Below are 40935 nucleotides of genomic sequence, written 5' to 3' on the forward strand. Positions count from 1 at the left end.
GCGGGCGTAGCTCAGGGGTAGAGCATAACCTTGCCAAGGTTAGGGTCGAGAGTTCGAATCTCTTCGCCCGCTCCATGATGAAAGTTATAAAAGGCCGTCCTTCGGGGCGGTCTTTTTGCATTTGGGCCAAGGCCGTTGACTGTTTCACGCTTGCAAGCAAATGCGAATTGTCGTGTGCTTCTGTGATGTCTGATCCGAATAATGCAAAATCCACGTCATCAGGGCGCATGATCTACACAGTCGGCTATGCGGGCCATGACCGTGAAAGCCTGCTTGCGCTTTTCAAGGCCCATGGCATCACGGCGGTGGCGGATATTCGGACCTTCAAACGATCAAGCTATTGGACCGCATTCGACTCTGACAGCTTCGGGCCGTTCCTTCGGGAAAATGGTATTGCCTATGTGTTCATGGGCGATGTGATGGGTGGAAAACCGCAAATTCCCGAACTTTATCCTGATGGGCAGCTTGATTATGGCCTGATGGCAGATCAGCCTGATTTCAAATCGGGGATCGACCGGCTGGTTTCTGGGGCGGAAAAATATCGCATCTGTCTGATGTGTGCCGAAAAGGACCCGCTGGACTGCCATCGCACGCTTCTGATTGCGCCTGCCCTGAAGCAAGCCGGGTTTGATCTTTGCCATCTGGTCGATGGCCGGGTCGAAAGTCAGGCGGAAACTGATGCCCGCATGATCGCAATCAACGGCGGGGATGTCCCCGATCTGTTTGCCGCTGCCGCACCCGACGCGGATGCAGAAGCCAAACTGGCATTGGCGCGCCAGATCAAGCGCGTCGCCCCCAAGGCCGAGGACGCGATCAAGCGACGCTAGCCTGCGATGCTAACCCGTGGCTCAGCCCATGATGTTATAGCCACCATCAATATGCACCACATCACCGGTCAGTGATTTTGCCCGGTCACTGGCCAAAAAAGCGGCCAATTCACCAATTTCATCAATTGTCACCAGGCGACGGGACGGCGCGCGGTCGGTGGCCTGGTCCATCAGATGTTGAAATTCGGCAATCCCGGATGCCGCGCGGGTTAAAAGCGGTCCCGGTGAAATTGCATGGCAGCGAATGCCTTTCGGGCCCAGTTCGGCCGCCATATAGCGAGTCGTGCTTTCAAGGGCTGCCTTGACCGGCCCCATGACCCCGTAATGATCAATCACGCGCTCTGATCCCATATAGGTCACGGTCAAAAGTGCACCGCCATCGCGCATCAATGGCTCTGCCCGCTTGGCAAGTCTCGCAAACGAATGGCACGATATATCCATCGCCGCCAGAAACCCGTCTCGTGAACAATCGGTTACCCGACCGTGCAGGTCATCTGCCGGGGCAAAGGCGATCGAATGCAGCACGAAATCAAGTTTTCCCCACTTCTGTTCGATTTCGGCAAACAGCGCGTCTGCCTGTGCCTCATTGCGGACATCAAGTGGTACGAAGATCGGGGCATTGATTTGGTTGGCCAATGGTTCGACAAAGCGTTTGGCCTTGTCGTTCAAATAGGTCACTGCGATGTCGGCACCTTCGCGCTTGAAAACGCGTGCACAGCCCCAGGCGATGGACATTTCATTGGCAATTCCGACGATTAGCCCTTTTTTGCCTTCAAGCATGCCGTGGTTCCTTTCGGATCATGTGCGAGTGCGAAGAAATTCTCAAATAGGGGCGTATTTCAAAGTGTAGCGGGTTTTGCGCCGCAAAAAAGTGCAAAATTCTGTGACAATTGATGTCCGCCGACGATCTGGCGACCAAAGGCTAGCTTATTGGTTAAATGAATTTTTTTTGTGCAGAAGCATAGTTTTTAGGCAGATGATCCGTTATGTGTAAGCGTGAAGGGACACAGGGGGTTTCCAGGTGGGTCTATGGTGGAAATTCCTGTTTTTCTTCCCAAATAATGAAAGGGTTCAGACCCTGAATCAGTGGTGTGTGGCACCGATCGCAAAGATCGGTGTTTCGGTTCTGGCAAACAGAGCCGGGAAAAAGGGAAATTGGTCATGAAAGCCCGAAACGGCGACCCAAAGCGGGAAGTCATCGACAAGGTTGTCGAAAAGATCCATCAACGAATGTCTGGTGAAACGGCGAAGGGTGCAGAAGCATTCGTTCGCCTTTTTTATAAGGATGTTCCGCCTGACGACATGGCGGGTCGCTCGGTCGACTCGCTTTATGGCGCGGCACTTACACTTTACAAATTCGCGCAAAAGCGCCCCTCGGCCGATACGGCCAAAATCCGTGTTTATAACCCAGATCTCGAAGAACATGGCTGGACGTCTGATCACACGGTGATCGAAATCAACAATACCGATATGCCGTTCCTAGTGGACTCGGTGACAGCCGCCCTGCATGAACTTGATCTGACCGTTCATCTTGTCATCCACCCGATCATGCGCATTGCCCGTGATGACAAGGGTGAATTGCAAAGTGTTGCCAGCGTTGAAGAAACCAATGATCCGCGTGAATCGGTCATGCATGTCGAAATCGACGAGCAGACCGACAAGGACGTTCTGGCCAAGGTCCATGAAGCACTTGAAAACAGTCTGACCGACGTCGCACTTGCTGTGCGCGACTGGCAGCCGATGCTTAAAAAGGTCACCGAAGTTCTTGATGAGATTGGCGATGTCAAGGCAGGTGCGCCAGACGAGGACCGCCGCGAAGTGCAGGACTTCCTTGGATGGCTGCACAATGACCACTTCACCTTCCTTGGTTACCGGGAATACAGCTTTAAAAATGCCGGCAAAAAGGGCCCGGTGGATGTCGAGGTCAAAAATCAGCTCGGCATTCTGTCGCGCGAAGGAACCCACGTCTTTGATGAGTTGCGCCAGATTGGCAACCTTTCAGCCGAGGTGCAGGATTTCGTCGCCAAGCCGAACCTTCTGATGGTGACCAAGGCCAACAAACAATCGACGGTTCACCGTCCAGTGCACCTTGATACGATTGTCGTCAAACAGTTCGATGCCAAGGGCAAGGTCGTTGGTCAGCACCTGTTTGTCGGCCTGTTTACTTCGGTCGCCTATAACCTGTCCCCACGTCTGATCCCGCTTCTGCGCATGAAGCTTGCCGAAACCGTCAAACGTGCCGGTTTCCCGCCAGCAAGTCACGATGGCAAGGCGCTGGTCAACATCCTGGAAACCTATCCGCGTGATGAGCTGTTCCAGGTCGATCTGGACGATCTTTATCACACCTGCATGGGAATCCTGCATCTGCAGGAACGTCAACGCATTGCGTTGTTCGTGCGCCGCGATGCGTTTGAACGGTTTGTCTCCTGTCAGCTGTTCTGCCCGCGCGATCGCTTTACCACCAAGCTGCGCCTGAAGTTCCAGACCGTGATTGAAAACGCCTTCGATGGCAAAGTCACGGCGCACTACACCCTGATCGGCGACAGTCCGCTTGCGCGCTTGCACCTGTTGGTCAAAACCAATCCCGGTGAATTGCCCGAATACAGTGTGGCTGATATCGAGCGCCAACTGGTCGAGGTGGCGCGTGACTGGTCCGATACCCTGCGTCAGATCCTTGTGCGTGAACTGGGTGAGGAACGTGGTCTTGCGCTGCATCGTCGCTATGGTGAAAGCTTCTCGACGGAATATCGTGAACGCTTCACGGTCGAGAGTGCAGAGCTTGATATCGAACGCATCGAGGAGGTCATCAATGCCAATGACCTGCGGGTAAACCTTTATCGCCCGATCGAAGCTGCCGAGAATGAACTGCGCTTCAAGATCTACAATCCCGGTGCGCCAGTACCGCTTTCGGATGTCCTGCCCATGCTGGAAAACATGGGGCTCAAGGTCATTACCGAAAATCCCTTCACGGTCAGTCCGCGTGATGTCGGTATTGATGTTCGCATCCATGATTTCGGGGTCGAAGTTGATGGCGAGTTCAGCCTCCATGATGTGCGCAACAAGTTCCAGGAACTGTTTGTCCGTATCTGGCATGGCGAAGTTGAAAACGATGCGTTTAACCGCCTTGTGCTGCTGGGCAATCTGAATTGGCGCGAAGTGGTGATCCTGCGGGCCTATGCGCGTTATACCCGCCAGACCGGATCAGCTTTCTCGCAGGCTTATATGGCCAAGACGCTCGCCAACAATCCGGCGCTGGCCTCCGCCCTGGTGTCGCTGTTTATTGCGCGCTTTGATCCGGATCGCGATCCGGCCAAGGGCGACGAGGTCGCAGCGATAGAAGCTGATATCATCAGTCGCCTCGAAGACGTGATGAACCCGGATGAAGACCGCATCTTGCGCGCCTTCCTCAATCTGGTGCAGTCGACCCTTCGCACCAACTTCTTCCAGCATGATGCGGATGGAAATCCAAAGTCCTATCTGTCGGTCAAGTTCAATTCGGCCGTGATCGAAGACTTGCCACTGCCGCGTCCGTGGCGCGAAATCTTTGTCTATTCCCCGCGGGTCGAGGCCGTCCATTTGCGCGGTGGTCCGGTGGCCCGTGGCGGCATTCGCTGGTCAGACCGTCAGGAAGATTTCCGTACCGAAATCCTCGGTCTGGTCAAAGCCCAGATGGTCAAGAATGCGGTCATTGTCCCGGTCGGCTCCAAGGGCGGTTTTGTCGTTAAACGTCCGCCGGTCGATGGCACGCGTGAAGCGTTCCTTGAGGAAGGCATTGCCTGCTACAAAACGCTGATGAGCGGGATGCTCGACATCACCGACAATATCGTTGCCGGTGAAATCGTGCCGCCAAAACGCGTGGTGCGTCTCGATGACGATGATCCCTATCTGGTTGTTGCGGCTGACAAGGGCACGGCGACCTTCTCGGACATCGCCAATGGCGTCGCCCGCGATTATGGCTTCTGGCTTGACGATGCATTCGCTTCGGGCGGCTCACAGGGCTATGACCACAAGAAAATGGGCATTACCGCCCGGGGTGCGTGGGAGTCGGTCAAACGTCACTTCCGCGAAATGGGCAAGAATATCCAGACCACGCCGTTTACCGTGGCCGGTGTCGGCGATATGTCGGGGGATGTGTTTGGCAACGGTATGCTGCTGTCAGAGCAGATCAAACTCGTTGCGGCCTTCAACCACATGCACATCTTCGTCGATCCTGACCCGGACCCGGCCAAAAGCTTTGCGGAACGCAAACGCCTGTTTGACATGCCGCGTTCAAGCTGGACCGATTATGACAAAAAGGTCCTGTCCAAGGGTGGTGACATCTTTGATCGCAAGGCCAAGACCCTTGATCCGTCGCCAGAGGTCCGCAAGGTTCTGGGGCTGGATAGTGGCAAGGTCACCCCGGCTGATATGATGAAGGCCATCCTGAAATCCGATGTCGAACTTTTGTGGTTTGGCGGGATCGGGACCTATATCAAATCCAGTCTTGAAACCAATGCCGATGCCGGTGACCGTGCCAACGATGCCATCCGCATCAATGGTCGCGAAGTCCACGCAAAGGTTATTGGCGAGGGGGCAAACCTTGGTGCGACCCAGCGGGGCCGTATCGAATACGCCCATGCCGGTGGTCGCCTGAATACCGATGCGATCGATAACGCGGCGGGTGTCAACTGCTCGGACCACGAGGTCAANNAAAGAGCTGAACTGCCGTGTGGTCGGCGAGGGCGGTAACCTGGGCCTGACCCAGCGTGGCCGGATGGAAGCCGCCGCCAACGGCGTGCGCGTCTACACCGACTTTATCGACAATGCGGGCGGCGTGAACTGCTCGGACCACGAGGTCAATATCAAGATCCTCGTGGGCGAAGTGGTTGCTGCCGGCGACATGACCGAAAAGCAACGCAACAAGCTGCTTGTCGACATGACCGACGAAGTCGGCGAACTGGTGCTGCGCGATAACTATCTGCAAAGCCAGGCCATCTCGAATGCCGATGCGGAAAAGGCCGATATTCTGGATGCACAAGTCCGTTTGATCCGCATGCTCGAACGCGAAGGGCGCCTGAACCGCGAGATTGAATACCTTCCCGATGACGAGGAACTCAGCCGTCGTGCCAACGCGCATGAAGGCCTGACCCGCCCGGAAGTCTCGGTTCTGATGCCTTATGCAAAGCTGTGGCTTTATGACGAAATCCTTGAATCCGACCTGCCGGACGATCCGGTTCTGGTCGAGGAACTGGTGCGCTATTTCCCGACACCGCTTCGCAAGAAATACGCAAACGCGATTTCAAACCACCGCTTGAGACGCGAAATCATTGCGACCGTTGCGACCAACAGTCTGGTCAATCGGGTTGGCGGCACGTTCGTCCATGACATGATGGAAGCCACCGGCATGTCGGCAGTTGATGTGTCACGCGGTTATCTGATCACGCGGTCTGTCTTTGGGCTGCGGGAAATGTGGGAAGGCATCGAAGCGCTTGATAATGTCGTGCTGGCGAAGCTTCAGACCAGCATGTTCCGCGAAATCAATCGCATGGTGAACGATGTTACCCAGTGGTTCCTGCGCAATTGCGAGGAGCTTAATGTCGGTGAAAAGATCGAGATGTTCCGTCCCGCGGTTTCCAAGGTGATTGAAAGCTTTGATGAAATCGTCCCCGAGGATGCTGCTGCACGCAAGGCGCTGGAACAAAAGGCCAAATCGCTGGTCGCCCAAGGTGTCCCCGACGACCTCGCATGGCGTGTGGCGTCTGCGACCCAGTTGGTGGCGATCTGTGACGTGGTTCGTATCGCCGAGGCAACCGGTCGCGATGTCATCGAAGTGTCGGCCACCTATTTCGCAGTCGGTGCACGTTTCCAGTTGGGCCTCATGCGCTCCGCCGCCGAGTCGATCGAAGCCGATACCCATTGGCAGAAACTGGCACGTGCGGCAGTGATCGACGATCTGTTCGGGCATCAGCGCGAACTGACCCGTTCGGTTCTGGCTGCGGGCAAAAAGGGCTCGTCCGGTTCCGACCTTGTCGATATTTGGGTGCAAGATCGTCAGCGTGGCTGTGCCCGCTGTGATGATCTGATCAACGAACTGCGTTCGGCCGGTCAGATCGATCTTGCCATGATCACGGTGGCCAACCGTCAGATCCGGGCCCTGATCGGGGCCTGACGTCTGACAGGTCGAAAGACCTTGTTTTAAAAACTGGAGGGGCGCCTGCAACGGGCGCCCTTCTTTTATTCTTAATCAATGGCCTGTGCTCATAGCGCGTCGTTGAGAAAACATACCGCCGATTGGCAAAAAAGGCGATGCAGCGCGATTTGCGCTAGATCACGGAAATCAATGGGAAATCCTGTCATTCTGCTGCCATTATTATATGATGGGATCAAAATATTGCCGGTGTATTCCTTGAAAAATACCAACCGGTATGTATATCTGAGACATATAAACAAAACAGGTTAATGTTATGAGGAACGCTACAGAAACCCGGATCAAGCTGCTTGAAACGGCGATGGAGCTATTGGCAACACGCAGTTACCACGACGTTGGCGTCAGTGATGTATGCAAGCATGCCGGGGTAACAAAGGGTGCGTTCTATCATCACTTTGACAGCAAGGCGGAGCTGTTTGCCGCAGCCGCCCGCCATCACTGGGAAAAGGGCAAGGACGAGCTTCGCGCTATCTTTTCCCCGGATGTTCCGCCGCTTGAACAGCTTAACAGCTATATCGAACTCATTTGCAACAAGCAGGAACGCTATGCCGTTCCCGGGGAAAACGAAGTCTGTGTCTGCCCGATTTTCACCGCCGGTGGCCAGGTCGGCCCGGAAGATGAGCCGATCCAGGCCTGTTCACGCGAACTTGCCGAAGAGCAGATCAAATATCTGGCGTCCATGGTGCGCGGCCTGAAGGGCGAGGGCATGCTGGGTGAAGATGGCGACGCCACAACTTTGGCGCGATTGATTTTCCAGTATGTTCACGGTTTGCTGACCTATGGCCAGGTTTTCAATGATCTTGATACCGTTCGGTCTGACATTCGCAACGGCATCTGCCGAATCCTTAATTTGCAGTGCAAATACAGGGATGTAGACGCGGAAACAGCCGCGTAAATCCTCTGTAAGTTTCGTTGTCCAGAGAAAATAGTTCACTTTTTTCTCTAAATTCACTTGCAAACATACCGATCGGTATCCATTTTTCTTCCAAACGTGCTGCCTGTGCGCGGCGTAACCTATTTGGAAGATGGAATGATGCAGTCTCGATCAAAACGCAAAATTTTGCTGCCAGCTGCCGCCTTGGCGCTGGTTGCTGCCGCCGGTGGATATGGTCTGCATATCACCGGATCCGCCGCTGATGAGGTCGCGGTTCAAACCGAACAAGCAGCCCCTCCGGCAACCCCGGTCACCGTATCGGGTGTCAAAACTCAATCTGTCCGCCTCTGGAGCAACTTTTCCGGCCGTCTGAGTGCGGTCGAGGAAGTGCAACTGCGCCCGCAGGTCAGTGGTGCGATTGTCGAAATCCTTTTTGAAGACGGTGAATTGGTCAACGAGGGCGATATCCTTGCCGTGATTGACCCGCGCAGTTATCAGGCCGCGGTCGACGAAGCCCGCGCCGAACTGGCGGCTGCCCAGCAGAACCTGTCGCTGGCGAAAAAGGAAAAGGAACGGGCCGAGAAACTCGTTTCCAACGGCACGGTTTCCAAGCGCGTCTATGACGAACGTCTCAGCACCCATCAGGTTGCCCAAAGTGACGTCAGCCGCGCCAAAGCCAAGCTTGAACTGGCCGAAATCCAGCTCGATCACGCCTATGTCAAAGCGCCGATCAATGGCCGTGTCAGCCGGGTTGAGCTGACCGTCGGCAACCAGGTCAATGCCGGCCCCAATGCCCCGGTCCTGACCACGATTGTCTCCACCGGTAAAATCTATGCCGACTTCGACCTGGATGAGCAGACCTTCTTTGCAAGTCTTGGCGACAGCGGCAAAGTCGATGCTGCTGCCCAAACCATTCCGGTCAATATGACGCTGTCGAATGGTCGTCATGTGTCCGGTCACGTGCACAGCTTTGACAACCGCATTGATCCGCGGACCGGTACCATCCGGACCCGTGCGCTGTTTGATAACCTTGATGGCAGTCTTCTGCCCGGCACCTTTGCCAGCCTTGAGGTCGGCACATTGGCCAAAAGCAACGTCATCATGGTCTCGCCAGAAGCTGTCAGCACCGATCAGGACCGCAAGTTTGTCTATGTTGTCGAACCCGACAATACGGTTGCCTATCGTCAGGTAACGCTGGGTTCGGAAATCAATGGCATGCGCATTGTGACGTCGGGTCTGAACGAAGGTGATCTGGTGATCGTCAACGGCATCATGAAGGTTCGGCCGGGTATGCCTGTCGCGCCGGAAATTCTGCAGGCCTCCGCATCGTAATCGATGTGTGACTGCGCTTTAAAGCAAGGCTGAAAAACATGCAGAATCTTTCCCGCTTTTTTGTGGATCGCCCGATCTTTGCTGGCGTCCTGTCCGTCCTGATCTTGTTGGCGGGCCTGATTGCCATGTGGCGTTTGCCGATTTCCGAATATCCGGAAGTCGTGCCGCCCTCGATCGTGGTCGAAGCCAAATTCCCCGGTGCAAACCCGGCCGAGATTTCCGAAACCGTTGCCTCCCCGCTTGAAGAGCAGATCAACGGGGTTGAGGGGATGCTTTATATCAACTCACTGGCCACCACCGATGGCAATCTGTCCCTGACCGTGACGTTTGAAATTGGTACCGACCCGGATCTTGCCCAGCAGAAAGTCCAGAACCGCGTCTCGCAGGCTGAACCACGCCTGCCTGATATTGTTCGCCAGCTTGGCGTTACAGTGTCCAAACGTTCGCCGGATTTGACGATGGTCGTGCATTTGCGTTCACCCAATGAACGCTATGACATGCTGTATTTGCGGAACTACGCGACGCTGAATGTCCGTGACCGTCTGGCGCGTATCACCGGTGTCGGACAGGTCGGGCTGTTTGGCTCGGGCGATTATGCCATGCGTGTCTGGCTTAACCCCGACAAGGTTGCCGAACGTAACCTGACCGCGGGCGAGGTGGTTTCGGCCATTCAAAGCCAGAACGTTCAGGTCGCAGCCGGCATCATTGGTGGTGCACCTTATGACACTGGTGTGCAGTTCCAGTTGCCGATCAATATCAGCGGTCGTCTGGAAAGCCCCGAAGAGTTCGAAAACATCATCATCAAACGCGAAACTGATGGCACGATTACGCGTTTGGGCGATGTTGCGCGCATCGAAATGGAAGCCCAGCAATATGCGCTGCGTTCCCTGCTTGATAACAAACCGGCGGTGGCGATCCCGATCTTTGCATCGCCGGGCTCGAACGCACTTGATATTTCCAGCAACGTCCGCGCCACCATGGAAGAACTCAAACAGAACTTCCCGGACGATCTCGATTACTCGATTGTCTATGACCCGACCGTGTTTGTCCGTGGTTCGATCAAGTCGGTCATCATGACATTGCTTGAGGCGGTCGCCCTTGTGGTTGTCGTGGTGACAGTGTTCTTGCAGACATGGCGTGCCTCGATCATTCCGTTGCTGGCCGTGCCGGTATCGATCATCGGTACCTTTGCGCTGATGCTTTTGATGGGCTTTTCGATCAACGTGCTGTCGCTGTTTGGCTTGATCCTGGCCATCGGGATCGTGGTCGATGATGCGATTGTCGTCGTCGAAAACGTTGAACGAAACATCGAACGTGGTCTTTCGCCGCGCGATGCAACGGTTGCTGCCATGCGCGAAGTGACCGGGCCGATCATTGCGACCTCGCTTGTCATCACCGGTGTGTTTGTGCCGATTGCCTTTATTTCCGGCCTGACCGGCCAGTTCTATCAGCAATTTGCCCTAACCATCGCGATTGCCACGATCATTTCCACCGTCAACTCACTGACGCTGAGCCCGGCCTTGTCGGCTGTGCTTCTGCGCAGTCACGACGCGCCAAAAGATTGGCTGACACGCGGTATGGACTTTGTCTTTGGCTGGTTCTTCCGCGCCTTCAACCGATTCTTTAATCGCAGCACCGATCTTTACGCCGGTGGTGTGAAACGCCTGCTGGGTGTAAAGGCCATTATGATGGTGCTTTATGTCGGTCTTCTGGCATTGACCTATCAGGGCTTCCAGATCCTGCCGACAGGCTTCGTGCCGCTTCAGGACAAGCAGTATCTTGTCAGCTTCGCCCAGCTTCCGCAGGGCGCGACACTGGACCGGACCGAAGACGTCATTCGTGAAATGTCTGACATCGCGCTTCGCGAACCCGGTGTTGAAAGTGCTGTGGCCTTCCCGGGGCTTTCAATTAACGGCTTTGTAAACAGCTCAAGTGCGGGCATCGTCTTTGTCACGCTGACGGATTTTGCCGAACGCAAAAGCGATGATCTGTCGGGTCTTGCTATCGCCGGCAAGCTCCAGCAGAAATTTGGCGCGATTGACGAGGCCTTTGTCGCCATCTTCCCGGCACCGCCGGTACAGGGGCTTGGTACCGTTGGCGGGTTCAAGCTTCAGGTACAGGATCGCTCCGATCAGGGCTATCGTGCGCTTGATGATGCGATGAAACAGGTCCTTGCCAAGGCATGGGCCGCACCGGAACTGACCGGTGTGTTTTCAAGCTACAACATCAACGTGCCGCAGCTTCAGGCAACGCTTGACCGTACCAAGGTCCAGCAGCTTGGCATCCCGGTTGATGAAATCTTCCGGACCATGCAGGTCTATCTGGGGTCGATGTATGTTAATGACTTCAATGCCTTTGGCCGCACCTATCAGGTGATCGCACAGGCAGACAAGCCATATCGTTCAAGCCCCGATGACATCCTGCGCCTGCAAACCCGCAACGCGGACGGCGACATGGTGCCGCTTGGTTCTGTGCTGTCGGTCTCCGAAACATTCGGGCCGGATACGGCAATGCGCTATAACGCGTTCCGTTCTGCCGATCTGAATGGTAACGCGGCACCGGGATATTCCAGTGGCGATGCACAGGCGGCGATCACCAAGATCCTTGATGAAACCTTGCCACCGGGCATGTCCTATGAATGGACGGAGCTGACCTATCAGCAGATCCTGGCAGGCAATACAGCGATCTTTGTTTTCCCGATCTGTATCCTGCTCGTGTTCCTGGTGCTGGCGGCGCAATATGAAAGCCTGACCATGCCATTGGCGGTGATCCTGATCGTCCCGATGAGCATCCTGTCAGCCATCTTTGGCGTCTATCTGTTCGGGGGTGACAATAATATCTTCACCCAGATCAGCCTGTTTGTGCTGGCCGGACTGGCATCAAAGAACGCCATCCTGATTGTCGAGTTCGCCCGAGAACTTGAACATCAGGGCCGCAGCACCGTTCAGGCCGCGATCGAGGCCAGCCGCCTTCGTCTGCGCCCGATCCTGATGACTTCTCTGGCCTTTATCATGGGTGTCGTCCCGCTGGTTCTGTCCAGTGGTGCCGGTGCCGAGATGCGCCACGCGATTGGTATTGCCGTGTTCTCGGGCATGCTGGGCGTGACGATATTTGGCCTGATTCTGACCCCGGTCTTTTATGTTCTTGTACGCATGATTGGCCGGCGCAACGACGTTCGTTCACTTGATGAGGCTGAAACACACCAGCCTGCGGAGTGACCGATATCGTTGCATAAACAGCCGGACCGTCTTTTTCCCCCGACCCCGCCGGTCCGGCTGTTTTAAATTCCCGAACGGGGCTGACGCAAGTCGGCCCCGTTTTGGTTTTTCTGATGTGAGCCATATCTCAGTTTGGTCTGATGGCCCTTGCCTTGGCCGGACTTCGCCTTATCTTTCGGTCGGAATGTTTGTCGATAAGGGTTTTCGACCATGAACTATGTGCGTACAGGTTTGTTGCTGGCCGGATTGACGGCGCTGTTTGGCGCGGTCGGCATGATGATTGGCGGCCAACAGGGCATGATTATCGCGCTGCTGTTTGCAGCGGCCATGAATGTGTTCGCCTATTGGAATTCGGACGCGATGCTGCTGCGCATGCGCAGTGCCCGGCAGGTCGATGACAAAACAGCACCCGAACTGGTGGCGATGGTGCGCGACCTTGCGCGCAATGCCGATCTGCCGATGCCCAAGGTCTATGTGATTGAAAACCCGCAACCAAACGCCTTTGCCACGGGCCGTAACCCGGAAAACGCAGCGGTGGCGGCGACCACAGGGTTGCTCAAACTGCTTGATCGCAACGAAATCGCTGGCGTCATGGCCCATGAACTGGCCCATGTCAAAAACCGCGATACCCTGACCATGACCATCACCGCGACCATTGCCGGGGCGATTTCCGCGTTGGCCAACTTCGCAATGTTTGCCGGCATGTTTGGCGGCAACCGCGACAACAACAATCCGCTGGGCGGGATCGGAATGATCCTGATTGCCATTCTGGCACCCTTGGGTGCGATGATCGTGCAAATGGCAATTTCGCGCACCCGCGAATATGAAGCCGACAAGATCGGGGCTGAAATCTGTGGCCATCCGATGTGGCTGGCCAGTGCGCTGAACAAACTCGATAAGGGTGTTCACGCCATCCCGAACATGGATGCCGAACGCAACCCGGCGATGGCCCACATGTACATTGCCAACCCGCTGTCGGGCAAAGGTGTTGATAATTTGTTTTCAACCCACCCCAACATGGCCAACCGCATCGCGCGCCTGAAGGAAATGTCAGGCACGTCTGCAAGCAATGCATCGGGCCGTCCGGCAGGGCAGGGGGCCGGTGTTGCCAAGGCGGCACGATCCCGCGGTCCTTGGGGCCGAAATTCATCAAAATCCGCTTCTTCCACGCCCAACGCATCGCGACAGCGCAAACGGCCCTGGGAGTCCTGAACCCGGTAAAACACTGTTTTGTTGGATGTCATTTCACCCTTTTTGGGATCGTGCACCCTATTCTTCGGTATGAGTGAAATGACAACCCACGCCATTGACCAACCTGATTTGTAGGACGAAAATGTCCCTACTAAAGTCTTGAGATCCCTGCTGTTCAGGCTCCGAGAAGCAGGGAACAGATAAGGACAAGAATGGCTGGTTTCTGGTCAATGGTTGGCCTTGTGTTCAAATCTTTGATCACAGGTGCCGATACTGTCGATGATACGGGGGGTGCTCCCAGAGATATTCTGGCGACAGATGATGTCCTGTGCCGATATGCCATCGCCCGCTTCACGCCTGCCGATACCAACGCCCATATCGGTGCAAGTTCCGTTGATGATATTTCAGATATCGTGACAGCTGCTGTCTCGTCCGTCCCCGAAAGCGAAGGGATTCGGATTGATCAGTTCTTTACACCAAATCCCGATGCAGCCGATCCGTTTCAGGCCATACGCGAAGCACAGCTAAGCGTTCTTAATATGGCGCATCGCAAGGATGCCGATACGGTCTTCTGGGGGCGTCAGGATGCCAGCACCGGGTATCTCAACCTCTATCTGGTCAGCGATGCCCTGACATCGTCGCTTTATGACCTGATGCTGCCCCAGACTTATATCTTCCGTCAGCCGACCCATTCCGACGTTGCCGAGGCATTGCGGGTGCTGTTGAACGCGCAGCTTGTCCTGACATCCCGGGGCGGCGAACAGCGTGCCCTTCAGATTGCGCGTCTGGCGGCGATCATGGAAGACCTTCAGGACCGCGTTCTGGGCGGAGAAGTCTTTTCGCACGCTGGTGCCGGTGCGGCGCTGGCCTATGGGTTCGGGGCGTTTGTCCTGTCGGAAACCGGTGATCGTTCCTATTGCGCAAGTGCGCTTCGTGTCATGGAACCCTATATCCGCCAGATGGTGGCCGATATTGCCGAAAAACCAGTGGCCGCCACCGGAAAAACCGCTGCACCAACCGGTCTCAAAGGCGAAGCCTTGGCGGAAAATGATCCGGCCGCGCCGACCAGCCAGCTTTCGGAATTGCTTGATCGTGTCACGGATTTTTCCAAGGTGGATCCCCGCACCACGGCGGCACTCGCCCTTTATGGATCACTTGTGAACTGGTCACTGATCGCAAACCTCAAGGCGCGCTCTGGCGAGTTGTCGATTGCGATCTGGCGCATGCTGGAACGCAGGATCGAACTTTCGATGGGCTCGCCGGTCGATCGTGCCCTTTCAATCTGCAAACTCGGCGAGGCCATGGTCTTGACCGGCAAGGACAAGGAAAATGCCCAGATCGTCGATAAGGGTGCTGGGCATTACCGCCGGGCGCTCGGCATGATCAATGCACGCGTTCACGGCCCGCTTTATGCGTTGATCGCCTATGGTCTGGCGGATGCGATTGTATCGTCTGCCACCATTCGCGACGTGACCATCCCCGATACGCAGGTTGTCCCGGTTTTTCAGGCCGCCCTTAAAGTCTGCACACGGCGCGATCATCCCTATATCTGGGGTCGGATCATGTTCGCACTTGCCACCGTCTATCTGACCAACGGCAATCTGCACAAGGATATCGAAATGCTCACCCACGCCCGGATGAGCTATTCACAGGCCTATGAGGCATTTAACGAAGCCGGTGCAAAGGGGGCTGCGCGTGCTGCTTCGGGTGGCTTTACCCGCTCGGAAAACTTCCTGTCGCAGCTTGGACATCGCAAGACGCTTATGGACGCAACCGGTGGCCTTGGCAAAGACACGGCAAACGCGTCCTGAGCCGATCCTGAGCAAAGACAAGACAAAAAGAAACCCCCGCAGCGGATGCTGCGGGGGTTTTGACTGCGACTGCCGGGCAACTTCTATTCGCGATTGCCAAAGAAGTGCAGCAGCATGATGAACAGGTTCACGAAGTCGAGATACAGACGCAGCGCGCCAAACAGGGCTTTTTTGCCTGCGGTCGTTGCATCGTCATGCTCGTGATATTCTTCCTTGATGCGCTGGGTGTCATAGGCGGTAAGGCCCGTAAAGATCAGAACACCAGCCGCCGAAATGACGAACTGCAGCATCGTGCTGGCAAGGAAGATGTTCACCACCATTGCGATGATGATACCGATCAGGCCCATGAACAGGAAGCTGCCCCAGCCCGAAAGGTCCTTCTTGGTGGTATAGCCAAACAGGCTCATCGCACCAAAGGTACCCGCGGTGATGAAGAACGTGCGCGCGATCGACTCACCGGTATAAACCAGGAAGATCGACGCAAGGGACAGACCCATCATTGCGGCGTAGATCCAGAATGTCGCCTGTGCGGCACCAAAGCTCATCTTGTGGATGCGCGCGCTCAGGAAGAACACAAGCCCGATCGGGGCCAGCATGACAATCCAGTGCAGTCCGGTGCCGAAAATAGCCTGCATCAGGGTCGGGCTGGTCGACACAGCCATTGCCACGATACCGGTCAGGGCAAGTGCGGATGCCATGTAGTTATAGACACGCAGCATATAGGCGCGGAGACCTTCATCGATCTCGGCCGCCGACCGGCCAACCGAGACGTCATAGCCGCGTTGACGCGTTTCAAAAGCCATTGAAATCCCTCTTTGATCCAATTGTGAGCAGAACATAGGTATACAATTCTGCGATGATCAAAATATGGCAGGATTTCCGGGAAAAGCAACGTTTTGACAGATTGTGCAACTCCGGGCCGCCGTCAGATGTGAACTTGTTCACCCTGGATGTGACGCTATCGTGAAATCGCATATTGGCGACACGTTCTGTAAACCGGTCTATGATGGTGCCCTTACGGGATGAACAAAACCGTCGTGAAACGTACACAGGCCCTGGATCATGTCACGTTCCATCGCACTCGATATGCCCATATTGACCCCTGTCGGGGTGTTGGCGCATGCCGTGGCAAAACTAGTTTTGGTTATTGTGTGCATGATGACTGCCGCGACGGTCGGGCAAGCGCAAAATGCCAGTTTGAAACGTGCAGCCGGTGATGGCGATATTCCGGTCTTTACCGACACCTATGACAATGCAGAATTCTGTGCCGATGGCAATGGCACGGGGCCGTGCGCTATTGCGCCGGTTGATGTGCCGGAATTCGACGCCAGCTTCGTTTATCGTTTCCTTGCCTATCACGCCCAGCGCCCGTTTGACCGGTTCTCCTGGCAGGCATTCACGTCGCTTATGGCGCCGCTTGATCATCCCGATCAGTCCGCCTTATGGGAAAGCTTCCCGACCCGGCGCGACCTGTTTTCCGAGGTGACCTATCCGAATCCGGCCTGTGCCGATGATCTTCCCGACGGGCATTTGCTGCTGGCAAGTTATCTGCAATCTACCGGTGATGTGCTGATTGATCAGGCAGGCAATTTCGTTCTTTTCGAAACCCGCATTAATCCGGTCGCTGCCGACTATATCATCGCAAACAACCTGCAAACGCCAGCCGGGCGTGCCGCCTTTGCCACGTCCGGGAAAAACATCGATTTCCCCACCGGCCATCTGCAGGCCGATGTCGCAACGAAGGTAAAACTCGCTTCTGCTGATGCGGTTGCCAATGATGCCGCAAACGCGTCCGGCCCTGCCATTCCAGCCTCCGCCCCCGGTATGATGGGGGCACAGCTTCTGAAGTTTTCCTGGCGTATTCTGCCAACTGCGGATGAGACAAGTCGGGATCGTTATTTTACCCGCCCGGCGCGAATATCGCTTGCGGGTGATCAGACAATTGATGGCCGGGCGAAATGTCTTGATGTCACGGTCGGCTTGGTGGGCATGCATCTTGTCCAGCGGGTCGCCAGTGGCAACGGGGATCGCTGGATCTGGTCGAGCTTCGAACATATCGATAATGTGCCCTTGGCCGCCAATGCACGGCGTCCCAACAGCATCATCACCAAGCAACCGTTTGAAAACGGCTGTCTCGTGCCCGAAGCGGTCGAAGGGGAATTCGCCTTTTATGGCGGCCGACTACCAACCGGCAGTCCGGCCAATCAACCGGTATCCGAGATTCTGAAATGGGCAGATAACCCGCCTTATGCGCGCCTTGCGTCCGGGGGGCATCCGACCCCGCCAGATATTGTACGTTGCTGGCGGCTATTCTCCGGTACGGCTGAAAGCAACTTTGTCTGGCAGACCAAACTGAACGACAGCGTCCTTGCAAATTATATGCTGCTCGGCACGCAATGGATCGGCAATCCCGGCGGTGAACCGTTTGGTATTGGCGAAGTACCGCGCTTTTTGACCAACAGCACGCTTGAAAGCTTCATGCAGGATCAGTCTGATGCCACCTGCCTTGGCTGTCATGCCCGTGCAACGACCGACGTCGGACAGAACGCCAACTTCACCTTCCTGCTTGATCCGGGCAGCTAAATACCAGCCATCGGGACCGCGCAGACAGACCTTCCAATTTCCACCGATTGCCACTAGCATGCTCCGCAACATTTGCCGCACCCAAAAACAAAGAACAGCGGCGAATTCAGGGAGGAAACATGCTGGGCAGTCGTTCAGACTATGCGGCGGTACGTTCACGCTTTGCCTGGAACGTGCCAACCCACTTTAATATCGGTGTCGATGTTTGCGACAAATGGGCGGATGACCCGGATCGTCTGGCATTGATGCATCGTCGGCGCGATGGATCGCGCCGCGACTACACATTTGCGCAGATCAAACGCCTGTCGAACCGCTTTGCCAATGTCATGCGCCGTCATGGCATAAGGCGTGGTGACCGGGTCGGGATTCTTTTGCCACAAAGCCCGGAAACGGCGATTGCCCACGTTGCGACCTACAAGATGGGCGGCATTGCTGTGCCGCTCTTTACCCTGTTTGGGGTCGATGCGCTGGAATACCGGCTGGGTAACTGCGCGGCCAAGGCCTTGGTGACAGACCGCGAAGGGGCCGCCAAGATTGCCGAAATCCGCGATCTTCTGCCCGCCCTTGAATATGTCTATGTGATTGATGGCGCGCCTGATCAATGTTTTGATTTCAAGGCCCTGTCATCAGAAGCCAGTGACGAGTTTGAGCCGGTCAATACCCGTGCCGATGAACCGGCCCTGATCATTTACACATCCGGCACCACCGGTCAGCCGAAAGGCGCGCTGCATGCGCACCGGGTGTTGCTTGGCCATTTGCCTGGTGTTGAAATGTCGCATGACTTCTTCCCCGAAGACGGGGATGTCATGTGGACCCCGGCTGACTGGGCCTGGATTGGCGGGCTTTTGGATGTTTTGTTGCCGGCCTGGCATCACGGCGTGCCTGTCGTCGCCCACCGGTTTGAAAAATTCACGCCCGAGGATGCCTTTCGCCTGATGGCCGAATATGGCGTGCGCAATACCTTCCTGCCGCCAACTGCGCTCAAGATGATGCGCGCGGCTGGTGACGATATGGCGCAAAGGTTCAATTTTAAACTCCGCTCCATTGCAAGCGGTGGCGAAACATTGGGTGCGGAACTTCTTGATTGGGGGCGTCGGGTGTTTGGCCTCACCATCAACGAGTTCTATGGGCAGACCGAATGCAACATGGTGGTCAGTTCCTGTCAGTCGATCATGGAACCCAAACCCGGTGTGATGGGTCGTCCGGTGCCCGGCCACGATGTCGCGGTGATTGATCTGAGTGGCAAGGTGCTTGAACCCGGTGAAATGGGCCGCATTGCCGTGCGTGCGCCAGATCCGGTGATGTTCCTGGAATATTGGCGCAATCCCGAAGCCACCCGTGACAAGTTTGTCGGCGAATGGCTTTTGACCGGCGATATGGGGTGTATTGATGCTGATGGCTATATCCGCTTTGTCGGGCGGGACGATGATCTGATCAGCTCGGCGGGATATCGCATCGGCCCGGGCGAGATCGAGGATTGTCTGATTGGACATCCGGCTGTGCGCATGGCCGGTGTGATTGGCAAACCCGACGAACAGCGCGGCCAGATCGTAAAGGCCTTTGTCGTGCTGGCCGATGGCTTTGCCCAAAGCCCGGCGCTTGAGAGCGAAATCAAGGACTTCGTTAAAACCCGCTTGGCCGCACACGAATACCCGCGCGAGATCGCCTTCCTCGATCAGCTGCCGATGACAACCACCGGCAAGGTCGTCAGGCGGGCACTGCGCGACATCGCCTGATCCTCAATCAGTCAATTCAGATCGTTTTCGAAACGGTTTTCGCAAAAAACAAGGCCGGGTCCATCTGGATCTGGCCTTGTCTGTTTAAGGCTGCTGGTTGCTGGGGGCTTATTCGTTGCGCAACAACGGTGCTGCCGGGCTGCGCAATGCCTGCCAAGTGCCGATAAAGCCAGCCGCCAGCGTGGCAAACAGGCCAATGGCAATCGGACCCAGAATGGTCATCGGTAACAGCACCCAGTTGGCTTCCATGATCAGCACCAGCACCGACCAGGCGGCAACCGACCCGACGACGGCCGCAATCACCCCGGTGGCAAGGCCAAGGATGCCGTATTCCAGCGCATAGGCATAAAGGATGTTGGCCCGTGTTGCGCCCAGGGTCTTGAGCACCACGGCGTCATAGATGCGCTTGCGCCGACCGGCCGCAACCGCCCCGCCAAGCACAAGTACACCGGCAACAATCGCAATCATGCTGGTGGCGTTAAGCGCCGTTCCGATCCCCGCCAGAATGGCATTGGCCGCTTCCAGCGCTTCACGTACCCGGATGGCCGAGACATTCGGGAAGTCCACGCCGATCATGCGATCAACCGGTTCTTCCATTTCGCGCGGCATATGGGCAGTAGCGATCAGGCTATAGGGCGCCTTGTCGATCAGGCCCGGTGAAAACACCATCGCGAAATTCATACGCAGGCTTTGCCATTCGATCTCGCGCCAGTTGGCGATCTCGGCGGTGATATCGCGGCCCAGCACATTGACGGTCAATGTATCGCCCGGCTCCAGATCAAACGCATTGCCGATATCGGCACTGATCGACACCAGCGGCTTGGACGCATCATTGTAGTCAGCCGGCCACCATTCGCCGCGCACCAGTTTGGTTTCCGGCGGCGGGGTGGCGGCAAAGGTAAGTCCGCGGTCCCCACGCAGGAACCAGCGATCATCACCCGGTCCGACATCGTTGGAATTAACCCCGTCAACCGCCGTTACCCGGCCACGCAGCATCGGTGTTTGTTCGATATCCGAAACGTTGTCCTGTGCCAGAAGCTGGCCTCGGAACTGCTCGATCTGATCGGGGCGAATATCAAGGAAGAAGAAGGCCGGGGCAGAGTCCGGCAGGTTCTCGTTAATCTCGTTATCAAGGTTGCCCTCGATCCCGGAAATCGTCACCAGAAGTGTGAGGCCCAGCCCAAGCGATAACGCAACCGGGACGGTACTTGCGCCCGGACGGTGCAGGTTGGCCAGCGCCAGTCTGGAAAAGGCACTGCGGCCCGTAATCAACCGTTTCGAAAGGGATACGATGCCCTGTCCGGCAAAGGTGAAAATCACCACGGCCGCTGCCGACCCGCCAATAAAGCCAAGCGCGATCGCCTTATCGGTCGCGGTCAGCACCGTCAGAATCAACAACAGCACCAGCGGCACCCCGATATAGGGCAGGTCACGCTTGCGCACCGGACTACCACTAAACAGGCCGGCACTGGCACGGAACAATCGTGCTGCCGGGATTTCGCGTGCGCGCAGCAAGGATGGCAGCGCAAAGACCAGTGTGGTCAAAACCCCAAAGCTGGTCGCAATGACAAGCGACGGCAATGCCGGACCAAGCGTCACATCAATCGGCAACCGCCCGGACAAGAGCGGAGCAATCAACGCTGGTGTCACAGCACCGATCAGAAGCCCGATGGCAATCCCGATCAGGGCCAGAACAAGGATCTGCAGGAAGTAAATCCGAAGCACCAAGCCATGCGACGCCCCGATGGATTTAAGCGTGGCGATGACGGATGTTTTGCTTTCGATATGGCTGCGCACCGCATTGGCAACCCCGATGCCGCCAACCAAAAGGGCGGAAAGGCCAACAAGCGTCAGGAACAGGGTCAGGCGCTCGATAAAGCGTTTCAGTCCCGGGTTGGCATTGGCCGTATCACGAATACGCCAGCCCGCATCTTCGAACTGCTCTTCAAGCCGTTCGCGAAAGGCGGTCGGGGTTTCATTGTCGTTGATATCCAATGCGTAATAATAGCGGATCAGACTGCCCGGCTGCACCAGCCCGGTCTCCATCAACCCGTCCATCGACACCATCAGGCGTGGGCCAAAGTTGAAAAAGCCAACTGCCTTGTCGGGCTCGGTCTTGATCACACCACGGATCTGAACATCAATATCGCCAAGGGCAACCGTGTCCCCGACATCGATGCGAAGCCGTTCCAGCAATCCGGCCTCGGTCACAGCCCCCCAGACGCCATCCTTCTGATCAAGAATCCCGTCGAAGGGAACCCCATCGGCAAGCTCCATCTCGCCAAACAGCGGATAGGCATCATCAACCGCCTTAAGCTCCACCAGACGGCGCTGGTCCGGGCCATAGGCCGTGGTGCGCATGGTCGCCAGTTCGGCCACACGTTCGGTGTTCGCGGTTAACCACTCGATCTGATCACCGGTGGCTTCCTGATGGGTCAGGCGCAGTTCAACATCGCCACCCAAAAGCTTCCGCCCGTCACGCTCAAGTGCCGAAAGAACGGATTCCGAAACGTTTCCGACAGCGGCAATCGACCCGACGCCAAGCGCAAGGCACGCCAGAAAAATACGAAAGCCCGAAAGCCCGCCGCGCAACTCGCGCCGACAGACCCGCCAGGCAATGGACCAAAGGCGGTCCGCACCGTCAGTGGGGGAAACAGATGTGCTCATGACTGCGATTCCAGATGCGAAACGATTTCGCCGTCGCGCAGCATCACGGTGCGGTCGCACCGCTTGGCAAGGGCGGGATCATGGGTAATCAAAAGCAGGGTCGAGCCGCGCCGTTTGGTCAGGTCAAACAGCAATTCGATAATCGTTTCACCGGTCGTGCCATCAAGGTTGCCGGTCGGCTCATCGGCCAGCAAAAGCTCCGGATCGGTCGCAAGCGCACGTGCAAGCGCAACGCGCTGCTGCTCCCCGCCTGATAGCTGTCCGGGATAGTGATCTGTGCGGTGACCCAGCCCGACAAGTTCCAATTCTTCGCGTGCCTTTTCAAAGGCATCTGCACGCCCGGCGAACTCCATCGGAAGCGCAACGTTTTCCAGCGCGCTCATGGTCGGGATCAGGTGAAAGTCCTGAAACACGATGCCGACATGATGGCGGCGATAAAGCGCCAAGCCATCTTCATCAAGGGCGCGAAGGTCCTTGCCGCAGACCTTCACCACACCTTCCTGGGCTTGTTCCAGCCCGGCGATCACCATCAAAAGCGATGTCTTGCCGGACCCCGACGGACCGACAAGCGAGACGCGCTCGCCCGCACCAATCGCAAGATCAACCCCTTTAAGGATCTCGACAATCCCGGCCGGACCCTGCAGCCGCAGCTTCAGGTTTTGCACATCAATTGTCTGTTTTGGCGCTTCACCAGACGCGGCGACATTTTGTTCCGGTATCGTGGTGGTTTCGGTCACACTCATTTCGGGTCCTATCGGGTTGTCCGTTGCAAGATCAACAAAGCAGGCTACATAAGCTTACGGATCAGGACGTTTCTGGTTCAGACTTCTTTTGATCTGAATAACTTCTTTAAGGGTAAACGGTCGGAAACCGCTCCGGCAAGTTCGCAGCATGTAAAGGTGAGATTTGTAATGAATTTGGCGTTTGGGCAAGGTCGCACTGTAATCAAGTTCACGCATAAGTTGGTATCACGCTTTCGCAAATCCGCCGGTTTGGCCCTTGCCACGCTTGCCCTTGCAACCCTTGGAGTGGCCGGGTTTGCCCATGAAACCAAGGCACAGGATAGCGACCAGACGCCAAAAACCCTTGTTTTATTTGGCGATAGCCTGATGGCGGGCTATGGCCTTGATCATGAAAACGGTTTCGCGCCGAAGCTTGAAGCGGCTCTTAAGGAAGCAGGCCACGATGTCCGGGTGATCAATAGCTCCGTCTCGGGCGATACCACGGCAGCCGGACTGGCGCGTCTCGACTGGGCGCTGGTTGAGAAACCCGATGCGGTGTTGCTCGAACTTGGTGCCAATGATGCGCTGCGCGGCATGGAGCCATCCCAGACCCGTGAAAACCTGGCAGAAATCCTTGAAAAGCTGCGCGGCATGGATGTCGATGTTCTGCTGGCCGGTATGATGGCCCCGCCCAACATGGGGACGGCCTACGGCGATGAATTCAACAGCATCTATCCCGATCTCGCCAGCCGCTATCAGGTTGATTTGTATCCGTTTTTCCTTGAAGGCGTCGCCGCCGAGCCGGAGCTTAATCAGGATGACGGGATGCATCCTAATGCCGATGGCGTGGACGTGATCGTCAAGCGCATCCTGCCTGACGTCGTCGACCTGCTGCAAACCTCAGACGCCAGCTAAGCGCGAAGCATCTGCATGGGTATATGCCGGACGCTTTATGATCTGGGGGGCAAAACCGTCGGTTTTCCAAGGGCTTGTGCGCGTCCCGACAGGTTATAAAATTTCACAAAGGCACAGATTGGCGCAATTTCGACGCTTGTGAAGCGCAAAAAACTACGTATGTAGATAGAAAACGTCAACAACCCGAAATGATTAAGCCGCCGGATCTTCAGAAGGTGAAGCCAACGCGACAAAAAGACAAATATATAATATAAATCAATAAGTTAATAGAGTTCCGAGTGTGTTGCGAACACCGTGATTTTCGCCTGAAAACCCTCATTTGAGGACCAAAACACGCGGTTTGGTGTAAAATTAACACCTCATTTACTTTCGGTTCTGTTTCGAACAGCGTTTCTGCTACTGCGTATGTTGTTTTTTCAAAACATCTCTTCCTAGGCTGTTATCCAATTATCGGGTTTCTGATCCTTTTTGCCTTTCCGGCAGGGCTGGGGTATCGCAAGTGCACAATGTGATAAATCACATAATATCAATAACTTAATCAAATTTCCCGAAATCAGGCGACATTTATGACCTGTGGATAACTCTTGGGAAACCAAACAGGTGTCCTGGGTGCCTGAAATGCACGCCTTCAAACAAATATCCCGTCATATCAATGTGTTGGCGTTTTTCCGGGGACTCCATGGATTCCCAACGAGTCGCCGATAGGCCTGTGAATGAATCGGAAGCGATTCGATTTTGACTGCAAATGCAGTTGCAGGGGGCTAAATCCGTCGATACACTTCTTGTTATCGGGTGCAAAGGCGCGTTTGATCTGCGCTTTCGGTGTCCGGGGGTTTCAGATTTAAGTTAAATACTTCAATGCCTTAAAGGGATTGTTCAGTGTCGTCTTCTTCCACCGTCAAACAGTCCTACACCATTCCCTGTTCTTCGATCTTTCGTGACGCTGTGCTGCAACTGGCAGAACGGCGCGGGGTGAATGCCGCCGATCTGGCGCGGTCGGTCATGTTGATTGTGCCCGAAAAGGCGATTGAGGATTATCAGGACCCCGGCGACTCGCCCAAGGGGGATCGCGAAACCATAGTCTTGAAGTCCGGCCCGGCCGAGGGGCGCCCTTGGCGGCGCAAACCCCGGCTGCAACTGCGCCTGCCACCCGGATTTTCGGTGATCACCGTGCGCAAGGCACTGCAAATGGCGATCGATTTCGACGCGGGTGATGTCAATATGCGGGTTGAGAAATCCGATGTCCTCGCCGCCGAACGTGCCGCCCTTGAAGAAGCCCGTGCACTTAAAAAACGTCAGGCAGAGCCACCCGTGGAACTTCTGCAATCGCGTGAAGAACTCGAACGTCTGCGCCAGATTGTTGATAACCTTGCCTTTGATCCGCTCGATCGCGGCGTGACCACCTTTAACGAGGCCCTGCATGTCATGGGCTTTGCGCCAAGCGCACGGCCTGATTTGCGCGCCATCCGCGCCAAATACCGCGTTCTGGCCGCCATCCACCACCCCGACAGCAATTATGGCTCCCACCAGCGCATGACGCAGCTGAACGCCGCGATGGAGATCCTGCGCAAACACGTTTCCTGATCGTTTGTTTTGATCCGGATCACGAACCGCCGCCCAAGCCCTTGTCGAAGGGGTGGGCCAATGCTTAGATGTAACTGGGCTTAGATGTTAAGCATCAGATTTCTGGTTATCACCCGGGCACAAGACCCGGGCGCCCTGACCAGTCAGCAACGGGAGACAGCATGACGGCGGAATTTCGGGCGGCACATGCCAGCGGCGAAAACTGGGCCTCGGTCGCATCCGAGCTTGCAGAACTTCTCGAAAAGGAACCACTGCCCAAACAGGCGCTGGCCTTTTTGTATGTCTCCGAACCGCTGGCCGATGATCTTGGCAGTATCCTGACCTTCCTGCGCTCCCGTCTGTCGATTGAACACTGGATCGGAACATCCGGCGTTGGCGTCTGCGGATCGGGCCGGGCCTATTTCGGCGTTCCAGCGGCCTCTGTCATGGTGGCCCCCTTTGCCCGTGATGAATTCCATATTTTTGAGCCGCTCAAGACCGAGGCTGATCTCGATGCGCGCGATCTGCAAAGCGCGATTGATCGCCTGCAGCCGATCTTTGGCCTTGTTCATGGCGATCCCGCTGCCCCCGAAAGCCTTGCCCAACTGGCCGAGCTGGCAAGACTGGGCTCGACCTATCTGGTGGGCGGCATCGCATCGGGGGAACGCGGCGCGCCGCAGATTGCCGACAGGGTGGTTAATGGTGGCCTGTCGGGTGTTTTGTTTGATGGTAAAACCAGTGTTCAGGTCGGCATCAGTCAGGCCTGCACGCCAATCGGCCCGGTCCATCGCGTGACCGAGGGACGCGAAGGCATCATCTCCACCCTTGATGATCGCCCCGCCCTTGATGTGCTTAAGCAAGAACTCGAAGCAGATGGCGGCGAACAATCCATGGCATCGGGGCGCTATCACGCGGCCCTGATGGTGCCCGGGTCCGATACCGGTGACTTTGTCGTGCGCAATCTGATGGGGATTGATCCCCACAACAACATGATCGCGATCAGTGGCGATGTGCAGGCGGGGGACGCCATTCGTTTTGTCCGCCGTGACGGCGCCGCTGCCGAACAGGATTTGCGTCGTATGCTAAGCGATTTGCAAAAACGTCTGCCGGGCAAACCGCGCGGGGCGCTTTATTGCAGCTGCGTCGCCCGTGGCCCGCATCTGTTTGGCACCGAAAGCCGCGAAATGATGATCATCCGTGATGAATTGGGTGATTTGCCACTGACCGGTTTTTACGGCAACGGCGAAATCTGCAATGACCGGTTCTATGGCTATACCGGGGTTTTGACCCTGTTTATCTAAGACCGCGAATTTTCAAATCATAAGAATTTTGCCCGCAAACGGTTTCATCGCGCGGCCAAGCGGATATATTCATACCATTGCAAAATCATGTGCCGTCCCGATCCAACAGTGCGGGCGGCATAAGACAGGGGAATTTCATATGGAATATCGTCGACTGGGGCGTACAGACATTGATGTCAGCGTCATCTGCCTTGGTACCATGACCTGGGGCCAGCAGAACACCCAGGAAGAAGCTTTTGAACAGCTTGATTACGCCACTGCCAACGAAGTCAATTTCATCGATACCGCCGAAATGTATCCGGTCCCGGCGATGGAAGAGACCTTTACCGCGACCGAAACCATCATCGGCAACTGGCTTGAAAAACGCGGAAAGCGCGATGATCTGGTGATCGCCACCAAGATTGTCGGTCCGGCGGATCGTTTCCCGTATGTGCGTGGCGGGCCGCGTCTGACCCGCGGGCAGATCTTTGAGGCAATCGACGCTTCACTTGGTCGCCTTAAAACCGATTATGTCGATCTTTATCAGCTTCACTGGCCGGATCGGAATTCCAACTTCTTCTCCAAGCTGGGCTACACCCACGAGCCGGACGAGGAATTCACCCCGATCGAGGAAAGCCTCGAAGCACTGGATGAGCTGGTCAAGGCCGGTAAGGTCCGCCATATCGGCCTTTCGAATGAAAGCCCATGGGGCCTGATGAAGTTCCTTGAGCTGGCCGAAAAGAACGGCTGGCCGCGCGTGGTCTCCGTTCAGAACCCCTATAGCCTTCTGACCCGCCAATATGAAGTCGGTCTGGCGGAATGTTCGATCCGCGAAGATGCCGGTCTTCTGGCCTATTCGCCGCTGGGCGGTGGGGCGCTGTCGGGCAAGTATCTCGGCGGTGCGCGCCCGGATGGCACCCGCGTGACCAAATGGCCGCAATACTTTGGCCGCTATCTGACAGAAAATGGCGTCAAGGCAACCGAAGCCTATGTGAAACTTGCCAAGGACAATGGCCTTGATCCGGCCCAGATGGCGCTGGCCTATGTCAATTCGCGCCCGTTCCTGACGTCCAACATCATTGGCGCGACCAGCATGGAACAGCTGAAATCCAATATCGGCTCGGCCAACATCACCCTGTCGGACAGCGTTCTCGAAGAAATCGAAAACATCCATCAGGTCTACACCTATCCCTGCCCGTAAGGTCACAGGATGGTCAGATTTTGTTCTCAGAATTTGACCAGAGACTTATGAAAGGCGGCGGTTTATCCCGCCGCTTTTCCCACCACCAGAACGGAGGCGACATATGGTTAAGCTGATCTTTGGCAAGGAATCCGATCTGGGGGGTATTTCCGTCCGTCGCGTTTTACCCCATCGCGATGTGCGTTCTGTCGGTCCGTTCGTGTTTTTCGATCATATGGGGCCGGTCGAATTCCAACCCGGTCAGGGCATTGACGTTCCGCCGCATCCCCATACCTGCTTGGCGACCGTGACCTATCTGTTCAAGGGTGCGATCCTCCATCGCGACAGTCTGGGCAGCGACCTTGAAATCACGCCGGGCGATCTCAATTGGATGAGTGCCGGGCGCGGCATTACCCATTCCGAACGCGAAACCGATGCGGTCCGCAATTCCGTTCATGAACTCGATGGCTTGCAGCTTTGGGTAGCACTCCCTGATGAGGCAGAGGAATCAGATCCCGCCTTTTATCACGTTGCCAAAAATGACCTGCCCGTGATTGAGGATGCCGGGTTGCACATGCGCCTGATCGCCGGTGAGGCCTTTGGCAAAACCGCCCCGGTTCCGGTCAAATCCAAGCTTTATTACCTTGATGTCGAAATGGACGAAGGCGCGCAGCTTCTTCTGCCTGGTGAAAATCAGGAAGGGGCGATTTATGTCGTATCAGGCACGCTTCTGATTGATGGCCAAAGCTATAAGCCTGAAAGCTTTATCTATGTCGCACCCGAAGAAATCCCCGATATCGTTGCCAAAACCGGTTGCCGGGTGATGTTGCTGGGCGGCCTGCCGGTCGGTCGGCGCTATATCTGGTGGAACTTTGTTGCCAGCACCAAGGAACGGATTGAGGCCGCCAAAGCCGATTGGGCTGCGGGCAAGTTCCCGCAAATTGATGGCGAAGACGATGCGTTGCCGCTGCCTGAACGTTCGACCGGCTAATTACCGCATCAGAATTGGATTGAAGACATGCGTTTGTTTGTTGGTGTGGAAATTCCCCACGATATTGCGACCGACCTTTATCCGCTGGGGCGTGCGATCAAGGGGCTTGATGCCCAGACCCCGGAAAACATGCACATCACCCTGAAATTCATCGGCAATGTCGATCCCGGTCTTGCCAGCGAGATCGACCGGGCCCTGTCACAAGTGGCGTTTGAGCCCTTTGATCTGCAGGTATCGGGCCTTGATATGTTTGCATCCAACCGCAAGGTCCGCATTTTCTGGGCCGGGGTAAAGGATCAACCAGCTTTGCGCACCCTTGCCAATCGGGTTGAAAATGCGCTTCTTGCGCTTGATGAATGCCCCGATATGGATATGCGCAAATTTACCCCGCACATCACACTGGGGCGTAACCGCGATGCGGCGCGCGCAACCATCGAACAGGCGATTGTCGATCATGGCGATCTGTCATCACGGGTGTTCACCGTTGATCGTTTCTGTTTGTATGAAAGCCATTCCACAGTTGATGGTCCCGAATTTCGCGTGATCGCCGCCTATGATGGCAAGGACGGCCCGATCAAGGAGCCGGACCTAACTGACGCCTTTGTCACAGAGGATTTTCAATGAAACTTGGCTTTATCGGAACCGGCGCGATCAGCGATGCGGTCATTCGTGGTCTTTTGACATCTGACTATCGCGTAGATGAAATCATCGTTTCGCGCCGAAGCGAACATATCTCGGCAAAGCTCGCCGCCGACTTTGACCGGGTCCGGGTCGAAGACGACAATCAGGCGATTATTGATCAATCCGATATGATCTTCTTGGCTGTTCTGCCGCAGATTGCTGGTGATGTGCTGTCCGCACTTCGCGTGCCCGATGACAAACAGATTGTTAGCCTGATCGCAACCATCCCGATTCCTGATCTCAAAGTCTGGCTTGGCACCAACGCGCAATGCGATCGCGCCATTCCCTTGCCACCGGTCGAACATCATGCCTGTGTCACGGCGGTCTATCCCGGCTCGCCCGATGTCATGGCCCTGTTTGAAAAACTCGGCGGGGCGGTGGCGCCCGAAACCATCGATGCCTTTGATGGCTACGCGACGGGCAGTGCCCTGATGGCGACCTATTTCACCGTGCTTGAAAGTGCAGCACAATGGATGGTCAAACAGGGATCCGACTATGCTGATGCCAGGCGCTACCTTGCCGCGCTGTTTTCCGGCCTTGCGCAAAATACCGACAAATCCCCTGATCAAAGCTTCGCTGATCTTTATGAAGGCCACGTCACGGCGGGTGGCCTCAATGAACAGGTTGCGCAAACATTCATCCGCGAAAAGGGCACGGATGCGCTTCATACCGCCCTTGATGAAGTCTTCGCCCGGATCAAGGCCTCTGCGTAATCCCCATTGGGCAACGCAAAACGGGCGACCAACAAGGCCGCCCGTTTTTCTGTTCGTTATATAAAGCTTGCTGTGTTCAGGCAGCCGCCTTGTTCTGATACCCGACCGTCAGACGCTGCTGCCCGCCATTGCCGGTTTCGATCAGATCAACCATGGCATAGCCGAAATCGGCAAAGCTGATCCGCGCCATCCCGTCATGATCGGGGATCAGTGTATCGGTGCCCCGAATATATTGCCCGGTCAGCGGTCCCTCGATCAGCATTGCCGGCGGGCGGAGGCAGGTCCATTGCACATCGTCATATTGATCAAACAACGCATCCTGCTTCGCACAGGCCTCGGCAATCGGGCGCACAGCATCGGGCAGGAAGTCCGGCGCGGTTAGAACCGTATGCCCGCTGTCATCGGCCAGTTTCAGGGTTGCGGCCCCACCGGTAAGGTAAATCGGGGCTTTGGTTTGACGCGCCGCATCCAGCAACACCCGGCTCATCGCAACCAGCAAACTTTCTGATCCGCTGATCGGGCGAAGCGCGCTGATCGCAACGTCATGGCTTGCCATCAGCTCGGCAACGCGGTCCGGCTTGGCCAGCACATCAACGCTTTCGCGCGCGACGCTGTCTGGCACATTAGCCAGTTTGTGGATATTGCGCGCAATCGCGGTGACGCTATGGCCGCGTTTTAGGGCTTCGTGCAGGGTGGCGGTACCGACATCACCGGTGGCACCAAACAGAACAATCTTCATTGGACGTTTCCTTTATATCTGTGGGGTGTTTTGTTTTTATGTCGTGCGCGGGGCGGGGTCGTTGATCGCGGCTGGTGCTGGTTCAGCCACTGGTGCAGGCGCAGGACACGCTGCCCGCTGACCCAGCCAGATGCTGGCCAGTACAACAATCACACCAATCATCTGAAGCGGGCTCAGGGCCTCGCCCAGAATGATCCAGCCGAGCAAAACCGCACTGGTCGGGCTTAAAAAGCCAAAGCTTGTCACCGTCGTCGGGCCAAGGCGCGCAATGCCCCGGAACCACAGGTAATAGGTTAGGGCCGCCCCGATCAGACCGAGCCACACCAGACCAGCCAGATTGGTTACGGTCGGGACCGGGAAGCCGGGCTCAAGGATCAGGGCTACCGGGATCATAAGGATCCCGCCAGCGGTCAATTGCCAGGCGGTAAATGTCAGTGGGGATACCGGCGGCTGCCATTTGCGGGTCATCACCGTACCAGCCGCCATGGATGCGGCACCGAAAAGGGCGGCGGCAATGCCAATCGGATCAAGGCTGCTGGTCGGGCCAAGCACAAGCATTGCGACCCCGATCAATCCGGAAATGGCGGCAATAATGCCCAGCATCGTAATCCCGGATCCCAGCGCAAAGCGCGCCAAAAACAGCACCAGCAACGGCTGGATCGCGCCAAGTGTTGCCGCCACCCCGCCGGGCAGGCGATAGGCCGCGACAAACAGCATTGACCAGAAAACAGCAAAGTTCAGCGCGCCCAGAATAAACACCCGTCCGCGCCAGCCAGCAGGCGGCAATCGCCGCACAACAAGCAACAGGATCAATCCGGCCGGCAGGGCGCGCAGAAGGGCGACGGTCAGCGGGTAGCCATCGGGCAGCATTTCCGTGGTGACGATATAGCTGCTGCCCCAAATGATCGGGGCAAGAGCAGTCAGGCATAAATCGGTTGTTCGGTTCATGGTGGCATCTCCATTTATCTTGACATCAAGATATATTCAGAAATCTTGACGTCAAGATAAAATTCTGAAAAGAATCCGAACCATGGATAAAGTTGACCGCATTCTTGCGCAGTGGCGCCGTGAAAGACCCGACCTTGATGTCACCCAAATGGGCGTCATTGGCCGGATAGGACGACTGCGCAGCCATCTGAGTGCTGCACATGAACGTGTTTTCAAAAAATACGATCTGTCGCTGGCAAGTTTTGACGTTCTGGCAACACTGCGCCGGTCCGGCCCGCCCTATGCGCTGAGCCCGTCGGAGCTCATTGACTGGACCATGGTGACATCGGGCACCATGACCAACCGTCTTGATCGGTTGGAAAAGGCCGGGCTGATCACCCGCCAACGCAACCCGGAAGACGGGCGCGGCTTTGTCATCGCCCTGACGGACAAGGGGTTTGAGCTGATTGATGCTGCCGTTACCGAGCATGTCGCCAACCAGCATCAGATGCTCGAAGCACTAAGTGCAAAGGAACTCGAACAGCTTGATGGTCTTTTGCGCAAATGGCTGGCGGCAATGAATTCTGCCGAAAATTCAGAAGACAGCTAGGTCAGTCATAAACGATCCCCGGGCTTAAAAGCTCAAAGCCTGCGATTTCAAACTCATACATGCCCGATCTGTCCGCTTTTTCGGCGCGGGCGATCAGCTTGCCATCCGCATTACGAAAGACCGCGTGTGCTGTATGCACGGCGCGGTAACAGTGGCTGCCGTCTGGATAAAGGTATTTGATCATCATGCTTCCTTGCAAAAGCACATTATGATCAAGACGCCCTGACAGCCTGTTGTCAGGAGCCGTGCAAAACACGCGACAAATCAGAACCTGACACGTGGATATATGCCGGTTGATCTTGCCTGTATGTCTTGGAATAATGCTTTTTGTGTCAGTGGCAGAGAGGAGGGGATTCGAACCCCTGAGGGGCTTACACCCCAACACGCTTTCCAGGCGTGCGCCTTAAACCACTCGGCCACCTCTCCACATGCGATCTTTGATATATCGCGAAAGCGGGCGGACATTAGCCGAGACGCCCGCGCTTGACAAGGCCCAATCAGCCTCTTTTTTCACTTTGCGCAAATCCCACTGATTGGCCTGTAAAATGGCCTGTGTTTCTGACATTTAATCGCCGCAAACCCTTGGTAAACTGCAACTTATGATCATCTTTACTTCTTGTTGATGTCTGATCCGTAAGGTTTGACGTCAGGTGTTTGCAACTCTTGGGTAATGTATTGCTATACATACGAAGATATTTACCCTGTTCGAACAAACGCCTAGGGTGATTTTAGTTTTCTAATATACCGACCCTGACAGGTCGCTTGGAGCGGATAATGTGGTTTTTCCGGGCGTTGGGATGGTTACTGCTTTTTGCCAGCATTGCTGTGCTGGTCGATGATTCCATTACCGCGCTTCAAACAGGAAGTTTTCGTCTGGTCGCCGCCGGCGAGCTCTGGTATCGCCTTGATACCGGCAGCCTGAACCTGTTGCAATCCGTGATCCAGCGCTACATTTCCGTTTGGGTATGGGACACCATCTTTGTGCCGATCCTGCTGGCACCGGCCCTGGTTGTCTTGTTTGTGCCATCCGCCATCCTTCTTCTGCTGACCCGCAAGCGCAAGCGTCAGCGCATTTTCTGATCTTCCATTCGCCAGAGCTCTTCACTTAACCGGGTGTTGCCCGGTTTAGCCCTTTGTCGCCTTGTCTGCGCTCACAGCTGTCGGCACACTGCCGATAGTCAGGACAACAATAGGCAGGAATACCGGGATGAAGGCATGGGTGTGCAACGCATTTGGCGAAGTACCGCAATGGGTGGATGCTCAGGACCCGGTCGTCCAACCCGGTCAGGTCCTGATCGATGTAGCTGCCTGCGGGGTCAATTTCGCTGATACCCTGATCCTGCAGGGCAAATATCAAAAGCGTCCCGAAGGCCCCTTTTCCCCCGGCTTTGAAGTTAGCGGCACGGTGCGTGCCGTTGGCGATGGTGTCAGTCATGTCAAGCCCGGCGATGCCGTCATGGCCATGCCCGATTGGGGCGGTTACGCCGAACAGGTCGTGGCCGACGGGCGCCTTGTAATGCCCCTTCCGAATGGCGTCGATTTCAACAACGCAGCAGCCTTTCAGATCGCCTATGGCACAAGCTGGTTTGCGTTGAAGTATCGCGCCGATGTCAAACCGGGTGAGGTCGTTCTGGTGCATGGGGCGGCTGGTGGCGTCGGTCTGACCGCTGTCGAATGCGCCAAGCTTCTGGGCGCAACCGTGATTGCCACGGCCGGTGGCGCGGACAAATGCCAGATCGCGCGCGACCATGGTGCGGATCATGTCATTGATTATAAATCGGAAAACATCCGCGACCGGGTGCGCGAAATCACCGCAAGCCTTGGCCAGCCCAAAGGCGTCGATGTTGTTTATGATCCGGTTGGCGGTGATGTCTTTGATCAAAGCCTGCGCTGCGTTGCGCCCGGTGCGCGGATGCTTTTGATTGGTTTTGCCAGCGGCATCGTGCCGCAAATCCCGGCCAATATCCTGCTGGTCAAGAATGTCACCGCAATCGGCTTTTATTTTGGTGCCTATCTCGAACAAAATCCCGATATCGCGCAAACGGGCATGGCAGAGCTTCTGGAACGCCTGAAATCCGGGGCGATCCGGCCGATGATCTCCGCGGTTTATCGTCTTGAAGATGCAATGGATGCCCTGACGGCCATTCGTGATCGCACGGCGACCGGCAAGCTCGTGATTGATTGCCGCCCAAACAGGTAAATAGGCGGATTTCAATACGCACATTGCTGGTATAGGATGAGCCCGTCCCAACCACTTCTCTGCCGGAAATCGCCGAATGCCCGACGACAAAAACAGGCCCGATCACGTCCAGTCTTCTGCGAAGACCCGTGATCAGTATGAAACCTATCCCTATCCGGCCCGCAATCCCGAGGATGAGGACAAGCGCCTGATCACCGGATCACCGGGCAACTGGGACGAGGTCGTTCATTTTGTCTTTGGCGGGCGCGATCCATCGGCACAGACCAAAAGTGGCAAAATCAAAATCCTCGTCGCGGGCGGTGGCACCGGCGATGCGCTGGTGATGCTGGCCCAGCAGGCCCGTGACCGCAAAGTCAAGGCCGAGATCGTCTATATCGATCTGTCCGAAAGCTCGCGCGCCATTGCCGAGGCCCGCATCAAACGCCGCAGTCTGGAAAAGAACGTCACCTTCGTCACCGGATCCTTTGTCGATCTGGCATCTGAATATGGCCCGTTTGACTATATTGATTGCTGCGGGGTGCTTCATCACCTGCCTGATCCCGATGCCGGGCTCAAGGCACTTGCCGATGCGCTCAAACCCAATGGCGGCATGGGCCTGATGGTCTATGGCGAGTTGGGCCGTCAGGGCGTCTATCACATGCAGGAAATGATGGAACGCCTCAATGCCGAGGCTGGCGGGGCCAAGCGCCTGAATTTCGGCAAGGCCCTGTTTAACTCACTGCCCGGGACCAACTGGCTCAAACGCAACCCGTTTGTCGGTGATCACATCCATGGCGGCGATGCCGGGTTCTATGACCTGTTGTTGCACCAACAGGACCGCGCCTATCGAGTCGACGAGGTGTTTGATTTTATCGAGGCGGCCGGTCTGCGTCTGCAAAACTTTATCGAACCGATGCGTTATGACCCGACCACCTATTGTTCGCGCCATGATGTGCTTGATAAGGCGATGCATGTGCCGTTTCGCGAACGCGCGGCCCTGGCCGAACTGATGGCGGGCAACATCACCAAGCACACCTTTTATGTCGTCAAGGCCAAGAACAAGGTCAAACCACCGGTCCCGTCGCCGGAGCTGATCCCGACCTTCACCCGTGTCGATGGTGCGGCACTCGCCCGATCCGTCGCCAAGACCGGCAATATCAAGATCACCTTTACCGGCCTTTCAGTGACCCGCACCATGCCCTCGGCATCGCCTGCGATCCTGTCGCGGATTGATGGCAAGCGCTCGATCGGTGAAATCTACGAACTGTTTGATCCCAAACCCGAAAAGTTCGAATTCAATGCCCAGTTTGCCGTGATGTATTCGGTACTCAATGCCGCAAACCTGATGTATCTGCGCCACCCCGAAAAGAAATAGCCCAAGGCAAAAAAAAATGTCGGTCACAGGGGGTGCGACCGACATTTAAATACGCACTTTCCAGCGGGGGGAGCTGGAATTGCGCTCAGGGATCTTGGGTGCAACGCCTTATTTAAGGCTGATGCCTTTCCAGGCGTCCATCAGGGCTTCAATCAGGACCTGAAGCGGGAAGGTAATTGCGCTGTGAAGCGGCGATACGTTGTTCTGCATGACAGAATACTCAGTTGGTGCGCTTTCGCGCGGGTTAAGCTCTCCAGAACGGCTTGGCGGCTTCGCGTTTTGCGTCATAGACGGTCCAGCCGATATCGCGCAGCATGTGTGCGTCCATGTCGGCCAGCTTCTGACGCAGGTCGTGGCGTTTAAGCCAAGTGCGCGCCAAGTCCAGAAGGCTGGTGGCAGTGTGGGTACGGCGGGTGGCGACAAATGCGCCTGCTTCTTTGGTGATAGCAACCATGATTCTAATCCTCTTTAAATCAGGCCTGCTCTCAGCGATTCAGCGGCCCGCGCATCCACGATGCGTCTGTACTAATCTCGTTAAACCCAGAGTTACCCGAAAAAATACTTGCGCTCAAACCACCTTTTGTCATCATTGCATGAGTTTTCATCATGCAAAGTCACTGTCATGAAACGCCGTCCATTGCCGCTAAATGCGCTCCGTGCCTTCGAAGTGGCCGGACGTCTCGAAAGTTTCACCAAAGCGTCACATGAGCTTAACGTGACCCAAGGGGCGGTGAGTCGGCAGGTGCAGCATCTTGAAGAAGTTCTGGGTCGCCAGCTGTTTGAACGCCACCACAGAAGCCTGCGGTTGACGCGCGCCGGTCGCAACCTTCTTGAAGCGCTTACGCCAGCTTTTGACGCCATCGAAGACGCGGTTTCCAAGGTCGAAGACCGTGCTGATGACACCCACCTGTCTGTTTCGGCACCGCTGACATTTTCCATGCGCTGGATCGTGCCGCGGCTCGGGCGGTTTCAGATGGAATATCCCGATTTTCAGGTCCAGTTGGGCACCTATAACGATGATCTGGCATCGGTTGACTTCAACGAGGTCGATATCGCCATCCGCTTTGCCGATCATGGCAATGAACAGCTGGTGCACGAATTTCTGACCGGTGAACGGCTGTTGCCGGTCTGTCATCCCGATCTGGCCAAGCAACTCAAAACCCCAGAAGACCTGGCGGGTGTGACGCTGCTGCACTGCTCAGCCCAGCGCGAAGACTGGCGCATCTGGCTTGAAGGAACCGGTATCAAGGGGGTGGACGGCACCAAGGGGCCGGTTTTTGCCACCCTTGATATGGCGATGGAGGCCGCGGCAAGTGGCTTTGGTGTGGTGGTGTCCGATCCGGCCATGATCGGGGAATATGTTGTGACCAATCGCCTGACCGTGCCGTTCGATCTGCCGGTCGACAGTCCTTATGCCTATTCGCTGTGTTATCCGCGCGGACGTCTGGAACGGCGCAAGGTCAAGGCGTTCCGTGACTGGTTGATGTCAGAGATCAAGCTTGAAACTGCGCGGCGAAAACTGACGCAAAAAGATGCGCGATAAACCAAACTCACGTGATGGTGCCTTGAAATTGAACGATTTAACGGTGACTATCAGGTGGTTCTAGTGTGGCATCATTCACAAACAACGCGGGCAGGGGGCATCGCGAAGTGACCGTCGATTGCGCCGCATGGATTAAGTCCACATAATAGAACAGTGATCAGCTTGCATCAGGGAAAGACGACAATCACATGATTTCGTATGCAGCCAGCATGACAATGCCGGGCAGGAAGCGGCGCGGGGGCGCCATGACATCCATCCTTTTTGCCAGTGCACTGACCCTGCTTTCGGTCGCACTGCCTTTACATAACGCAAATGCGCAGGACGGCGACATGCCGGTGATGAACCCGGCACCGACGGTGGCTGTTGATGAGACCGATCTGGCACCGCTGACCACCCGCTCACACGGAATTTCGCTCTATGGCGATCTGAAATACGGTCCGGATTTCCACCATTTCGATTATGTGAACCCCGATGCGCCGAAGGGCGGCACGCTGGTGCAATCCTCCATCGTTGCCTTTGATACGCTTAATCCCTTTACGCTTAAGGGCAATCCGGCTGCGGGCCTTGGTCTGATCTATGACAGCCTGATGGTTTCCAGCGCGGACGAACCCTACGCCATGTATGGCCTGATTGCCCATTCGATCGAGGTGCCGGACGACCGGTCCTATGCCATCTTCCATCTTGATCCGCGTGCGCGTTTCCAGGACGGCAGCGACATCACCGCCGAAGACGTGGTGTTTTCCTATGAAGTGCTGGTCGAAAAGGGAAGTCCCGTTTACCGCCAGTATTTTTCCCAGATCGAAGGGGCCGAGGTGATTGACGAACTGACCGTCAAATTCACTTTCAAGCCGGGCAACAATCGCGAAACACCGATGACCGTGGCGGGCATTTCGATCATGCCGAAAAAGTTCTGGGAAGGTAAGGACTTCGCCAAAACCACCTTTGAAATTCCGGTTGGCAGTGGGGCCTATAAGGTTGCCAGCATCGAAGCTGGCCGACGCATCACCTATGAGCGGGTCAAGGATTACTGGGCGGCCGACCTTCCGGTCAATCGCGGCCAGAACAATTTCAATACCATCCGCTATGACACCTATCTTGATATGGAAGTGCAGCGTCAGGCATTTCTGGCTGGCGAATACATGATCCGGTCCGAGCATTCATCACGCGACTGGAACACGGCCTATAACACGCCTGCGGTCCAGCGTGGTGACATCCAAAAGGAATTCATGCCTGATCATTTGCCAACAGGCATGCAGGCCTATGTTCTGAATGCGCGCAATCCGTTATTTGCCGATAAGCGCGTGCGCCGTGCACTGCAATACGGGCTCGATTTCCAGTGGCTTAATCGTGCAATGTTCTATGGGGCCTATCACCGCACCGACAGTTTCTTTGCCAACTCGGAACTGGCGGCGACCGGTATTCCGACCGGTGCTGAACTGGCACTGCTTGAACCCTATCGCGATCAATTGCCCGAAAGGTTGTTCACCGAACCCTATAAGTTGCCAAACTTTGATGCCCCGAACGGGCGCCGAGAGGCCTTGCGTGAATCCATGACGCTTCTGAACGAAGCAGGCTGGGAAGTACGCGACAAGGTTCTGGTCAACAAGGAAACCGGGCAGCCGTTCCGGTTCGAGCTGATCATTCGCCAGCCGGGGCTTGAAAAGATCGCGCTGGTGGTCAAATCGCGCCTCAAACAGCTTGGCGTGGAAATGGATATTCGCCTGATTGATACCGGCCAGTGGGTCAATCGTATTCAGGCCTTCGATTTCGAAGTTACCACCCATTGGTGGACGCAATCCCTGACTCCGGGCAACGAACAGCGCGTGTTCTGGAGCTCGGAGGCCGCCGATCAACCCGGCTCTCGTAACTTTGCCGGCATCAAGGATCCGGTGGTCGATGCGATGATCGAAAATGTGGCATCTGCCGACAGCTGGGAAGAACTGGTGGCTGCGACCCGCGCACTGGATCGCGTACTTCTGTGGGGGAATTACGTCATTCCGCAATGGTATCTGGGTGGGGACCGCATGGTCTGGTGGAACATCTTTGGTCGCCCGGACACGGTGCCGCTTAAGGGAATGTCGATAATGCGTTGGTGGATTGACCCGGAAAAGGCCACCAAACTGCAGATGGGGGGATTCTAGGCCATGCTGAACTATATCATTCGGCGTTTGCTTCTGATCCCGGTCACGCTGTTTGGCATCATGTTGTTGAACTTTGCGATCATTCAGTTTGCCCCCGGCGGCCCGGTCGAACAGGTTATTGCCCAGCTTCAGGGAACGGCTGTTTCATCAACCGCCCGCATTACCAATCAGGGCGGGGATAGTGGCGGCGGAAGTACTGCTTCATCCTCTGCATCGGGTAACAACTTCTCATCGACATCCAACTATCGCGGCGCGCAGGGGCTTGATCCCGAAGTCATCAGACAGCTCGAAGTACAGTTCGGTTTTGACAAACCGGCCCATGAACGCTTCTGGATGATGATGAAGAACTATCTGACCTTCGATTTCGGCCAAAGCTATTTTCAGGACCGCGACGTGGTCGATCTCGTCATCGACAAGATGCCGGTTTCGATCTCGCTGGGCATCTGGTCAACGCTGATCATTTACATCATCTCGATCCCGCTTGGCATTACCAAGGCGGTGCGCGATGGGTCGAACTTCGATATCTGGTCATCAGCCGCGATCATTGTCGGCTTTGCCATTCCGGGCTTCCTGTTTGCCGTCATGCTGATCGTGGTGTTTGCCGGTGGGGCCTATCTTGACTGGTTCCCGTTACGCGGGCTGACATCGTCAAACTGGGAACAACTGTCCTTGTGGGGCAAGGTCGTTGATTATTTCTGGCATCTGACCCTGCCGATCATTGCACTCACGATTTCGGGCTTTGCCACCCTGACCATGCTGACCAAGAACTCGTTCCTTGATGAGATTAACAAGCAATATGTCGTGACCGCCCGTGCCAAGGGCCTGACCGAAAAGCGCGTGCTTTATGGTCACGTTTTCCGTAACGCCATGCTTCTGATCATTGCCGGGTTCCCCAGTGCACTGGTTGGCATGCTGTTTACCGGTTCGGTCCTGATCGAGGTGATCTTCTC

30 protein-coding genes, 2 tRNA genes and 1 pseudogene are annotated in these 40935 nt (G+C 55.9%); 24 read left to right on the forward strand and 9 right to left on the reverse strand.

The window, feature by feature from the left end; genetic code table 11:
- Both B2T33_RS17555 and B2T33_RS17560 read left to right on the forward strand, forming a co-directional pair.
- Positions 1 to 75, forward strand: a tRNA-Gly gene (locus B2T33_RS17555).
- Positions 76 to 227: 152 nt separating this feature from the next.
- The gene (locus B2T33_RS17560; RefSeq protein WP_286792738.1) at positions 228 to 827 is read left to right on the forward strand and encodes a DUF488 family protein; all 600 of its coding nucleotides are present in this window, start codon (positions 228 to 230) and stop codon (positions 825 to 827) included.
- 21 nt (positions 828 to 848) lie between these two features.
- Here the strand turns inward: B2T33_RS17560 and fabI are convergent, their stop codons facing one another.
- Entirely contained in the window at positions 849 to 1607 is a 759-nt protein-coding gene (fabI, locus tag B2T33_RS17565; RefSeq protein ID WP_286792739.1) for an enoyl-ACP reductase FabI, read from the reverse strand.
- A gap of 450 nt (positions 1608 to 2057) precedes the next feature.
- Here fabI and B2T33_RS17570 point away from each other — a divergent pair.
- The 6 genes and pseudogenes from B2T33_RS17570 (at position 2058) to B2T33_RS17600 (ending at position 15440) form a co-directional block, all read left to right on the forward strand.
- Positions 2058 to 6975, forward strand: a pseudogene (locus B2T33_RS17570) (NAD-glutamate dehydrogenase).
- A 295-nt stretch (positions 6976 to 7270) separates the two neighbouring features.
- The gene (locus B2T33_RS17580; protein ID WP_008888541.1) at positions 7271 to 7909 is read left to right on the forward strand and encodes a TetR/AcrR family transcriptional regulator; all 639 of its coding nucleotides are present in this window, start codon (positions 7271 to 7273) and stop codon (positions 7907 to 7909) included.
- A 135-nt stretch (positions 7910 to 8044) separates the two neighbouring features.
- Positions 8045 to 9220 (forward strand): efflux RND transporter periplasmic adaptor subunit, encoded by a 1176-nt coding sequence (locus tag B2T33_RS17585; protein WP_252724001.1) that lies wholly within the window; start codon positions 8045 to 8047, stop codon positions 9218 to 9220.
- A gap of 38 nt (positions 9221 to 9258) precedes the next feature.
- Positions 9259 to 12438: an efflux RND transporter permease subunit gene (locus B2T33_RS17590; protein ID WP_063086620.1), complete on the forward strand. Its 3180-nt coding sequence runs from the start codon at positions 9259 to 9261 to the stop codon at positions 12436 to 12438.
- 210 nt (positions 12439 to 12648) lie between these two features.
- Positions 12649 to 13650, forward strand: a complete 1002-nt coding sequence (gene htpX, locus B2T33_RS17595) for a zinc metalloprotease HtpX (RefSeq protein WP_286792742.1) — start codon at positions 12649 to 12651, stop codon at positions 13648 to 13650.
- Between the two features lie 191 nt (positions 13651 to 13841).
- Positions 13842 to 15440 (forward strand): hypothetical protein, encoded by a 1599-nt coding sequence (locus B2T33_RS17600; RefSeq protein WP_286792743.1) that lies wholly within the window; start codon positions 13842 to 13844, stop codon positions 15438 to 15440.
- Positions 15441 to 15523: 83 nt separating this feature from the next.
- On the opposite strand, the gene B2T33_RS17605 is transcribed toward B2T33_RS17600, so the two are convergent.
- Positions 15524 to 16243 (reverse strand): Bax inhibitor-1/YccA family protein, encoded by a 720-nt coding sequence (locus tag B2T33_RS17605; RefSeq protein ID WP_008888536.1) that lies wholly within the window; start codon positions 16241 to 16243, stop codon positions 15524 to 15526.
- Positions 16244 to 16502: 259 nt separating this feature from the next.
- Between B2T33_RS17605 and B2T33_RS17610 the strand changes: the two genes are divergently transcribed.
- Positions 16503 to 18023 (forward strand): hypothetical protein, encoded by a 1521-nt coding sequence (locus B2T33_RS17610; protein ID WP_286792744.1) that lies wholly within the window; start codon positions 16503 to 16505, stop codon positions 18021 to 18023.
- 119 nt (positions 18024 to 18142) lie between these two features.
- Positions 18143 to 19759 (forward strand): acyl-CoA synthetase, encoded by a 1617-nt coding sequence (locus tag B2T33_RS17615; RefSeq protein WP_286792745.1) that lies wholly within the window; start codon positions 18143 to 18145, stop codon positions 19757 to 19759.
- Positions 19760 to 19867: 108 nt separating this feature from the next.
- Here B2T33_RS17615 and B2T33_RS17620 read toward each other — a convergent pair whose 3' ends face one another.
- Positions 19868 to 22426 carry an ABC transporter permease gene (locus B2T33_RS17620; RefSeq protein ID WP_286792746.1) on the reverse strand — a complete coding sequence of 853 codons (2559 nt, stop codon included), beginning with the start codon at positions 22424 to 22426 and terminating at the stop codon, positions 19868 to 19870.
- The gene (locus B2T33_RS17625; protein WP_008888532.1) at positions 22423 to 23169 is read right to left on the reverse strand and encodes an ABC transporter ATP-binding protein; all 747 of its coding nucleotides are present in this window, start codon (positions 23167 to 23169) and stop codon (positions 22423 to 22425) included. Before B2T33_RS17625 ends, B2T33_RS17620 begins: the two co-directional genes overlap by 4 nt.
- 168 nt (positions 23170 to 23337) lie before the next feature.
- On the opposite strand from B2T33_RS17625, the gene B2T33_RS17630 reads away from it, so the two are divergent.
- The 7 genes from B2T33_RS17630 (at position 23338) to B2T33_RS17660 (ending at position 30471) form a co-directional block, all read left to right on the forward strand.
- Positions 23338 to 24063 (forward strand): arylesterase, encoded by a 726-nt coding sequence (locus B2T33_RS17630; protein WP_083952698.1) that lies wholly within the window; start codon positions 23338 to 23340, stop codon positions 24061 to 24063.
- A gap of 879 nt (positions 24064 to 24942) precedes the next feature.
- Positions 24943 to 25647 (forward strand): J domain-containing protein, encoded by a 705-nt coding sequence (locus B2T33_RS17635; protein WP_063086630.1) that lies wholly within the window; start codon positions 24943 to 24945, stop codon positions 25645 to 25647.
- A gap of 161 nt (positions 25648 to 25808) precedes the next feature.
- A complete protein-coding gene (locus B2T33_RS17640; RefSeq protein WP_197146184.1) occupies positions 25809 to 26927 on the forward strand; it encodes an FIST signal transduction protein in 1119 nt (372 codons plus the stop codon).
- A 139-nt stretch (positions 26928 to 27066) separates the two neighbouring features.
- On the forward strand, positions 27067 to 28107 hold the full coding sequence (locus B2T33_RS17645; RefSeq protein ID WP_063086634.1) for an NADP(H)-dependent aldo-keto reductase: 1041 nt from the start codon (positions 27067 to 27069) through the stop codon (positions 28105 to 28107).
- 103 nt (positions 28108 to 28210) lie between these two features.
- The gene (locus B2T33_RS17650) at positions 28211 to 29077 is read left to right on the forward strand and encodes a pirin family protein (protein ID WP_286792747.1); all 867 of its coding nucleotides are present in this window, start codon (positions 28211 to 28213) and stop codon (positions 29075 to 29077) included.
- Positions 29078 to 29104: 27 nt separating this feature from the next.
- Positions 29105 to 29701, forward strand: coding sequence for an RNA 2',3'-cyclic phosphodiesterase (gene thpR, locus B2T33_RS17655; protein WP_286792748.1), 597 nt, complete (start codon positions 29105 to 29107; stop codon positions 29699 to 29701).
- On the forward strand, positions 29698 to 30471 hold the full coding sequence (locus tag B2T33_RS17660) for a pyrroline-5-carboxylate reductase (RefSeq protein ID WP_286792749.1): 774 nt from the start codon (positions 29698 to 29700) through the stop codon (positions 30469 to 30471). The genes thpR and B2T33_RS17660 overlap by 4 nt, the downstream gene beginning before the upstream one ends.
- Before the next feature lie 76 nt (positions 30472 to 30547).
- Here the strand turns inward: B2T33_RS17660 and B2T33_RS17665 are convergent, their stop codons facing one another.
- The gene (locus tag B2T33_RS17665) at positions 30548 to 31210 is read right to left on the reverse strand and encodes an NAD(P)-dependent oxidoreductase (RefSeq protein WP_286792750.1); all 663 of its coding nucleotides are present in this window, start codon (positions 31208 to 31210) and stop codon (positions 30548 to 30550) included.
- Positions 31211 to 31246: 36 nt separating this feature from the next.
- Positions 31247 to 32158 (reverse strand): EamA family transporter, encoded by a 912-nt coding sequence (locus B2T33_RS17670; protein ID WP_063086644.1) that lies wholly within the window; start codon positions 32156 to 32158, stop codon positions 31247 to 31249.
- 82 nt (positions 32159 to 32240) lie between these two features.
- Between B2T33_RS17670 and B2T33_RS17675 the strand changes: the two genes are divergently transcribed.
- On the forward strand, positions 32241 to 32747 hold the full coding sequence (locus B2T33_RS17675; protein WP_063086646.1) for a MarR family winged helix-turn-helix transcriptional regulator: 507 nt from the start codon (positions 32241 to 32243) through the stop codon (positions 32745 to 32747).
- Between the two features lies 1 nt (position 32748).
- Here B2T33_RS17675 and B2T33_RS17680 read toward each other — a convergent pair whose 3' ends face one another.
- Together B2T33_RS17680 and B2T33_RS17685 are read right to left on the reverse strand one after the other, a co-directional pair.
- The gene (locus B2T33_RS17680; protein ID WP_232308294.1) at positions 32749 to 32934 is read right to left on the reverse strand and encodes a hypothetical protein; all 186 of its coding nucleotides are present in this window, start codon (positions 32932 to 32934) and stop codon (positions 32749 to 32751) included.
- A gap of 149 nt (positions 32935 to 33083) precedes the next feature.
- Positions 33084 to 33173: transfer RNA gene (locus tag B2T33_RS17685), tRNA-Ser, on the reverse strand.
- 348 nt (positions 33174 to 33521) lie between these two features.
- On the opposite strand from B2T33_RS17685, the gene B2T33_RS17690 reads away from it, so the two are divergent.
- The 3 genes from B2T33_RS17690 (at position 33522) to B2T33_RS17700 (ending at position 36301) form a co-directional block, all read left to right on the forward strand.
- Positions 33522 to 33827: a hypothetical protein gene (locus B2T33_RS17690; protein ID WP_063086648.1), complete on the forward strand. Its 306-nt coding sequence runs from the start codon at positions 33522 to 33524 to the stop codon at positions 33825 to 33827.
- 127 nt (positions 33828 to 33954) lie between these two features.
- Positions 33955 to 34947, forward strand: coding sequence for an NADPH:quinone oxidoreductase family protein (locus tag B2T33_RS17695; protein ID WP_286792751.1), 993 nt, complete (start codon positions 33955 to 33957; stop codon positions 34945 to 34947).
- Between the two features lie 76 nt (positions 34948 to 35023).
- The gene (locus B2T33_RS17700; RefSeq protein WP_286792752.1) at positions 35024 to 36301 is read left to right on the forward strand and encodes a class I SAM-dependent methyltransferase; all 1278 of its coding nucleotides are present in this window, start codon (positions 35024 to 35026) and stop codon (positions 36299 to 36301) included.
- 244 nt (positions 36302 to 36545) lie between these two features.
- On the opposite strand, the gene B2T33_RS17705 is transcribed toward B2T33_RS17700, so the two are convergent.
- On the reverse strand, positions 36546 to 36755 hold the full coding sequence (locus B2T33_RS17705) for a DUF1127 domain-containing protein (protein WP_286792753.1): 210 nt from the start codon (positions 36753 to 36755) through the stop codon (positions 36546 to 36548).
- Between the two features lie 168 nt (positions 36756 to 36923).
- Here B2T33_RS17705 and B2T33_RS17710 point away from each other — a divergent pair, with 168 nt between their 5' ends.
- From B2T33_RS17710 to B2T33_RS17720, 3 genes are all read left to right on the forward strand, one after another.
- Positions 36924 to 37844, forward strand: coding sequence for a LysR substrate-binding domain-containing protein (locus tag B2T33_RS17710; protein WP_063086657.1), 921 nt, complete (start codon positions 36924 to 36926; stop codon positions 37842 to 37844).
- 245 nt (positions 37845 to 38089) lie between these two features.
- Positions 38090 to 39985 carry an extracellular solute-binding protein gene (locus B2T33_RS17715; protein ID WP_286792754.1) on the forward strand — a complete coding sequence of 632 codons (1896 nt, stop codon included), beginning with the start codon at positions 38090 to 38092 and terminating at the stop codon, positions 39983 to 39985.
- Positions 39986 to 39988: 3 nt separating this feature from the next.
- Positions 39989 to 40935: microcin C ABC transporter permease YejB (locus B2T33_RS17720; protein ID WP_286792755.1), on the forward strand; the 947-nt coding region annotated here is incomplete at its 3' end.

Source organism: Thalassospira sp. UBA4513, from assembly GCF_002388495.1.
GTDB classification, from domain to species: Bacteria; Pseudomonadota; Alphaproteobacteria; order Rhodospirillales; family Thalassospiraceae; genus Thalassospira; species Thalassospira tepidiphila.

Excerpts from the sequence above, each read along its gene's own strand:
- B2T33_RS17560 (WP_286792738.1), top strand. The coding sequence starts at position 228 with ATGATCTACACAGTCGGCTATGCGGGCCATGACCGTGAAAGCCTGCTT.
- fabI (WP_286792739.1), bottom strand. The coding sequence starts at position 1,607 with ATGCTTGAAGGCAAAAAAGGGCTAATCGTCGGAATTGCCAATGAAATG.
- B2T33_RS17580 (WP_008888541.1), top strand. The coding sequence starts at position 7,271 with ATGAGGAACGCTACAGAAACCCGGATCAAGCTGCTTGAAACGGCGATG.
- B2T33_RS17585 (WP_252724001.1), top strand. The coding sequence starts at position 8,045 with ATGATGCAGTCTCGATCAAAACGCAAAATTTTGCTGCCAGCTGCCGCC.
- B2T33_RS17590 (WP_063086620.1), top strand. The coding sequence starts at position 9,259 with ATGCAGAATCTTTCCCGCTTTTTTGTGGATCGCCCGATCTTTGCTGGC.
- htpX (WP_286792742.1), top strand. The coding sequence starts at position 12,649 with ATGAACTATGTGCGTACAGGTTTGTTGCTGGCCGGATTGACGGCGCTG.
- B2T33_RS17600 (WP_286792743.1), top strand. The coding sequence starts at position 13,842 with ATGGCTGGTTTCTGGTCAATGGTTGGCCTTGTGTTCAAATCTTTGATC.
- B2T33_RS17605 (WP_008888536.1), bottom strand. The coding sequence starts at position 16,243 with ATGGCTTTTGAAACGCGTCAACGCGGCTATGACGTCTCGGTTGGCCGG.
- B2T33_RS17610 (WP_286792744.1), top strand. The coding sequence starts at position 16,503 with ATGTCACGTTCCATCGCACTCGATATGCCCATATTGACCCCTGTCGGG.
- B2T33_RS17615 (WP_286792745.1), top strand. The coding sequence starts at position 18,143 with ATGCTGGGCAGTCGTTCAGACTATGCGGCGGTACGTTCACGCTTTGCC.
- B2T33_RS17620 (WP_286792746.1), bottom strand. The coding sequence starts at position 22,426 with ATGAGCACATCTGTTTCCCCCACTGACGGTGCGGACCGCCTTTGGTCC.
- B2T33_RS17625 (WP_008888532.1), bottom strand. The coding sequence starts at position 23,169 with ATGAGTGTGACCGAAACCACCACGATACCGGAACAAAATGTCGCCGCG.
- B2T33_RS17630 (WP_083952698.1), top strand. The coding sequence starts at position 23,338 with ATGAATTTGGCGTTTGGGCAAGGTCGCACTGTAATCAAGTTCACGCAT.
- B2T33_RS17640 (WP_197146184.1), top strand. The coding sequence starts at position 25,809 with ATGACGGCGGAATTTCGGGCGGCACATGCCAGCGGCGAAAACTGGGCC.
- B2T33_RS17645 (WP_063086634.1), top strand. The coding sequence starts at position 27,067 with ATGGAATATCGTCGACTGGGGCGTACAGACATTGATGTCAGCGTCATC.
- B2T33_RS17650 (WP_286792747.1), top strand. The coding sequence starts at position 28,211 with ATGGTTAAGCTGATCTTTGGCAAGGAATCCGATCTGGGGGGTATTTCC.
- thpR (WP_286792748.1), top strand. The coding sequence starts at position 29,105 with ATGCGTTTGTTTGTTGGTGTGGAAATTCCCCACGATATTGCGACCGAC.
- B2T33_RS17660 (WP_286792749.1), top strand. The coding sequence starts at position 29,698 with ATGAAACTTGGCTTTATCGGAACCGGCGCGATCAGCGATGCGGTCATT.
- B2T33_RS17665 (WP_286792750.1), bottom strand. The coding sequence starts at position 31,210 with ATGAAGATTGTTCTGTTTGGTGCCACCGGTGATGTCGGTACCGCCACC.
- B2T33_RS17670 (WP_063086644.1), bottom strand. The coding sequence starts at position 32,158 with ATGAACCGAACAACCGATTTATGCCTGACTGCTCTTGCCCCGATCATT.
- B2T33_RS17675 (WP_063086646.1), top strand. The coding sequence starts at position 32,241 with ATGGATAAAGTTGACCGCATTCTTGCGCAGTGGCGCCGTGAAAGACCC.
- B2T33_RS17680 (WP_232308294.1), bottom strand. The coding sequence starts at position 32,934 with ATGATGATCAAATACCTTTATCCAGACGGCAGCCACTGTTACCGCGCC.
- B2T33_RS17690 (WP_063086648.1), top strand. The coding sequence starts at position 33,522 with ATGTGGTTTTTCCGGGCGTTGGGATGGTTACTGCTTTTTGCCAGCATT.
- B2T33_RS17695 (WP_286792751.1), top strand. The coding sequence starts at position 33,955 with ATGAAGGCATGGGTGTGCAACGCATTTGGCGAAGTACCGCAATGGGTG.
- B2T33_RS17700 (WP_286792752.1), top strand. The coding sequence starts at position 35,024 with ATGCCCGACGACAAAAACAGGCCCGATCACGTCCAGTCTTCTGCGAAG.
- B2T33_RS17705 (WP_286792753.1), bottom strand. The coding sequence starts at position 36,755 with ATGGTTGCTATCACCAAAGAAGCAGGCGCATTTGTCGCCACCCGCCGT.
- B2T33_RS17710 (WP_063086657.1), top strand. The coding sequence starts at position 36,924 with ATGAAACGCCGTCCATTGCCGCTAAATGCGCTCCGTGCCTTCGAAGTG.
- B2T33_RS17715 (WP_286792754.1), top strand. The coding sequence starts at position 38,090 with ATGACATCCATCCTTTTTGCCAGTGCACTGACCCTGCTTTCGGTCGCA.